This window comes from Paenibacillus sp. CAU 1782 (assembly GCF_054551715.1).
Genome location: NZ_JBTOLL010000003.1, coordinates 173,014 through 230,684, shown reverse-complemented (window position 1 = coordinate 230,684; position 57,671 = coordinate 173,014). Strand labels below are relative to the sequence as shown.

The following is a 57,671-nucleotide window of genomic DNA, read 5'->3' as shown; positions in this document are numbered from 1 at the left end:
AGCCCAAAGCCATGGTCAGCGTTACAAACGCAAACAAATATGGAATCCACTCCGTAAATCCGCTCAAGCTTTTATGGAATAAAAAACCCAGCAGCAGAGAGCAGGGAATGATGACAAACATATATTTTTCAAAAAGACGGTTAAAAGCCAATCCGAAGCTGCGCAACGTTAATCCCTCATTTGCTTGATCTTTCCGCTATCAGTCATAAGCTTTATAATAGCATAGACAGTATGATCGGAAAATCCCTTGAATGGAGGTCCCCCATGAACAACAGCCGGTACGCAAAAGCTATTTTTCAAATGCAATATGTATCCAGGTGGAGAGAATTTTCGCCGCGCTATCGCGACAACGCAGCCAGCCACAGCTTTCGCTGCGCGGCAATCGCGGTGCTCGTCGGCCGGATCGAGGAAGCCGTATTCGGAAACGATCTTCCACGGCTCCAACTGACTGGCCGGGCGCTTCTGCATGATTTGAACGAAACGGTGACCGGGTCCATTAAATATGTAACGAAAAAGGATATTCACGTCGCGGACCATATCAAGCGGCTGGAGCATGAAGTCAGCAAGGAGCTTATCTCCCATTTTTCCCGCTCGCTTCAGCCTCACTTTCATGATTACATCGTTTGCGCCGAAGACGACTCCTACATCGGGCAACTGGTGCGGGAAATCGATTCCTTCGACGCCATGTTGTTTTGCATGAGGGAATACGAGCTGGATTCCAACCCTTATTTTGTGAGCAAATACGAGCAGCTCCGTCAACGTCTTTGTGATTCGCCTTGCCCGTCGATCAAATGGCTGCTGGAGGCGCTGGACAACGACGAGGGCATACGTCAATTCCTGCATCATATTCTGAATCTGGATTTAATCGACCGCTGGGGAGGGAGCTTTAATCTGATTCCGGACGATGATGCCACGCACTCCTTCCGCGTTGCGGCGATGTCGCTTTTCAACGGGCATTTGGAGCAGGAACGGTTCGGGCGGAGCGATATCAAGCTGCACCGTTTGCTTGGCAAAGCGCTTATGCACGATATTGTGGAGGGCGTCAGCGGCGACGTGGCTTCCCCCATCAAGAAGTCTTCATCTGTCGTGCGGGAAGCATTTGCCGCTTATGAGGAAAAGGTGGCGCAGGAAATGACAGCGAAGCTGCCCCCTTTCCTGCACGAGGAAATAACGGACTTTTTGGTGAATGCCAAGGATGATACTTACGAAGGCGAACTGGTGGATATTGCCGACAAAATCGACGCCTTGATCAAAAGCAATCTGGAGATCCGCAACAATCCCCACTACGGGGACAAATATTACAGCCAGCTGCTTCATATCCAGCATGAATACGAAAATCCCTGCGTGATCTTTTTTCTAGCCTACATCCTGCACGATCTTAGCTACGACAATTTTGTCCGGTAGCTCTGTACGACTCGCAAGACCTCTTGCGATGGTCCCGCAAATAAATTCTCCTCACTCGGGGAACACCACGCCGAACGAAGGTCTGAAGCTTCAGGAAAAAACTTCAGGAAAGGAGCTTCAGGCCAACGGCGGCGCTCAGGATCATTGCCATAAACAGCAGACGACGCCAGTCTCTGGATTCGCCATAAAACAGGATGCCAACCACGCCGGAGCCAACTGTGCCGATGCCTGTCCAGATCGCGTACGCTGTGCCCATCGACAAATGCTCCATCGACAGCGTGAGGAAAAAGAAGCTCAGCAGCAAACCTCCGATAAAGACCGCAAACGACTTGATCTGCTTCCGCCGCAGGATCATGTTCATGCCGATTACGCCAACGACTTCAAAACAACCCGCCAAAATCAAAAATACCCATGCCATATCAGTTCGCGCTCCTTTCCGCTTGAGGTTTGCCTGTAACCGTCTTTAGCCCGATCACACCGGTCAGCAAAAGCAGAATAAGCAATACCTTCAGGAGCTGGAAAGGTTCTCCGAATACCAGCATTTCCACCAATACGGTACCGGTGGTGCCTAGTCCCGTAAAAATCGCATAAACCGTGCCAACCGGCAGCTTGGCGGCAATCGCCTTTAATATAAGTCCAAACGACAGTACGATTCCGATGCCTGTCGCCGTCCAGGACAACCAATCGTCCGCATGTTTTAATCCCGATACCCAAATCACTTCAAATACGGACCCGATAAGCAAATAGATCCAGCCTTTATTCATGATGTATACTTCCTCTCTATTTACTTACTTGGCAGCCGCAACGCCACGCCAGAAAACAAGCCATGACGCTTCCAGCCTCTCCATTCCCCGCTCCGCGCCGGCATACAGCAATTCAACCAGCATTGCATCAAGCAGCGCTGCATAGGCAATTCCCGCCGCTCGGGCGGGCAAGGCTCCATCCACTATCCCGCCACGCGCCGCTTCCTGAAATAAAGGATAAATCATTTCCTCCAAACCCTGCACGAATTCATTCCCTTGCTCCACGACCATATCCTTCATGTGGGAAGGCGGGAAAAAGATGCTCCGCAAAAAGAATTTCGCGCTGTCATCCTGCTCATACCGCAGGAAAAAACCTTTCAAAAACCCAAAAAGCAAAGCCTTTAATTGCTGTTGATCCTTATTGAGAAAATAATCTTGAACAAACCGGATCTGCTTGTCCCTTGCTTCACGGAAAACATCCAGAAACAGGTCGTCCTTGCCCGCAAAATGGGTATAGATCGATTGTTTCTTGATTCCGACTTCCCCGGCAATATTGGCAAGCGAAGCCCCTTCATAGCCATGTTCCGCAAAATGCTTTAGCGCCACCTCGCGAATGCGGCCAGCCGTCATCCAATCACCCCTTCCGAACGTTCGTCAGGAAACTATAACACAATAAAAAAAAGCCGTCAAACGGCAGCTTGGCCGCAATCCTGTGTACTCCGATGGCCTCTGCTTTCAGAGGCTCCCCGATCCGCATGGACGGAGGATTAGTTCCGACCATTTTTTGATTCGGAATTTAAGCAATCAAAAGGGCATGGTTTCGGTGCTGTACCGAAATCATGCCCTTTGTTTAATTGTCTGTTTGCCGTTACTCCCGCTGCTTCAAAACGGCATCCCGAATGGCTTCGTAGAACCGTTTCCACTCCTCGTTGGCGCGTGGCGGGCCAAGCTGCTCCGGCAAGCTGTCTAAAGTCGAAGCTCCTTCCGGAACTATGCCCGAAGCTGAAGCTCCCTCTGAAAGCACGGCTCCTTCCAGTTGCTTGCCCGTTCCCTCCAGCGTTGCGCCTTCCCCGTGCAGGCTGCCGGCATCACCGCTTGCGTCCTTGGCTGCCTTTAGCCGCTCCGTTCTGCCCCGCATATCCTTCAATCGGGCGTCTTCCACATTCAGCCCTCCTTTGGCTTACTCCTTCATCCAGCCGTCGCGCAGCGCAAACAGCTCGCGCAGCTCATCCGTGCTCATTTCCGTAATCCATTGGTCCGACTGGCTGACGACCTGATCATTCAAGGATTGCTTGCTATCGATCATTTCGTCTATCCTTTCCTCCAGCGTACCCAGCGTAATAAACTTATGCACCTGCACCCGCCGCGTCTGGCCAATGCGGAACGCACGATCCGTTGCCTGGTTTTCCACCGCCGGATTCCACCAGCGGTCAAAGTGGAAAACATGGTTGGCCGCAGTCAGGTTAAGTCCCGTACCACCCGCTTTGAGCGAAAGCACAAAAGCGCAGCCAGGCACTTCCTCCGATTGGAAACGGCTGATCATTTCATCCCGCTTCTGCTTCGGCACCCCGCCATGCAAATAAGGAACTTCAATGCCCAGCTTATTTTCAAGCAGGAGCTGAATTTGCTTGCCCATGTCCACGTATTGGGTAAAAATCAGGCAGCGTTCGCCCTCGGCGGCAATTTCCTCGCACATTTCCAGCAGGCGCGACGTTTTTCCGGAGCGTTCGGGGTCCCATTCTTTGCCCGCATTTTCGTTCAGCAGCAAGGAGGGATGATCGCATAGCTGCTTCAGCTTGGTCAGCGTCGACAGGATCAGCCCGCGCCTGCTCATCGCATCCAACGTATCCAGCTTTTCCAGCAAGTCCGATACCATGTTTTCGTACAATGCGCCTTGCTCCGTCGTTAACGTCATATAGCTCTTGGTTTCGATTTTATCGGGCAAGGAAAGCTGAATAGCAGGATCCTTCTTCACCCGCCGCAGCATAAACGGCTTGACCCAGCGCTGCAAGCCGCTGATCAGTCCTTCATCCCTGTTTTTCTCGATTGGCGCTACGACCGCCCGGCGGAAGTCCTGCAGCGAACCCAAATAACCGGGGTTGATGAAATCATAGATCGACCAAAGCTCCGTCAGCCTGTTTTCCATCGGAGTGCCAGTCAGCGCGATCCGATGTCTTGCCTCCAATTGGCGGATAGCCCTGGATTGCTTTGTATAGACGTTTTTAATATTTTGCGCCTCGTCCAGACACAAGACGTTCCAGGAGACTCCCTCCAGCTCTTCTTCGTCCAGTTGAGCGAGCGAATAGGAAGTAATGACAAGATCCTGCCGGGCCGCCGCTTCCCTTAGCTCCTCGCCCTTCAACCTTCTGCTTCCGTAATGAAGCATGACGTTAAGCTCGGGAGCAAAACGCGCCAGCTCCTTCTCCCAGTTGCCGATGACGGAGGTTGGACAGATAAGCAACGAGGGACCGTCTATGCCAAGCTCTTCATGCTTGATGCACAGCAGGTACGCCATAAATTGAATCGTTTTGCCCAAACCCATATCGTCGGCCAATACTCCGCCTAACCCGAAACGGCGCAGAAACAGCAGCCAGGATACGCCCTCCAGCTGGTAAGGCCTCAGCTCGCCTTTGAAGGTTACGGGCACATTGGCTTGCGGGATATGGGAGATGTGCTGAAGCTGGCTGAGCCATGCCTCCAAATGCTGATTCAGCTCCACCTCGGCGCGAAGATCGCTTTCGGGATCATCGCTAACATCCGCCACGCTTTCGCCGCGCAAATGCATCTCCAGCACATCGCGGAAAGTAAGTCCCTTTCGTTTGCCTGCGCGGTTTAACCATGACCTGATTTTTTCGGCATCCTGCGGGTCCAGATGCACCCATTCATTCCCGACCCGGAACAGCTTTCTGTTCTGCTCCGCCATTTCCATAAACTCGGCTTCGGACAGGTCCACGTCGCCAAGCGCCAGCTTCCAGTCAAATTGCATGATCTGGTTCAAGCCAAACATCGGCTGCGCAGCCGAACCAACCGATGATTTGAGCTTGGCTCTAAGCTTCAGCTTTCTGGAACGGGCCGCTTCCCACCAGGCGGGCAGGAGAACCGGACATCCGGCCTCCAGAAGAGCAACGCTGCCGTGCTGGAGCAGATACCAAGCCTCGTCCTCGCTTAACTCCTGCCGCAGCAGCGGCTCGTCAACATCCCTTTGTTCAGCCAGATCAGGGAGCACGGACAACCATTTTGCCGTTTCCTTCATCAGCTTGACGGGCAGCAGCTCCACCCATTCCTCCGGCAGCTTCGCACCATCTTCCTCTTCACTTATGACAGCAGCTTCTCCGCCGCTCCAAGCAATGGGCAGCCAGGCCCCGCCGTTCTGATCCTGAACAGCTGGACGCAGACTCCAGCCATGTCCCGGACCCGGTTCGCTAAGCTGCAGAGCAACCCGAAACGGCAGCACATCCTTCTCCAGCCCGATCGCGATCAGCCACTCTTCTTCGTCTACGCCTTTATGCCTTACTACGCTTTCGCCAACGGATCGGCCGATGTCGCTCCATGCTTTACCAACCTCGGCGCTTTCAGCGATCCATTCCTCGACGACGGCCCCAAGCCATCGTTTTGCCTCGCCGTCGCCCTCTTCTTCCGCCGACTGAAGCAACCCCCGCCAACTCTCCTCTTGCTCCGAAAATGCCTCGGGAAAAGCCGCTTTCCAGCCGCGCCGATCCTCATCCCAAACATCCCAATCCGGAACAAACCAGCCGTTCAGCACTATGTCCCGGATGCCAATTGCCATCTTCCTTAACGTATGCAGCCTTGGGCTCCAGTCCACTTGAAGCAAATTGACAGGCAGCGGATTGGAGAGATAATCCATCGCCTGAAGCGGAGAAAGCTTAAGCACGCTTTGCCCGTTGTTGCGGGTTTCATCAATATCGCTTCCGTACCATGACCCTTTATGCCAGGCAAACAGCAAGGAACGCAGCTTTCCCTCCGGCATATCCTTGCGGTCGCCGCTCCAGAGTAGTACGCCCGGCTGGCCGTCCTCTTCATTCCACATCCCGTCCACCAACAGTTGACGCAGATTTGCCAGGTTTCTCATTGTATCAGTTTACCCCTCCACAGTTCTTCCTGCAGCGCTCTCAGCCGTTGGTATTTTGCAACCAGCCTGGACAAATACGTTTCGAAGCGACTGCCCTCCTTAACCGCCTTGTACAGCTTCTCCAGCTTCTTCAGATGTTTGACCGCCATACGGTAGCTCTGGCGATTTCTTGATTGAATGGCGGCTTCAATGGACTGATGGTACAGCGGTATGAGACATTGAGGATCGGCCTTGCCCACATCGCGCAGCGTCGCGGCGTTGTGATCCTCCGGCTTTACGCCCATAAGCATCTGCAGATCGGCCCAGTCGCGGAATCGTTTCATCTCGATCCAATGCTCCGACAGGTCAGAGTAGGAATACGGCAAAAGCTCCATCATGTATTGATTCCACTGCGGCAGATCCGGCCGCGCCGCGTCGCCATACCTGCACAACGTCATAAACGGCCCGATGTTTCTGGCGCTCCGAACCCCTTTTAGGCTATCGAACAAATAGACCATCCATTCCTCCGCCAGCTCCCAGTTCTCCTCATTAATCCTGGCACCTACGCAGGGATAAATCAGGCGTTGATTACGCTCAAAGCTGCACTGGCGAAAATGCTGTATGGCCTTCCTGTCGTCCTGCGCAAAATAATGCATCATCCCGGCAGCGGCGTGAAGCCTGTCTCCGCTTCCTTGCTCGTCTTCTTCTATTCCGTCCAGCCTGTCGGTCAGATACGAAAGCTCATGACGGAACCAGGCTTCGTTAACAGACAAATTTTCGCAAATCGCCATATAAAGCTGCAGCCACTCAAAAAGCTGCTTTTCATCCAGAAACGCTCTTCTCCGCACATAAGCGGTCAGGTCGTTCAGAATGGAAAGCTCCTCCCCCTCAAGGCCAGGAGCGTCGATTTCCGCAATCAGCCCGTAAGCGTGCTCGATCCACGGCTCCGCCATGCGGAGGAATGACATCTCATGGTAATAGCGGCTAAAGCTGTCTACTGTATTTATAGCGCGCTCCGCCTGCTCCATGACGAATACAATCGAAGCGATCCAATGAAGCCTCAGCATCGGTTTATCCCAGTTTTTCGAAACGCCCTTTAACCCTGACAATACGGGCTGCAGGGCATGAAGCGAATGGCGGCATTTCTGCCAGGTATCGCCGTACATTTCATCCATTTCGTTGAACCAGCTTAAAAGCGAATGGGCGGGCGCTTCGCCGCCTTTTTCCGGATGCTGGATCGTTTGCTCCATTTTAAACGTCTCATCATTGCCGCGATTGGACCCATCCCCTGCAGCAACAAGTGCGCTGGCCGCGGATATACCCATCATTCGAAAATAAGACTGCTTCGCTTCCTGCTCGCCTTCATTTTGGGCAAGGCATTGAAAAAAGACGGCCGCCATATGCATGCAGTAACCGTCATAAGGGCAAGTGCAAGAGATGTAACGAAAATTGTCGAAGTCCATTACGACCGCGCACAAATCGTCTCCTCTTACAATCCCGGTTATCGTATTGTGTACAACTTCCTTTACCTGGTCTACGTTTCCTTCTATATAGACAGTCCAGCCCCTCTTGAGATCAGGCAGGGACAGATGCTCACGCATATCCTTTTCGAAATTGGAAAAAAGCCCTTTGTTCACGTGCATAGGAAACGCTCACCGTTCCTTCCCGTTTTCTTGCATCTTATCATTATACCAAAAAAAAAGCCGCTTCGAGAAACCAATCTCGAATGCGGCATTCCTCATGTCATCTTATAGTGGCAATGTAACCACAAAGGCAATGACATTGTCGCCTCTTGGTTCCACCTTGACCGTTCCTTTGTTCCGGTCGGCAATGGATTTAACGATAAACAGGCCAAGCCCTTGATGCTCCTTCTTTTTGGTGGTAAACCCGGATTGGAACAGGGGCTGCTTCGCCAAATGCTGAGCATCCTTGCAGGGATTTGCTATATCGATTTCGATAAACTGTTCGTTTTGCCTGACCTCCAGCACAACATTGCGTTCGGCTTCATCGAGCTTTAGCACTTCATCAAACGCATTGTCGATCAGATTGCCCAATACGCGATTCATGTCCAGCGTTTTGACGCCCATGCCTTTCACATCCAGGCCGCTAAAGCTGCAATGGAAATGAATCCTGTAGCTTTCCGCCTGCGAAACCTTTGAACGGATCAAAGCGGCAATCGCCGGATTTCCGATATTGATGATATCATTCATCAAACGAATTTCGCCTGTCAGCTCCTTGGTATAAGCCGCAAGCTCCTGGCTTTTGTTCAGGACGGCCAATGAATGGATGGTCTGCACATGGTTCAGGAAATCATGCCGTTGCGCCCGAATCGCCTGGAACATGCTGTTGATTTCATCGGCATAGGTTTGCTGGGCTACGCCTACCGCTTTTTCCCTTGTTCCTTTATAATAACGCATCACAACAAGAGCAATGGCAAGGCTGATGACCGTCAGCAAAATAATAATAAGTCCCAAATTTAAAAACTGCGAGTTCAGCCCGTCCCTCAAAATATCGTAGTCCGAAGCAATCGAAATGACATAAGCATCCATAGCCTTCCCGGATTCGTCGGTTATGCTGATTCCTTTATCCGTAATAAAAACAGGCACAAACATTTTATGAACCCGTTTGCCCTCTACAGTCTCTTCCAGCTCAACCAGCTTTTTAGTCTGGTACGCCTCTTGAACGGCAGCTACGTCATGTTCCATTTTGAAATGGTATTGCCCGTAAAGAATCGGCCGCTGGACAAAATGCTCCCGCACCTCGCCGCTTTCCTCGGTTGACCATATTCCGTCGGGGAATGTGCGCGGATTCATTACCGTAACCTCAAGCAGTGATTCTCTGCCGTCCTCCAGACTGGAGATAAGCCTGTCCACGCCTGTTACTTTATTGTAGACATCCTGCCTTTGAAAATTGACGTAAGGATCGGTAATGAAGTTTGTTGCGCCGTCAAAATAATATCCCCATTTGTACACCTTATCCAATTCCGTAGAGGAAACTTCAAAAGGACCGCTCCAGAAATGGCTCATGCTTTGACCAAGCCAATCCTCGCCAACAGGCTCAAGACGGAACAGCTGCCCGAAATAATCATGCCAAGGCTCCCATGACTTCGTGCTTTTACCCAGCTGGCCGGGATCGGAGGAGCGATGAATGACGATATCGTCCTCTGTTTTTTTCAGCAATGAAATATGGGAAAGCTCCAGCTTATCTCTGAGCTCCCGCAGCTGCTCGTTCGTCACGTTGTCCACATCGGGATCAAGCGCATATTGTGCCGCTATGGAAGCGGCGCGCAGCTCTCTGGCGATCCCTTCCTCATACAGCTCCGCGCCGATTCTGGACTGCTCCACCGAAAGCTCGATTTGCGCAGAAAGCGCCAGCATTTCTTTATGATGGGCTTCCTCCAGCGTTTGCCTGGCCAAAAAGTAATAAATCGAATTATTAATTAAAATGGCTGCTATAATTACTCCGATTGCAATGAACCAAATATTGCGCCGCATCTATTGCCTCTTGCCCCTTTACCCGTCATTTTTTGAACAGCAGCCGAACTGCGTAACCCCGTTCGGAACGTTTTTTGTAACGGGGCAACGTGCGGTACATCGCCAGTCCTTCACTGGCAGCCGCTTTGGCTTCATTCAGCCGGCCAAGCTTTTTGTACAGCTGCGCCATTCGGTAATACGCTTCACAGGACGAGGACTGGATTTGTTGAAATTGCTGCAAGCTGTTCAGCGCCTTCTCCGCATCGGCGGCAGCATAAATATCGGCAAGCCGCAGATAAGGCGCCCCGTATTTGACCCTTGGATTCAGCTCCAACGCTTTGTTCATGCTGGCTATGCCTTGATCGATTTTGCCGGTTTCCGCCAGACAGTGGCCCAGCGCATCCCAATATTCCGCGGAATCCTCCAGCGTCCTTTGCAGCGGCTCCAGCAAATGCAGCGCCTCTTTGAATTTTTTCCGTTCAATCAGCAGACGCGCCAGCTCTTGCTTGGCAGATACATCATTTGGCGATCCCGCGATATGTCCCTTCAGCTTGCGAATTCTGGAAAACCGCTTAAGCGGCTTTACAATGCTGGGCGAAATGCCTACAAAACGGCGGTCCAGCAAATACAATACAACAAGCAATACAAGAATGGCTACGATTGGATTGCCCAGAAGCCAATACAGCCAAAGAAATAGAAACGTCAATTTAAACATGGAATCCCTCGCCAACTTCGATTTTATCATTTCCCGTTTTTTCCAGCCAAATGTAGTGACTTCTTTTCATAATACCACAAACTGTACCTCTTGGAGCATCCCTGCCACACGAAAAAGACAGCATAATGGCATGCTGTCTTCATTCAGCTTATTTGGTTGTTATATTTGCAACTCCCCAAGCTTGATCAGCTCGACAACCGCTTGCGAACGACCTTTGACGTTCAACTTTTGCATAACGTTTGAGATATGATTGCGAACGGTCTTCTCGCTGATGAAAAGTTGCTTGGCAATATCCCTCGTTGTTTTGTCCTGTACCAGCAGCTCGAATACCTCTCGTTCACGATGCGTCAATAAAAACTTGCTCTTGTGGTCGCTACCCTTCAAAGTTTGTCACCCCTCCTTGCTCGGGTTTTTGTGGTATAACAAGGTCAAGGGATACAGTCAACTTATCATATGAAGAGGGCAACCGAGTGGTGCTGTATCTATATAAAATGGGCACTGCGCTTGTGCCGCAAACTTCTTGATTTACGATTCCTTACGTTTTCACACGAAAGGAAATTTTGCATGAATGGTTTCGACAGATACTGCTTCGGGTCGAGAACGATGATAACCCCTCAGCCCCTCCACGACCTGTAATTATATGGTATGATAAGGGGGTTGGGACCAGCTCGAACGGAGGTAAAGAAATGCCGTCTCCTTTAACCGAAAAGGAAGTTAATCGATTAGTTCAACTGTTGAATGAGGAGCAGTCGGACTTTTTACAAAACTATTTGAAGCAAGGCAAAAAAAGCAAATGGCTGGAGAAGCTTGCCCACAAAAAAGGAGTGGTGCTGCATCCCGGCATTTCAATAGATGAGGTCTGGCAACAATTAAATGACTGGGAGCTGAACGAAATAGTAGACGGCGGTTACGGCAATCGCCCCTATAAATGCGAATGCGGCAAAGCGCTCCGTTTTTGCTACGTCGTCCATCATCGCAAGGAACATAAAACGTACCGGCTTGGCGAAACTTGTCTGGGCAATTATACGATGATGTCTGCAGAACTTATAAAAGATATTACGGACGGATTTCATAAAATCGACCTTGAACGTGATGGAATCCTTCTTAGATATGAGAGGGGGTGGGAATTGCCGGGCGATTATAGCGGGCTTCCACTAACCGAAGAGTTGAAAACACAAATCATCATTGGTCTTCCTCTCTCTTCAATTCAGGAGAACAGGATCGAAAAGATGTTTAAGCAAAAGCTCATCCAAATCAGGCGGCAGAAAAAATGGGACCGATTGGCGCAAATGAGAAATCGCCAGCCAACTTATGTTTTTCATCCGGAGGCTTCCAATCCCCCTCTTTCTCATGCCGATACCGAATACATAACCTATGAGGAAGTAGTCGCCAGATACATGCCGAATTTGAACGCGATACGGGAGTCCGAAAATAAAATGACGGATTTAATCATGCTTCGAAAGTGGAATAAACTTCAGAACATGATAAGTGATTTAAAACAAGGGAGAAATTTTGACCATACAACGTTTTTATCTCAAATGTTTGAGCTTTTATATTATTTAAAACTGTATTAAGGAGCGAGCACTCATCAAGAAGCTGATATCAACCCTAACAAACCGTTTCAAAGGATTGCAGAAGGAAACGCCGCAAGGCCAAAGCCCCTTCATAGCTGAAGTGTTGGAATTATTGGAGAAATACAGCAGCTTATATAATGGCGCAAGCCCTTATAGTCCTAATCCTGCCCTTTCTGAAGACGAAGTACGGCAATTCGAGAAAAAAAGCCACATTATCCTTCCTCCGGGATTTCGGGACTTCCTGCTCCATATCGGGAACGGAGGAAAGGAGCATCGTAAATTTCCGCTACCCCTGTCCGAAGCGGCAGATCCGCTGAAAAACGTATTTAAGTCCGAGGAACTGGATTGGACTTACATGAGCAAGCCGTTTATCGAGGAGCAATGCAACTACTATTACCTTGAAAACGAAGCACAGGATAACCTGCCGGACGACCTGGAAGAAGAGGAATATGACCGTTTGGCTCTTCTCGCTCTGCAAGGCACGCTCGCCATTTATAATGACGGCTGCGGCTATTACGATTTACTAATCGTCAGCGGCGAACTTGCCGGCAAAGTCATATCCATCGATACCTGCCATGGCCAAGGCTTCCGTGTAAAAAGTCCGTCGTTTGAGCATTATTTTGTAAACTGGATGAAGCATCGGATTAATGAAAGACAAGCCCAGCTTGAGCACGAGGATATCTTTGCCTGCAAAATTGCCGGAGTTAAATTAGGCGGGAGCGTTCGGGATTTAGCCGTTGTAAAAAAAGAAAACGGATTTTCGTTTCAATTTGAATTATTTGCACCGGGGGCTTTCGCGCGGGAAGGCGAACATTCCACGTTTACGCTAGTTGATGACGAAATCACCGTGTCGCTATATATGGAACACCGAAACTATAAGCCGCTGGAATGGGATCGTGAAAAACCTCCTCACGAAGCCAGAGGCGCACAGCTTACTTTGGTAGGCGATCGTTCGGAGCATGTTGTTTTTGGAGAGGTTAAGCGCCTTTTTCGCTATCATAATCATCAGGACAACTTTCCGCTTTTTGTGCATGGATTGGACCAGGAGATCCTTATTAAGGGCTTAAGCAATACAGAAGAGGTTAAAGTGGGAGACTGGCTGCGCATCAAAGGGCGGTTAAACGGCGACCTTTATCAAATCAAGCGCGTTTAGCCGCTGTAGCTGAAGAGGCTGACCCATCGAGAAATAGGAATCGCCCTGCCCCAATTACTATACGGGACGGGGCGATTTCTTTGAGAAAAGCCAGAATAGCTTCGACCTTCTCGGCTTCGATGAACCATTATTTTCTTTTGAATGCTAACAAAAGAGTAATCAGCACAAAAGCCGTTAACGCCATAAAAGGAATCGTTATAAAGCCTAACCAGTTAAAGTGTTCTGTGCTGCACGGTACGCCTTGTGTGCAGGGTTGAATTTCATTCAGCCAAGGAAGCTTTTGCTTCATGTAATGATAGGTCGAGACACAAATGCCAAGGATGGAGAGAGGCAATACATATCTTTTGATCTTGTCGTCCTCATAAAAAGCGGCAATGCCTAAAATAATGGCTAGAGGATACATTAATATACGCTGGAACCAGCATAATTCACAGGGAATAAATCCTCTAATCTCGCTAAAATATAGACTGCCCAATGTTGCAGTCACAGCAACAAGCCAAGCAAAATACAAGTTGTATTGCTTGATGAACCGCACGGAGACATGCCTCCTCTATTGAATTTCTTGTTCGATTGCTTTTTTGATGGCGTCGTAATCAAACGGGTTGGCAATCACAATGTTGTTTACCATAATCGTAGGCGTTTGTTGTATGTTGAACTTATCCACCTGCGCCTGATCCTGATCCAGCTTTTCTTGTATCTCCGCTGACGCCATATCCTGCTTAAATGACTCTAAATCCAGATCAGGAACAACAGCTGTCGCGACTTCCAACACCTTGGCTTCCGTTACCCATAAACTGTCATGATCAATGTCTGGCTGTTCATCAAACAACGCCTTGTGGAACTCCCAGAATCGATCCGGGGCGTTGATATAGAGGGCTTCGCTTGCCTGTGCCGCAAGTTTGGATTCAGCTCCGTGAAACAACGTATTGATATACGCAAACGATGCTATACCCGTATCAATGTAATCACGCTTCAGTTGCGGCCAAACCTGCTCTCCCCACGCTTTGCAGGAGGGGCATTTGTAATCCCCGAATTCTACGATTGAAATCTTTGCCGTTTCAGTGCCGGCAATCGGCTGTCCACTAATTGAGGGAGCCTCCGCCGTTGCTTGATTGCCCTTCGCTTTCTTTTCCCCCGCCTGATTCATGACAAACAAAGTCCCAAAGATCACGATAATGACCAGCGTATAAATTACAAGAGTTCGCGAGCTTTTGTTTTTCTTATTCATCTTTACCTCCATTAGGCTAATTACTTGAAGGACTTCTTCCTCATCATCTCAAAACATATTATACTATGTTTTGTAGTCTTATAAAATATTCATGGAGGAACTTATGTATATTTATATTTCCGAGACGCTTCTGTATCTCTTTTTTGCTTTTAGCGGCGGCTATTTGCTGCTTTCCTTTGTCCCAGACCAAGCCAAGCCCTCCCTGCGAAAGCTGCCTACACTCTTTCAATATGCTTTGCTGGGAATATCCGTATTTTCGTTTGTGCCGATTTTTCGGACAACCTTGATGCTGCAGGAATATGCAACCAACCTGACCTTTGTTCAAGTTTTGATTATTGTGCTAAAAGACTATTCATTCGGCAATGCATGGTTGTCGATTCTCTTTATCAGTACGGCCATGTATGCCTTGACCATGCTGTTTAATCCGGAGAAAAAAACAATCCGAATTGCACTTTCTGTATTATGGGGAATGTTGATCATCGCCCACGGCTGGGCCAGTCACCCCGCCAGCTTTTCGCCGATTTGGGGACTACTGGCGCAATCACTTCATGTAGCAGCTATGTCTGCCTGGTTAGGCACTCTGTTGATAGTAGCCTGGTTTGCTCAAGGCCCCTGGAACTGGAAGGCATTTGTTCGCTGGTTTACTCCCTTGGCAATCGCCTGTATTCTAATTATCGTCACTGCAGGCTTCGTCATGATGGCTTTAATCGTCGAAGGCTATTTGAACTCATGGAGTCTAAATTATGGCGAGGCTTTATTGCTAAAACATCTCGTTTTTTTGCCCCTGCTGCTTCTCGGCTTTATGAACGGTTTTGTAGCAAAGATAACCAAAGACGGTTTGCTGGCGGCCAGACTGAAGTGGTGGCTCCGCGCAGAAACCATTATCGCTTTTGTGATGCTGATGATTACCGCTTTTATGGGCGTGCAAGAGCCACCGCATGAAGGCGAATTTGAAGCGCCAGCCGTTTCCTGGCTATTTCAATATCTGAACGGCACGTCCCCTGGCTCGGACCTCAGCCTGTCATTCAGCCTTCCTGGTCTGCTGTTGATTGCAATTGGCCTCTATTCGATCGGGTTGCTTTATTGGAGTTACAAAGAAAATAAAAGAATGGTTTTTATTATCGGTTTGATTTTAGTTGTTCTCTGTCCATTTCTCGGCCTCCTTTTATCGCTTAAGCCCTCTTGAGAAAACCTCTATTCAGACCTCTCTCAAAGATGAGCAACTGCGTTTAACGGTAGAAAAACCTCCTGCGCCCGCTATAAAAGGGATCAGGAGGTTTCTCAATAAAATGTTAAAGCTTCGGCTCTGTTTTGAGCACCCTCATTGCGTTAATAACGGCGATCAGCGTTACTCCAACATCGGCAAAAACAGCCTCCCACATAGATGCAACGCCAAATGCCCCTAGCAAGAGGAATAATCCTTTGACCCCCATCGCAAAACCGATATTTTGCCAAACAATTCGTCTTGTTCTTTTGGCGATGTAAATAGCCGAAGCCAGCTTGGAAGGTTCATCCGTCATAATCACGATGTCTGCGGCTTCAATGGCTGCATCCGATCCCAGACCGCCCATCGCAATGCCGACATCTGCTCTTGCCAGTACGGGGGTATCATTGATTCCGTCTCCGACAAAAGCAATTTTCTCCCGTTTGCCCTTTTGGCTATCCAGCTTCTCGATCTCTTCAACTTTATTTTGCGGAAGAAGCTCGGCGCGAACCTCATCAATGCCCAGCTGCTGACCTACCTTTTCGCCAACCGCCTTCAAATCGCCTGTCAGCATCACCGTTTTGGCAATACCAAGGGACTTCAGCGCTTTAATAGCTTTAGCCGAATCTTCCTTTATCTCATCCGATATAACCAGATAACCACCATAAGTCCGGTCGATCGCGACATAAACGATAGTGCCAATATCCGTTGAAGCCGAAAAATTAATGTTCTCCTTTTCCATCCATTTACGATTCCCCGCCAATATTTCCTTTCCTTCAAATCGCAGCTGAATGCCATGACCTGAAACCTCATTGTATTCGGCGATTTGGCTCTCATCAAGCTCGCTGCCATATGCCGCCCGAATGGAATGGGCGATGGGATGATTCGAATGAATCTCCGCATATGCCGCATATCGGAGCAGCTCATCCTTGGTCAATCCGGACTGCGGGTGAATCGAAGTAACCGTAAATGCCCCTTTGGTCAAGGTTCCCGTTTTGTCGAATACGACATACTTAACATCATTTAACGCTTCCAGGTAATTGCTGCCTTTAACAAGCACGCCATTCCGTGAGGAAGCTCCTATCCCGCCGAAGAAGCCAAGCGGAATGGATACAACTAGCGCGCAAGGACAAGAAATAACGAGAAAAACAAGCGCCCGGTAAACCCACTCCGAAAATGTCGCGCCCTCCAGAAGCAGTGGAGGGATTGCGGCCATTAATGCCGCCACAATAACAACAACCGGCGTATAGTATTTTGCAAACTTTGTTATAAAGTTTTCAGTAGGCGCCTTTTTGCTGCTGGCATTTTCGACCAAATCCAATATTTTGGAGACGGTGGATTCCCCAAATACCTTGCTGACCTCCACAGTCAAAACGCCATTTTTGTTAATAAAGCCGCTTAATACATCTTGGCCCGGCTCCACTTCCCTCGGTACAGACTCACCCGTCAAAGCAGAGGTATCCATTGCGGAGATGCCTTCTACTACCTTTCCGTCCAACGGAACCCTTTCACCTGGCTTAATGACAATCAACTGACCAATTTCAACATCCTCGGGATTTACGCGTTTCGTTTCTTCGCCAAGCTTTACATTTGCATAGTCGGGTCTAATGTCCATCAGATCGCTAATGGATTTTCTTGACCGATTAACTGCAATGCTTTGAAACAGCTCGCCAACCTGATAAAACAGCATGACGGCCACGCCTTCGGGATATTCCTGAATGATAAAGGCGCCTATCGTTGCAATACTCATTAAAAAATGCTCGTCAAACACTCTGCCGCGCGATATATTTTTGGCCGATCTGAGCAAAATATCTCCGCCAATCATAAGATAAGCAAGCAGGAAGGCAACGAACTCATAAGTAGCTGATAAAGGCGCCCAAACCCCTGCCGCCAGCAGCGCGGAGCCCGCAATCAAACGAATAATCATTATTTTTGTATTGGAGGCCCCATGATCATGGCCATGATCATCCGTGTGGTCATGCTCGTGAGCGCCGTGCCCCTCTTCATTGCCATAAGCATTACCTTGACTATGGGAGTGGCTATGGGAATGAGCATGGCCGCCATTGAGATTCCCGCCTTGAAGCCTGCGAGAACTGCGAGCATTTTTGTCCATCACCTGAATGTGAGGCTCAAGCTCTTTGATTTTACGTGTGGCTTCTTTAATCAGTTCTTGCTCCTGCGCCTTCGGCACTCCCATTGTCAACGTTTTGGTCGCAAAGCTAACGGAGCAATCCTCAACGCCTTTAAGCTTCCGGATATTGCTTTCTATCTTCATAGCGCAATTTGAGCAATCCAACCCTTCAAGTATAAAGGAGCGTTTCACCTTTTCAGTTGAAGCTTCCATAACAGCATCACCATCCCTCAACATATGAACAATCATTCATGTGTTTATTATAGTTTGAACTGCGGTCACCGTCAATTCCTTGCTTAAAATTTAGGCAAATACGGTATAGCCTATACACAAATGCCTATCCAATTGGTGGAAAATCTATTAGGACGGAAACAAGGCAAGCATAACGATTACAAAAAAGGTGAATGCCGGAAATGCTCGCGGATACGAGGATTGGCGATGAAGAGGGAGATTTGAACTGGGGGTAAATAGGCGGTTGCCGCCGGGTATTGTTGGCTATAACAGAAAACCGGCCAGGAGAACCCTCTTCAGTGTGGGAAAGAGTTGCCCTGGCCGGCCAATATTCCTTTTATGACAGCTAACGGCTGCCGTCTAACTCATTTCGGCATGCACGATCAGCCTATGCGTCGGATTGACGATGGGATCACAGGTAATCAGCGTAAGCCTTTTGTCGGTTTGATTGTAATTGAGGACCGATACGTCAGTCGGCTCTACGATGGACACATTGTAAACCGTATACGTGAACGTTTCGTTTTTCGTCTCCACAATAATTTTGTCGCCGACTTTCACTTCGTCCAGGCGATTGAACAAGCTGCCGCGGGCTTTCATGCGATGAGCGGCGATCGCCGCATTGCCTACAGCGCCAAGCGGCGATGTTTCTTTCAGATGCGCCGCGGCATATTTCATATTTTTTTGCGTAGCGCCTTCCAGCACGGGCAGATTAAGCTTGATGCTTGGAATCTTGATGCTTGCGATTGCATTTAACGCAGCCGGCTGTTTGGTTGGTTCAGGCTGCTGACTGGCGGCAGGTTGTGTTTCGAAGGAGGTTGCCTCAGGCAAGCCGTTATCCCCGTCAACTTCCGCAAACAAATTCGTAAGCCCGTCATATTGCTGCCGCGCTTCCTGCGAAGCTTCCTCCTGCATCGCGCTGGCTTCCCAGGCTTCAAGCAATTTCTGCTGCTGCCGGTCGTTGTACCACTGACTTGCTCCGGGGTACGCCAACAGCAGAAGGCCGATGGCTACAAAGCTGTAGGCCAATAATTTTTTCATTTGCGGTCTCCTCCCCATTTAGTGCTCTTTGCTTACAGATGGCGCCTCTGCAAAAACCCACAACTTGCTTCCCACAAAATTAAGAACAACGATTAGTCCCGTCACAAGCACTTTGGACACCATCTCGTGAAGTCCCGCTACTTCCGTAGCCAGCGCTATCAGCCCGACGGACAATCCCAGCATGACGAGATTCCAGATCAGAAAACGAAGCTTCCGGCCCCAATCTCCACCTCGGGCGGCAGGCACAGAAATCTCCTGCCCTCTTTTTCGCGCCGAGAAGGTAAATGCCCTGTTCATATAATAGCTGTTAACCATCCCGGCCAAATAAGCAACCGGCTGAGCCAACGCATAATGCACCGACATCACAATAAGCAGCGTAAAAACGGCAAAGTCGATGAGCGTATTGAGCACACCGACCAAACCAAATTTGAATAACTGGGGTACCCAGTCCTTTTTGCCGGAATTATACATATTTCCCCAGCCCTTTGGCGTTTTCCGGGTTAGCGGAGTCCGTTGATTGACCAACAGTCGCCGTTTCGGCCGAAGATGCTTCAAACCCTCTTGCTTCCCTTACGATATAGAGCGGACGGTCCTTCGACTCGTCATAAATACGTCCGATATATTCCCCGATAACTCCCAGCAAAATGAGAATAATGCCGTTAAACAGCAGATTGAGCACAACGATCGTCGCCCAGCCCGGGGATGTGGTATTCGTAAATAACCCTTGATACAAAACAATAATCAAATAAACAAAGCTGCTTAACGATAGTATAAATCCCAGATAGGTTGCGATTTTCAGCGGCTTGTAAGAGAAGGAGGTGATCCCGTCCAGCGCAAAAGAAATCATCTTTTTGAGCGGATATTTGGTTTCTCCCGCAAATCTTTCCTCGCGCACATATTCCACGCTCGTTTGCCGGAAGCCGATCCAGCTGATCAAGCCGCGCACAAAACGATTTTTTTCCTTTAATCCGCGCAGCACGTCGCATACCTTGCGGTCAATCAGCCGGAAATCGCCCGTATCCAGCGGGATATCCACATTGGTCATGCTACGAAGCAAGCGGTAAAACGCTTTGGCCGTCAGCTTCTTGAACAACGTTTCGCCCTTGCGCTTCAGTCTGCGTCCGTAAACAACCTCGTAGCCTTCCTTCCACTTCTCGATCATGGCGAGTATGACGGATGGAGGATCCTGCAAATCAGCGTCGATAACGACAACAGCATCGCCTTTTGCATAATCCATGCCTGCCGAAATCGCGATCTGATGGCCGAAATTCCGCGAAAAATCAACCAGCCGGACATTGGGATCGCATTCTGCGATCAGGGATACCAGTTCCACCGTCCGGTCCTTGCTCCCGTCGTTAACAAAGATAAGCTCGTAAGGCTCTCCCGCCTCATCCATTGTTTCCTTAAGCCGTTCATACGTATGCTCGATTACCAGTTCTTCATTGTACATGGGTACAATCACGCTATAGGTGACTGACGCTGCCATAACTACACCCTTCCATTCAGAGGTCGTTCAAAAAGCCCGCTTTCCATTGCGGAACATGCCTTGCGGCATGGCCGGCGTCGAATATGGCATTCAGCCGAAACTTCCATTGCTCACTTAGCTTCCACTAAGCTCCGCTACTCAGTTTCTAGCTTCATCCCATTTTCCCGGCACTGAAAACCGAACTTTTTGAACTTTCATTTGATGAGGTCGTTCAAATTTTAAAATACCCAACTCGGGAACCATCTCAGCAATATATCCACGTACGCTTTAGGCACCGTCAACCCCGACAACGCGGGATAAAAGAGAATAAACAACGCCACCGCGGCAATGACATATCCTTTACGGACTTTTTGGAACCAGGGCTTTTGCTCCTCCATATGCTTGAATATATAGATGATACTCAAGATCACAAAAGGCACCATTGCAAAATAATGATATAGGAATGTCTCCCTCGTCACAAGCATCCAAGGCACATATTGCGCCAAAAAGGCAATCCATAGCATATAAATCGCCTTATCCCTGCGCTTCACGCTGACATAAATCGTAAGCAGCATGGCTACGATTCCGGTCCACCAGATAAGCGGGTTTCCCATCGCCACAATCGTTGATTTCATACCTTCAGCCAGTTCGGTTCCTGAATAATACCATACCGGACGCTTCATAAACGGCCACTCCCACCAGGAGGAGGAGAAGGGATGCGAAGACACCAGATTGCTGTGATAGTTAAACATGTTTTTCTGGTAATCCACCAGCGCCTGCCAAGTATAACCGCCTTTCATGACTGAAAGGATCGGAATGTAGGATAAGGCATAAATAGCGGCTGGAATCGCGATATAAAAGACCAGGCAGCTCAAAAGGGTTACCACAGTATTTCTCGGGAAATGTTTGATGATATTCCGCAGAGCGGATTCATCCTGCCCGGCGTCGAAACGGCTGGCTCTAACGGCCCGTTTAGCCGCCGCATACTCCCTTCCGCGCTCGATAAGCGACAGAAGCAGCATGATCGCAAGCCCGGCCCCCCCGTATAGCACGATCCATTTGGAAGCCACGCCAAGACCGAAGAACAACCCCGCCAAACCAAGCGGCACTAAGGTTGCGGCCAACTTGTCGCGGAAGAAGTTCATGGACACATATTTATGCATGTAATAAAACATCAGCATTATAAAAAATACGCCGTAAACATCAATGGTCGAAATGCGCGTTTGCGTAAAATGCATAAAATCGGCGGCGAACAATACCGTTGCAAGAGACGCATAAAGCGGTTTTCCAAAAAGCCGCCGGGCCATCATATACATAATAGGGAGCATCGCGATCCCGATAACGGTGCCCGCTATCCGCCAGCCAAACGGATTAAGGCCAAACAGCTTGATTCCGAGGGCGATGATAATTTTGCCCAGCGGCGGATGGGTATTTTCATAAGCAACGATGCCTTCAAGATTTTCGTAAGCCGTGCGGGCGTGATAAATTTCGTCAAAATAGCTTCCATTGCGGAAGTTATGGTTATATATCATCAGATCCTGCTCATCAAACAAGTTTTGCAGGTTTCCCCGGCGCGGCGTGCCGGCTTCGTCTTCATTGATGCCAATAACGGGCAGGGGCACCTGGCTGTCCTTTTCGTAAAATGCCATCTCGTGCATCGAAAATCCGGCTTGCGTTACCGTCAGCTTGACGTATCGCGCATCCAGCTCCAGCTTCTGGCTGCGCCAGGAGAAGACGGCGACATGGGAATTGTCGACCTCAATGGGATTGCCCCAATCCCCATTATCGGGAGCAAATTCCAACTTGTACTTCCCTGTGCCAACCCCGCCAAAGCTTGTAATCCGCTCCAGGTGTTTATTTTCGCCAAGGTCGACATAAAAGCTGTCTCCCCCGGATGCAGGCTGCCAAGGCGTAACAGGGCCTTTCATCGCGCCAAGGTTAACGAGCGCAACAATCGCATAAACCAGCGTAATTCCGCCCATCCAGAGCCACTCTTTTTTCGTGAGCGGATTTCGGCGTTTTCGGAACGTACCGCCGGGAAGCGCCTCATCCAGTAGTCTTGCATCCTCCGCCTGGCGATCCTCCGGTTTGATGATTTCGGCACGCAGAACATTGCCGCGTTTGTACAAATCATAACCGGTGTAAATGGCATACAGCAGCAAGCCGATATTGGCAATGGAGCATAAAATGACGATGCCGTCCAACGGCACGTTGGTTGTTGTTTTGCTGAACATCAGCACGTAGCTCATATTAATGAAATTCGTAATCGAGAAGCCGTAGAAAATCTGCAGCATTCTTCTGTCGGACGAATGGATGTAAGCAAACAAGCTTAGCAGCAAAGCCGGGAACATGTAACGCTCGTGCATTTTGGTGACGAAAATAAATACAACGGCAATCAGAATCAGCGCAACAAAGAAGGAACGATCCTCCTGATCTCGCTTATGCGAAACAACCGCATAATATACCGCCAACGCAACAGCAAGGGCAATAAACAATCCTCCCCATGCCTGATAGGGGATAAAGAGCCAAGTATCGCTTAGCGGCTTCCAGTTGGCATTCTGCAGCGTATAGAAGTTAAATGCATTCAGCGTAGCGTAAGGATAAGAGGACAACGTTCCGCCGTAAAGCTTGACCAGCGAAGCCAGCCCGCCTGTTTTCCAGAAAAACGGCATCGCCAGCAGCAAAAACGTGCTAAAGCCGCAGCCTGCGCTAAGCAGCCAAGGCTTCCACTTGCGGTTCAGGGCAAGCGCCAGCAGCAGCACCGGCATAAAGATAAATGCTTGCGGCTTAATAAGTGCGGCGATTGCATACCAGACGGACGCTCTGCCAAACCGACGTTCCGCCATGCCTGAGACAGCAAGGCACAGCGCCAATGCAAAAATGGCGTCGACCTGCCCCCAAGCAGCCGAATCCATAATGGCCGCCGGATTGAATATGTACAATAAGGCGATGCCAACCCCGGCAACATCCCCGAGCTTGGCGCGCGACACGCGGTAAAGGACGGCCGCAGCGGTCAGATCGGCCAGAATCGCCGGCAGCTTGTAAAGAAGCAGAGCAGCTGTTGTTCCGTTGTGTATGCCAAGCCAGCCTTTAACCACGCCAAGGATATAAAGAATGTAGATGTATCCTGGCGGGTAGTCGACAAAGATATCGGTATGATAGAAGTTTGCCAATCCTTGATTCACGGCATGATCCGACCAATAGGCAAACAAGGCCATATCATTAACGTAACCTTCGTTGGTAAGTCCGATGGCGATTCGTAGAGCTAAACCAAGGCCAAAACCGAGTGCCAGCAAATTGGGAACCAAATTGCGCGAACGCGCCCCGGCAGCAAGCGAACCGCCTCTGATCAAGCTGCGGTTAACAAACGCAAACAACAGAGTAAACAACACGCCATAAATCATCGTGGGCAAAATCGAAATTTTAGGAGCCGCTTCCGCTTCCCCTCCATCGCCTCCGCTGATGGATGTCATTCCAAGCGGCAGCACCTCAACGCCTGCAGGGGCTTTGTCGACCTCTTCCACCGATACGGAATCAAACCAGCTTGTCCCCGAATTGATTCCGCCATAACCGCCTAGACTGATTCCGACTTGAATCTCGCGCTGATTCTTTTCGGTTTTACCGTAAAACTCCAGAAAAGACCATTCGCCGCCGCTATCCGTTATATTAGGATAGGTCAACGCTGCGCCTTCAACGGACAGATGCGCCCCGGTGCCATGCGTTCCCACGCCTTCCGTGCGGACATAACCCGAGAAGCGGTAAGTCTGATTCCCCTTTACCTTCACCTTCTGGATGAAACGGGCATGGTTGTCGCCTGTATTTCTTATAACCGCGGCGCCATTGCCCTCAAATGCCGCTTGCTGATCCCAGCCGAATATAGTCAATCCTTCGTCCTTAAGCCAAGCTTCCGTCTCCCAGCCTACGGGAAGTCCGTCCTTCGAAGCTTCGAAATCTCCATTTATTAATAAATTGCCAGCGGCTTGAATGCCTGCAGCAGGCAACAAAAGGAATAGGGCCATCAACAACCAGACACCGCGAATCAAAACTCTGCTCATTTTCATCACGTTCTCCCTTAATTTGCAAACTCATTCTCACTTTATACAATGGAAACACCGCGGTCAATCTAAATGCCAAAAAAAGTGTGGCAATGTTAGCGGATTTCATTTACCGATGACATTAGATGCAATTTAGGCCGTCCATCCCTCGCGGGCAGCCTGCACCCGGAATATGGTATACGAAGGAGGATGAATACCATCATGCATAAAATTATTATGGACGGATCCGGCCACGCCATGTATGTAAATTCCGGCGATCAACGCGGAGGCCGGATGATTCGTCATAAAGGCTCGTCGCAGCCGCGCGTCACCGCCTTTTGGCGAAACGCCGTCGCAGCCATAAAACCAACGCTGATCGTTGATGCCGGGGTGAATTACGGCGAAATCATATTGTCGGCCGTTTACCCGAAAGAAACGTCCATCGCAGTGATCGAAGCTAACGAAAATCTTCGTCCTTATCTGGAGCGTTCGCTTGGCGAACATCCCAACAGCGGACAAATCTCCGTTTATTTTGCGTTTGTTTCCGATACGGGACAAAAGGCAATTCCTTTTTATGTCGATAAACGGCATTCCGGCTTGTCCTCCGGCCATGCCCCCGCCCCCAATACCGCTACCAAAAAAGAGGTTCGTACGGTTGCCATCGACGATCTTTTTGGACCTGAGAAAATGAAAGACAGCAGGCTTCTTTTTAAAATGGACGTGGAAGGCTTTGAATGGGAGGCGATAAACGGCATGAGCACTTTGCTGTCGTCATGCAGGGAAGCGGCCGGCATTATCGAATTCAACTTGCCCTACATGATTAAAAAAGGCATTGACGTGGAAGAGTTCGTCGGTTTACTGGAGCAGCGTTTCCTCTTGTTTGCGCCAGACAAACATGGCCGGCTCATTGAAATGAAAGGCTCTGCCTATCAATCCATCTTGTCTTTTTTTGCTGCAAACAAGGAATGCAACGATCTGGTGCTCCTCTCCAACAGGAGCTTGCTGGATAAGCTACAACCATCTCAATCTTAATGGAAACATCTAAATTGACGGAAACAACTGGTTGATGAAAGTTACTGATAGACAAAAACACCTGGTTGACGAAAAAGGGTTGTTTCATCCGAGGCGCAACCTGCGCCTTTGAAGAAACAACCCTTTGCATTTCGTTATTCGGATCTTTTGGAACTTCTGGTTATTTCAGATATTCCATTTCTTATCTTTCGAATCTTTCGGATTTCTCGGATCTCTCGGATCTCTCGGATTTTTCGGTTCTCTCGGATCTTTCGGATCTTTCGGATTTTTCGGTTCTCTCGGATCATTCGGATCTTTCGGATTTCTCGGATCTTTCGGATCTTTCGGATCTTTCGGATCTTTCGGATCTTTCGGATTCTCCATTCCATATCTTCGCTGGGTCCAGTCCGCCTTATCAAATAGCTTCCAGCCTTTCCCGACAGCAGTCCCTCTATTCCGCCTTACTGAGCACTTCTTTCCGATAGCAGTCCCGCCATTCCGCCTTATTGAACGCATCTTCCGAAAGCAATTCCGCTATTCCGCCTTATTGAACTCTTCTTTCCGATAGCAGTCCCGCCATTCCGCCTTATTGAACTCTTCTTTCCGATAGCAGTCCCGCCATTCCGCCTTATTGAACGCATCTTCCGAAAGCAATTCCGCTATTCCGTCTTACTGGGTGCTTTTTCCTGACAGCAAAGCCTTGACTGCGGCAACAAATTGTTTTGCCCTGACCTCGTTTGTATGATACTGATGGATGAAATCATGGCCGGTTTGGCTGATGGCTTCCCTTTTATCCGCATCGGCATCATACCGCATTGCCAGCTCGTAGAAGTTGTTTTGGTCGCAGGCCGCATAATGAATCCCGTCGCGGTACCCCAACTCCTCGATATCCGCATTAGGCTCCGCCAGCATCAGCGTGCGGCAAGCCGGGATTTCAAAAAATTTGGCTACCGGAATGGCTAACTCGCTTCCGCATGTGAAAGATATGGCGGAGCGATTAATCGCCGCCGCATATTTTTCATGAACGAACAAGCCAGGCCTATAGGATGTTCGATGTCCCGGATGGACAAAATGAACAAACCCCTCAACAGTTTTCATGCGTTCTTTTACCGCTTGCCGGAACGGATATTTCCCCTCCATCAGCCCCATTAAGCTGTAGCGGATATCTTTTGGCAGACCATAGTCTCTGAACATTTCCGTATTAATGCCAAAAGGAAGCCAGCTAAAACGTGACTGGGCTTCGGGGAACACCTTCAGAAAAGGATATTTGCTTGCTGAAAAAATAATATCCGGCTTGCTGTTGCGGTCAAAATAAGCCCGGCGGATCTGTGGCGCATAATGCACATCAAGCACGTAGCAGCCTGTAGGAATATCCACCTTGTTCAGTTCGGAAATCGACGGCGCAAACGCATGATGCCACTCGATATCATAATGGAAAATAAAATCGGGACGTTCATCCAGTTGCGCTAAAATATCCAGAATGCTGCCGTTTTGCGACCAATACGTTACGTTGGCTTCCTTCTCGATTGCTTGCAGCATATCAAATTTGTGGATGTGCTTTGGCATGTTGTCCGCAAAGCGCTTGACCAGCATCAGAATGTTCAGCCGCTTCTCCATCGTTCATCTCCTTTCATTGTGCACTCTCCCAAAACCTCAACGTATTCTGCATCTTTCCCCCGATTCAGCCATGTCTCATTGATTGACCACTAATACATCTCTCATAAATAATATCGCTAATGGCCATTTGTGTCCGTTAGCGGCGATTTTCCTGAATTTTTGTATTCTAATGGTCATATCTGTCCACTAGAACCTTCACAACGAGGAATTTGCGGCTTTTTCCTTGTTTAATGGACACAAATGACCATTAAAAAGTGCAAATTACCTGTTTTGGCCCTTTAACGGACGAATATGACCGTTAGAGAATTTACGCCAGTGCTCCAATGCTCCCTATTGTGTTCTCTATTGATGCTCCAACCATTGATCCGACGGCACCATTCGCAAAAATTTGGCGGGGACGCCAGCAACAAACGTTCGAGCCGCTACATCCTTTGTGACCACGCTGCCCGCTGCGACGGCCCCGTCTTCGTGGATGATTTTGCCCGGCAAAATCGTTGCGCCAGCGCCGATCCTGCCTCCGCGTTTGATCGTCATGCCTTTGAACTGGGTCAATCGCGCTGCTGATCGAGCCATGTAATTATCATTGGTTGTAACGACGCAAGGCGCCACAAACACATAATCCTCCAACGTCGAAAAGGCGCATAGGTAGGCGTTGGTTTCCAGCTTGCAGTTTGAGCCGACCGTGCAGTCATTTTCAATTGCGACGCCCCGGCCGACAATTGTGCGTTCCCCAATGACGACTCTTTCTCGCACCGTCGCAAGATCGGCCACAAATACATCCTTCTCCAGGGTAGCGCCTCGATAAATGACCACACCGGTCCCGATCGTGCAGCCTGCCTTAATGACCGCAGGAGGCAAGTCGCCGCCAGCTTTTGTCGTCGCGGAATTTCGCGCCTTCATCGGAGCTTTTCCAATGACGGCGCCATCATGGATAACCACGCCATCGCCGATGACAGTGCCGTCATAAATGACTACAAAATGCCCGATCACAACGCCCCTGCCAATCGTCACGTTGTCGCCAATGAACGCTTGCTCCGAAATCCTTGAATGGGAAAAGCCAAGCTGAACCTCAGACCTGTGAGACTCCTCCAGGACAACACAGACTTCCTCCCTTTCACCCTCCACGGCTCCTGACTCTGCTCCAGAACCCTCGTCACTTGCAGCCTCTGATTCTTCGTACCCAACTGTTTCTAACTTATCGTCACCCATTGCCCCTGCCCTTTCGTACCCGACCGCTCCCGAACCCTCGTCAATCACTTCCACTGGCCCATCGTCCCTCACGTCTTCTGACTCTACTCCCGACTCTTCCTCTCTCACGGCTCCAGCCCCTTGCTGCATTCATGCACCTTGGCGATGATGTATTGCTGCTGCTGGGCCGTTAATTGTGGGGAGATGGGGAGCGACAGGGAATTGTGGGATACCCGCTCCGTCACAGGCAAATCCCCCTGCTTATAGCCCAGGTAAGCCAGCGCCTTCTGCAGATGCAGCGGACAGGGGTAATAGTGGCCCGTCGAAATGCCCTGCTCCTTCAGCCTTTCCATCAACACCTCGCGGTGGCGGCATTGCGTCGCATACAGATGGTAAACATGGCTTACGCCAGGGGTAACTACCGGCACTGTCAGGGGCGTTCCACGCAATCCTTCGTCATAGGCCGCGGCCACTTCCGCTCTCCGCTTGTTCCACTCCGCAAGCTTGCCTAGCTTGACGGAAATAACAGCCGCCTGAATGGGGTCGAGCCGGCTATTACCGCCCAGCGTCTCGTGAAAATATTTGATTTTGCTGCCATGATGCGCAAGCAGCCTGACCCGCTCAGCCAACTCGCCGTTATTGGTAACCACGATGCCGCCGTCGCCATAACCGCCGAGGTTTTTGGTAGGGAAAAAGGACAAGCAGCCAAAATCCCCGATCCCGCCAACGGGCCTCCCCTTGTACTGGGCTCCGATTGCTTGGCAGGCATCCTCAATGACCGTTAACCCGTAAGCTTTCGCCAAGGCCGCAATACGATCCATATTGGCGGGTTGCCCAAAGATATGAACGGGAATAATGCCTTTGGTTTTTGGCGTAATTGCAGCCTGGACCGCATCGGGACACAAATTATAGCTGTCCGGCTCGATATCGACGAATACGGGAGTCGCTCCTACCTTGGCGATCGCTTCCGCCGTGGCAAAAAAAGTAAAGGCCGTCGTAATAACCTCATCGCCCGCTCCGATCCCCGCGGCTTCCAGCGACAACGTTAACGCATCCGTTCCGCTAGCGACGGCAACGGCATAACGGGTTTGAAGCAAATCTGCAATGCTGCCCTCCAAGCCTTCAACCTCGGGACCGCCGATATAGGTTCCGCTTTCCAGCACGCGATTGATTGCTTCTTTGATTTCATTCCGCAGTTCAACATATTGCGCTCGTAAATCGATTAACGGGATCTTCATCGTTTCTCACTCCATCCATGCCATCTTGACCATGTCAAAATCGTCAATTGGCAAAAGTACGGTCTTGCCGCTGGCAATCGATTCATAAACGGCAAGCACGATTTCAAGGCTATGCAGCGTAGTTTCCGCAGCCGTCAGCGGGCCTCCACATCCAGCAATCGCTGTTGCCAGATCTCTATAGAGCGGGACGTGGCTAATTTCAGAAGCCGTTTCCGGCAATACAGGACCCCGTCCTTCGTCATCCGCAAAAGACCACTGCTGAATCTTTTCCAGCCTTGCCCCCCCGAGACAGACTGCTCCCTCGTGACCGTAAAGGCTGATGGATGTGCCCGCCGCGGGTGGATGAATAACGGTTGACGCTTCGATCAAACCAATCGCTCCGCTGGCAAAACGAAGCAGCGCAGCACCCGTATTTTCGACATGCAGCCGTTGGCCTATAACCGACGCTTCGGCATGGACGGAAACCACAGGGCCCATCAGCCATTGCAGCAAATCGATATAATGAATGCATTGATTCATAAACAAGCCGCCCCCGCGGCTCCAGTCGTCGCGCCAAGGACGATCGCCATAATAAGACTCCGAACGGTTCCAGCGCATGGACACAATCCCATGCGCCAGCATGCCTAACCGCCCTTCCTCCACTGCAGCCTTAAGCGCCCTGAACTGCGGGAGATAACGCGCCTGGAAGGAAACGGCCAACACCAGGCCTCTGTTCTTCGCTTCAGCCGCAGCCTCCTTGGCTTCCTTCAGAGATAGAGACAACGGCTTCTCCGCCAGCACATGCCGTCCCGCGCGAAGGCCTTGCAGCGCAAACCGCCCATGAGAGTCGCTGCCGGTTGCGATAACAATCAACTCGGCGTCGTCTCCCGCCAGCATTTCCTCCCATGATGTGAACAGCTTCACATTAGGATAGTGAGGACGGCAAACCTCCGCAGCGAATTCTTCCATCCTTGCGGAGCTGCTGTCGCATATTGCCGTTACCTGAAAAGCTGCTCCCAATTGAAGCAGAGCATCAACATGTTTTTTTGCAATGTTCCCGCAGCCGATAAGAGCTACCCGGAGAGTTTGCATAGTCGGCCTCCCTTCGCTCCTTTATTTGCCGCTTCACTCATCTGTTTCTGTCTCCTGCGGCCTTCCATTGCCCAAAGCTACAACCCTGGCTATCCCCTTCCCGTCTTTGGCCACATTTCTGGAGTCGTAAATGAGGGTGCAGTGAGCCAGCAGTAAATCAATCGGAAGTCCGGAATGATGCGTAGCAATGACGGTTGCCGCCATTTTCTCCAGAAACGCCGGCTCCAGCGCGGAGCTGCGGAGCTCGACATCGCCAAGCCTCAGCACGGGGATATACGGGTCGTGATAATAAACATTTGCGCCTTCCAGCCGAAGCAGCTGAATCAAATCGATGGAGGCGGACTCGCGATAGTCCGCAATATCCGGCTTGTAGGCTGCGCCGTACACCAGTATATCCGCACCAGCCAAACTTGCCGGCGACAGCTCCTTCTTCAGCCGTTGCACAACATGAAGCGGCATGCCATGGTTGACGGCATGGGAAATGCCGATGAATTCCGAGCGCATGCCAAGCTGCTTGATCCGGTATTGCAGGTAAAAAGGATCAACCGGAATGCAATGGCCGCCAATGCCCGGCCCGGGATAAAAGGGCTGAAAGCCAAAGGGTTTGCTGGCTGCGGCATCGATAATCTCCCATACATCCAGCCCAAGCTTTTCACAAATCATAGCCATTTCGTTCATAAACGAAATATTAACCAGCCGATAGGCATTTTCCAATATTTTGGTCATTTCCGCCGCATCGGTCGACGAGACAGGATGTACATAAGGAAAAAGACTTCCGTAAAGCTCCTTTGCCCGCTCCAGACATTGCGGCGTCACGCCGCTTACGACCTTTGGAATAGCCGATAGCGGAAACTTTTTATTGCCGGGATCCACCCTCTCCGGGGAATACGCCACCATCAGATCTTTGCCAATGACAAAGCCCGTGCGCGACAGCAAAGGAAGCAACTCCTCACGGGTTGTTCCGGGATAGGTGGAGCTTTCCAGCACAAGGAGCTGCCCTCTGCGCAAGAAAGGCCCCATCTCCTTCACCGCGCCCGTCAAATAGCTTAAATCCGGCGTACCATGCTCCGTCAGCGGAGTTGGCACGCAAAGAATAACGGCTTCCGCAGCCTGAAGGCTGGACATCTGCCCGTTCGGCAACAGCCGGCCTGCTTCGATCGCCAACTTGACTTCATAGCTGCCAATCTCGTGTATATAGCTTTTCCCCCTCTGCAGCATAGAGATTTTGACAGCATCATTGTCGATGCCAAGCACGGTATACCCCTTCGCCGCAAACAGCAAAGCAAGCGGCAGCCCCACATAGCCAAGACCAATTATGGCCACCGTGCGGCCCTGCTCCTTATCTCCGTCTTCCACCAAACGTTGCTCATTCATCGCTCTCTATATCCCTTCTTTCCAGCCTGAAATAACCTGACAGCTTTCATATCATATGAATGAAGGGAGCATGACGAATGGACGAATCCACTAAGGGGAGTAATTCCGGTACAATTTTCGCAGGCATGTCATGTAGGCGTTTATATCTGTCGGGGTTAAAAACACATGTAAAAAGGCCCCGCGAAAACGGAGCCTTCCTAAGTCTCTTATATGATCATTGCAGCAACCATTAAGTTGATGTGGTAAAGCTGCTTCCCGTTGTAATCTTCTGGTCTGTGAAATTTTCGATGCTAGCGCCTTTTTGATAGAAGTAAGGAACATGTTGTCTAAGCCCTTCTTGCGTATAAAACGGATCGTCGTGAAGCAAGGGAAGCCGAACGTCCGCGCCCGTGCTTGCGGATTTGTATATGGCCATAATAAGCTCAAGCGTATTGCGGCCGCTCACTCCGTCTACCAGCACAGGGGTGCCGGTTTCGATCGCGCCAAGCACGTTGTCGATTTGCGCTGTATGCCCTTCATAGGGCAAATCCGGCAAATTGTCATAGTAGTTTTGAATCTCTTCTTCCAGCTCCTTATTCCGCTCCGGAAACCCGTTTGGCAATGAAACAGCGGACTTCACCCGCCACGGCGCAGATATCCGGGCATGCTGTCCTTGGAAAATGAACTGCTGTTCTTCGCCATGATGCACGACGGAACTTGTCACTTGCCCTAACGAACCGCCCGGATAACGAAGGATCGCGATGGACAAATCCTCTACTTCCGCGTTATCATGCGCGACGTTGCTCATATATGCTTGAATATGACTTGGCCGTCCAAGCATCCAAAGCAAAGCATCCATATGATGCACCGCATGATTAAGCGTTGGTCCGCCACCCTCCTTTTCCCAAGTTCCTCGCCACCAGAGATCATAGTAGCAGTGGCCGCGCCACCAGAAAGAATCGACCTGAGCATGAAGAATATTTCCGGCCAGTCCGCTATCCAGCACGCTTTTCAGCTTCATGATCGGATTTCTGAATCTGTTTTGAGCAATTACCGATAAAACCCTGCCGCTCGTTTCGGCAGCTTCGATCATCGCGTCGCATTCCTTTAGGGAAGCAGCCATCGGCTTTTCCACGATGACGTGGCTGCCCGCGTTCAGGAAATCAATCGTGACGGGAGCATGCGCAAACGGCGGAATACAAACCGAGACCAGATCAATCCCGTCCTGGAGCAATTCCCTGTAATCCCGGACGACTTTGGCATCCAAACCATACTGCTCACGCTTTGCTTCCGCTTTCTCGGGATAAAGGTCGCACAAGGCGACGATTTTACAACGATCCTTAAATTGTATATACCCCTCAATATGGCTGGCCGATATTGCCCCGGTACCAATGATCGCGACTTTTATCATAGGTTCACCCTCCTGGGAATCAATGTACACACGTCTATCTTAACCAAGCCGGCCCTAGATTTGTGATACAACATAGAGGTAAAAATAACGCCAGATTGCGGTTTTGCTCATCGACAGGTATTGAACAGGCTTTAACGACTTTGCTATAGTGAATGTGGAGTTGACACGCATACTTTTTATTGAAAGGATGTTTCTCTTGTCTATCTCGAGCAGCAACTTTACCGAAGTTCCCTTGTATTTTGCCTATAGGCGCACAAGCGAAAATAACGGGCATAAAGAAACCTTTCATTCCCATCTGGGCATTGAATTATTATTCATCCATCAAGGAAAAGGCACGATGATTATCAACAACAAAAGATATGAAATTAAAAAGGACATGCTGTGCATTTTCCAACCCAATCAGCTTCATCATTTGAAGCTCGACTATGAGGATGGGCAATGCTTTGAACGCTCCATGGCTATTTTTGAACCAACGATGTACGAAACGTATTTTGATAAATGGCCGGAGCTCCATGCCTTTTACCAGTTTATTCATTTGGGGCAGCTTCCTTCGCCTTGTTTATATGACATCCATGATTTTCGTTCATTTGACGTATTGTTCAACGACATGCACCATCGCTATCCTGCTCTTAATGAAAGCAGCAGGCATGAAGAAATTTCCCTTTTCCTCATTTCCCTGTTCCGCAGCCTCAAAAGAGAATGGGATCACTTGAATGAGCATCCCTCAACCTATCGAAAACGCCGCAAAAGCCATCAAATCGAACACATCTTGAATTGGATCGAATCCAAGTATTCAGAACCTTATTCACTGGATGAAATGGCCCGATCGCTGCATCTGTCTCCTTTTTATTTATCCCACCTTTTCAAGGAATCCACTGGAATCAGCATTTCCGAATACATCGCAACCCGCAGGGTTCATCAATCCGTGGTGCTGCTGACCACGACCAACAAACCCGTTTCTCTCATTGCTGAAGAAATCGGGCTGATGAACAGCTCTTATTTTTGCAAATTGTTCAAGTCGCATATGGGGATCACACCGCATCAATATCGAAAGAGACGGACCAGACACGAATAGAAATTACTCTACTATAGTATTTCCTTTGTTTTTTTCGGCAATTATTCTACTATAATCCTTCTGCAAAAGGTTGTGAAATCAATTACTCTCGCAAAAGACATCAGAGTCGCTCATATTTCAGGAAATTTCCAGACTCAATTAGGTACTGCAAGCAACTGGTCGCCAAGTGCCGACGCCACTTTAATGAAGAACATCGGAAACGGTACGCATATACTGGTAGTGCCGCTGCATCCCGGCAGCTATGAATACAAGGTCGCCATCAACGGGAACTGGGATGAAAATTATGGCGCGGGCGGGGAACAGGGTGGCGGCAATATCTCTTTCGAGCTTAAAGCTCCCAAGGAGGTTGCGTTTATTTATCACGAGGATGACTCAACCAGAACATTGTCGGAATGGTTTGAAGGTAAGCCGGATGCCGAGCTGGGTTCGTTGAGCTGGGCGGAGCTTGACGCATGGTTTTATTATGACGGCGACGATCTTGGCGCCGTTTATCGGAACGGCGGAGTTGCGCTAAAGCTGTGGGCTCCAAAGGCGGATTCCGTCACCGTCCATTTTTACGACAAGGAAAACTGCAGCCGATCAATCGGCTTTATGGCTATGAACAGGGGAAGCAAAGGCGTATGGGAGCTAGAGGCAAGGCCGCAGGAGCTGGAGCAAACCGATCTGCGGGGCTGCTTCTATCAATATGAAATCAATCATGGCGGCAAAATTGCGAGAGGGCTTGACCCCTATGCCCGGTCGATGGCCGAATTCCGTACCAGTCCAAGCGGACTGCCGCTGGGAGAAAAGCCCGACGCAATCGGCAAAGCCGCTATCGTGGACCTTGCTCGGACCAATCCGGAAGGCGGGCTGGACTATGCTGTCATCAACGGTTATCGCAACCGGGAGGACGCGATAATCTACGAAGTCCATATCCGGGATTTCACCTCGGACCCAGGTCTGGACGGAAGCCTGAAGCACCGCTTCGGCACCTTCTCCGCTTTTGCCGAAAAGCTCGACTATATTGCTTCGCTAGGCGTTACCCATATCCAGCTGCTGCCGGTTATGGCCTGGTATTATGGCGATGAAGCCGCCATGGGAGAGCGCGAGCTGGAGCCTTCCGTTTCGGGCAATCAGTACAATTGGGGATACGATCCCCATTCCTATTTTTCCCCGGATGGCGCTTACTCCGCAAATCCCAAAGACCCCGAGCTTAGAATACGGGAGCTGAAGGAGCTGATCGCTGCCATTCACCGCGCCGGTATGGGCGTTATTCTGGACGTGGTCTATACGCATATGGCCAAAGCCTGGCTGCTGGAGGATATCGTGCCCGGCTATTATTTCTACCGCAAGCCGGATGGCAAGCTGGTCGGAGGTTTCGGAAACAATCTGGCAACCAATCATCTCATGGCGGAGAAGCTGATGGTGGATTCCGTCCGTTATTGGTTCAAGGAATTCAAAATCGACGGCATGCGCTGGGATATGATGGGCGACGCTACCTTTCAGGCGGTGCAAAACGCCTACAACGCGGCAGCCAAGCTAAACCCTCGCGCTTTGTTCATCGGCGAGGGCTGGCGAACCTTCTCCGGGCATCTGGCGGAACCCGCCTTGGCAGGACAAGGCGCGGATCAAGAGTGGATGAACCGGACGGATGATGTCGGCGTTTTCTCCGACGAATTTCGCAACGAGCTTAAATCGGGGTTTGGCATTGAAGGCGAGCCTCGTTTTCTGACGGGAGGAGCCAGGCTAATCGGCAGGCTGTTTGCCAATCTGAAGGGGCAGCCCGCAAATACGCCGGCCGATTCGCCAGGCGACATGGTTCAATATATCGAAGCGCACGATAATCTGACGCTGCATGATGTTATCGCGCTATCGCTTTCAGCGGATCCCGCTTCGGCACAAGACGAGGAGAATATTCATCGGCGCATCCGTCTCGGCCAGACGCTGCTGTTCACCGCGCAAGGAACCGCGTTTATGCATGCGGGCCAGGAATACGGACGAACCAAGCAATGGAGCGGACAACATCCGCCGGAGGCCCACAGCCATGCGCTGCGTGATCACGGCGGCGATATCCGGGGATATTTTGTCCATAATTCCTATGATTCCTCCGATGCCATCAACCGCTTTGACTGGAGTAAAGCGACAGATGCCAGCCGGTATCCGGCCTGTGTCGCTACCCGAGATTATACGATCGGCCTGATCGCGCTGCGAAAGTCTACCAACGCGTTTCGGCTTGGCAGCATGGAGCTGGTAAACCGCCATGTTCATCTCATCCATGCGCCGGAAATCGGGGAACATGATTTGTTGATTGCTTATCGCTGTCAGTCGACTGACGGGACCGGCTGCTATACCATTTTTGCAAACGCCGACTCCAAGCAAAGGACCGTAACTCTGTATGACGACTTGACGGGAGGCGATGTTGTTGTGGATAGACAGCAGGCCGGAACGCAAGCAATAGCAACTCGGGACAACATCGGTTTTACATTGGCGCAGGACTCCATTATTCTGGAGCCCCTGACCGCTGTTATAATCCGGACGTAGGCTGTTATATCGCAAAAGGATTCGCCACCCCCTCCGCATTTCTAGTCATCATGCTGAAATGGCAACGCCAAAATAATAAAACGGGGCAAGGCCATGTCGTCACATAGCCTTGCCCCGTCTTTTTTGTCGTGGAGTGTACTTTCAGTTTGTTCTTTTGTTCTTTTGTTCGTTTTGATTCGTCGGTTTCGATTTATTGCAATTTCTCGCTAAAAGCATCCACGATTGCATCAATCGCATAGCTGTCCGCAAGCGGGGCCATGCCCACATTAAACCATTCCTTGCCGCCAACCATATAAATATGATCCTTTTGAACGGCCGTCATGCTTTTCCACAGGGCGCTGCCCAGCATTTCGTCAAATTGCTTCTTTACCGCTTCATCATTTTCGTCGTCCAACTGGACAATGATATGGTCGGCGTTGTAATCCGGGAGCACTTCCAGCGAGATGGAAAGCGACAATTCGGATTGCGGGAAGTTTTCCACGGGCTTTAAGCCAAGCTGCTTATGCACAACGCTTCCTCTGGACAGGTTTTCGCCATGAAGGACAATTTCCTTGGCCATCACCCGCATATAAAGCACCGTTTCATCTCCAACAAGCTCATCCAGCTTTTTCGCTGCTTCAGCCGCTTTGGCATCCAAATCAGCAAGCACCTTTTCCGCCTGTTCTTCCTTGCCGAACACTTTGGCAATATCCCTCAGCTCGTCTCTCCAGTCCTCACGCGACGGCAGCAGCACGGTCGGCGCGATTTGCGAAAGCTGGTCATAATCCTTTTCCGACCACCAGACCGGTGCTAGAATGAGATCGGGGTCCGCAGCCAATATCTTTTCAAAATCAGGCGTTTTGGCAATACCGGTTTTGAGTGTATCTTTAAATGGCTCTGCCAGGTATGCGGGGAAATCATCATGATAATTTTGCACCGCTACCGGCGTGATGCCTAGCGCATACAGAAACTCGGGATACACAACAGACAAACCAACCACCCGCTCCGGATTCGCAGGAATGGTGATGTCGCCTTTTTCGCTGGCTACCGTTCTCACTTCTCCAGCCTCGTCTGTGCCGTTTTCCCCATCACTGTTTCCCGCTGGTTGAGTAGCCCCATTCGCTGGCAAAGCAGTCGGGGAAGTCGAAACTGCCGGCGTATTGCCGCCGCTTCCGCATGCTGTAACCAAGGTCAAAATAATACTTAACACTATTGCAGCAATCCAATTTCGTTTCATTCTTTTATTTTCCTCCTGAGTGTATATGAGTTGAGCAATGCTTAATTAAGATTAATTATCATTGTCATTTAGGAGAAGTATAAAAGATTTTCCTCGCCAAGCCTATTGACGATCCCGACATCTTTTTATGCACGATTCCGCCAAAGCTTCAAAACCTCGTCCAAAACAAGATCATTGGACAGAGGCGTATACTCATTTAATGGACTCCACTGGAACAAATCCGCCCTTCCTTTTTTAACAGACGGAATACTTAGCCAGCGATCACTTTGCATTACTTCCTGCCATAGTGACTCGACTTGTCGATCATCGTCTGCAATGATCAGCAACCGGTCAATAACCAGCTCCTGCAACTGCCGGGTAGTAATTTCGGCTCCCTGCTCGTTAAATGCCATCCTGTTTGGCATAGCTAACCCAAGATCCTCGTAAAGAACGGAGGCCATTCCCCGCGGGCCTGCTGTCTTCAGCTTCGACCCGTGCACCTCAATGACCAGCACCTTATCCCCGCCTACCGTATCCGCAATTTGCTCTTTGACAAAAGCGGCTTTTTGAGCATAACGTTTAAGCCATATCTCAGCTGTTTCACTCCTATTCAAATCATGAGCCACATATTTGAACTGGCTTCGCCAATCTGTTATCGTCTGTGGAATTATGCAAAGCGGCGCGATTTCTTGAAGCTGCCTCTTCTCTTCCTCCGAAACCCGGCCGTCCTCCAGCCATTCGCAGCTGCTCCAGTCTCTCTGACTCGTCCAAACTCAGCGACAACACGTTATCCGTTTCATATTTACGCCGGTAATAGTCTGCCCAAGGATGACTTTCGGGAGCTGCGTAAGGAATGACTTTAAGCGCAAGCAACGACCCTATCGCAGAGGCATGATACGCCACAATCTTCCTCCTGCAGTTCCGCATAAATGCAGCCGGAGGGATGCCGGATAGTTGCCTGAACTTGCGCCGGAAGTACATATCATCCTGATACCCCACATTGCGAGCAATATCCTTAAGCGAATAGTTCCCTCCCTGCAACATCAGCATCTGTGCCTTTTTGATCCGATGGACAGTCAAATAATTCATAGCGCTATAGCCATATCTTTTTTTAAATAAACGCATGAAATGGCGGGGACTCATTCTTGCCACCTTCGCCAAATCATCAATCGTTATTTTTTCACCGTAGTTTCTTTCCAGATATTCCTTCACATGCTCCAGTGATTCGTCGCTATTGCTATGTCTGTCCCTCGCCGTGGATTCCTGCTCCAGAATCCGATATAAAAGCTCATGAAAAGCCACTTGAGCGCCAAATCGCTGCAAGCTGGTTCCTTTTGCCCATTGCTGCTCCATATTTTTGCACAATAAGGCGAGAGAAACCGGAGAATCCGAAATTAATTCGCTTTTTGATGGAAAACGGCTGCTCGTATGGTCCACTTGCAACCCTTCCGTGTTCATTCCTTTCTCCTCCAGGACGTCAAATGCCATCCAATATAAACCCCGCTCATCCAAGGAATGGAGTGATGCTTCCACATATTGGCCAGGAAAACCGACATAGATTCCGCCGGCAGTGACTTCAATGAATTTGCCGTCTACGGTAATCCACCCTTGGCCGCTGGGTACAAACAACAATGTATGGCAATGGAGAAATTGCACGCGCAACCCCCAATCGCTGCTTCCGGGTTCACTGCCCGATACCGATCTCAGCTTAAAGACCATACGATTCAGATCATCGTAAAGCTCTCCTTCAGCTCTGTAACCGCCCTGCATTTTCCACCTCCAAACACACTAATTGCAAGAAAAAAGACTGGAGCAAGCATAAGCGAAAGCGCTAAGCCTGTCCAGTCATGAGCCTTCTCTAACGTGTCATTATTAGTTGTAGCATACCATATGGAGAGTGATCTGCGATTCTATACCTTATGGAAAGTTGAATCCTCACTTTAACTTTCCATCGCACAGCGACTCAGCAAATCATTGATGGAATCTTGAGATAGAGTTTCTTCACCGCTGTCTTCCAGATCCAGAATGGCCGCGAATGCAGCCGGTTCGTTCTTCCTCTTTTTTATGCTGCTCAGTGCATTTATTAAGGACTCCGCTTGAAAAGGCTTGGCTACAAAGTCGTCGGCACCTTCTCTCAAGCTTTCCAGAATCATTGGTGCCGTAGCTTTGGCGGAGCACATGACTATGCGGGTAGTAGAAAACTCGCCTTCGCATTGGCGAATTCGTTTCAATACCTCAATCCCGTCTATTCCAGGCATACCTATATCCAATATAACAAGATCCGGCCTTAAATCGGCATACCTGTCTGCTCCAGTCTCTCCATCGGGCGCGGTTCCAACCACGTTAAATCCATGCTTCTCCAAAATCTCTTCCAGGATCTGGCGCATAAATGCTACATCATCAATAATAAGCACCGTCTTTTTTTCCATAGCCGTTCCCTCATCCCATTTATGAATTTGCTTCTGTAGTAACTCGATGCATATTTCTAATTCTCCGCGCTCAACAAGTAGTTGTTGGACTTTGGTCTGATAGATATCCCGAAGCCGATCGGGATCATTACATTTCAATAACTCTCTAATGGCATCCAGGCTAAAGCCGTAACGCTTCAACTCCATGATCGAAATCATTTCGTTCACCTGTTCGCTGGAATAATACCGATACCTGCTGGACGGATCAATATGATGCGGTTTCAATAATCCTATTTCGTCATAGTAACGCAAAGTATCAATTGATATTTTCACTACCTTCGACAGCTCGCCTATTGTGTACATTTTTCCCTCCCTGTGTAAACACGATGTTCATGAACAATTACTATACTAATCCCTTGGGTAAGTCCAGAGTCAACGAAACGATTTCCATTTTTTTCAGTACAATATAAGAGTAGCATGAAGAAAAACCGCCAGAAACTGCTCCTCTGACGGTTTTGGTAGTAATAGCGAATAAAAAGAATGGGAAAGGCGTGTTTTTATGTTTAAAAAAATAGTGCTCGGCATACTTAACTTCATCACTTTATGTGCCATTGCGTACTATATCTATATCGGCTATCTTATTGATAAACCCTCTGATCCGGCAGAAATAACGTCGCTCTATATAAAAATGGGAGATAGTTTTGCGGTATTTTTTGTCGTATTGCTGACCCAGATTTTGGTTAGACGACTGTTTTCCAAACAATCTAATGATAACCGCTAACCTATCTTAACCATAAAACACGGGCTGGGAGCCATTCTTCCCAACCCGTTGGTACCTGAATTATTCAGGCGGAATCCGTAACGCTACTTCCTTCTTACCGATGGTGTGCTCGTATCTTTCAATTTTGTCGTCCAAACGAAGTAGAGTGTTCGTCATATCTTGTATTTTTTCAGCCAGCCGACTGCGCTGGTCAACCAGAAGTTCTTTCCGCGTCTCCAGCGTGTCGTCTCCTTGCCGAAAAAGAGTCACGTATTCGATCAGCACCTCAACCGGCAGACCCGCGCTTTGCCGCATGCACTTGATGAAGTCAACCCACTTGATGTCTTCCTCTGTATACTCCCGGATGCCGCCTTTGCTCCTGTTGACAGGCGGAATGAGTCCTATACGCTCGTAATACCGAAGCGTATCTTGCGAAAGGCCAAACCGTTCGCTGATCTCCGCAATAGTATTTCCCATATCTGTCCCTCTCTTTCGGATTAAACCTAGTTCTTCATTATCTGCGGGAAACAGTTTATTGCGCGCCAACAACCGGATGCGGAACGTACGCCTCTTCCAGCGAACTCATCTCTTCCGGCGTCAGCTTCAGTGAAAGAGCGGATACGGCTCCCTCAAGATGGGAGATTTTTGTTGCTCCGACAATAGGAGCCGTGACCGGTGCTTTCTGCAGCAACCAGGCAAGTGCCACCTGTACGCGGGGAACCCCCCTTTTTTCCGCGATGGCAGCAAGCCGCTCCACGATCAAACGATCGGCATCGGCCGTCTTATCGTATTTCCACTTCTGCACTTGGTCCGTCTCGGAACGATTCGTGGTTTCCTTTGAATCACGCGTCAGTCTTCCTCCTGCAAGCGGGCTATATGGAATGACGCCGATTCCTTCCGCCTTGCAAAGCGGCAACATCTCTCGCTCCTCCTCACGGTAGATGAGGTTATAGTGATTTTGCATGGATACGAATCTCGTCCATCCGTTTGTCTCGGCAACATGGAGCGCCTTCAGAAACTGCCAGGCAAACATGGCGGACGCGCCGATATATCGCGCTTTTCCTGCTTTCACAACATCGTGGAGCGCCTCCATCGTTTCCTCAATCGGCGTATCGTAATCCCAGCGGTGTATTTGATACAAATCCACATAATCGGTTCCAAGCCGCTTCAGGCTTTTATCTATCTCGTTCAGAATAGCTTTACGGGAAAGCCCTGCCCCGTTCGGACCATCATGCATACGGAAATACACCTTGGTGGCGATGACTACTTCATCCCGGTTGGCCATATCCCGAAGCGCGCGCCCGAGATATTCCTCGCTTGTTCCGGCTGAATAAACGTTCGCCGTATCAAAAAAATTAATTCCGAGTTCGAGCGCTTTTTTGATCACTTCGCGGCTCTGCTCTTCGTTCTGAACCCAGGGATGCGTCCAGCGCGCGGCGTCGCCGAACCCCATACATCCCAAGCAAATCCGGGATACATCCAAACCGGTATTTCCAAGCTTCACATACTCCATTGATACATACGCTCCTTCGTTATTAATATTGGTTTCATAGAAGAGTGTATCCTCTGGAGTTAACTCCAAGTCAATACATGCAAATACAATCAACAAGTTTTTATGTTCCACTATATAACAAACAACATTTGCTGCTGAAAAGCGTTAACACTATGCAAGCACAGGAAAGAGCAAGCCCAATGGACTTGCTCCCGCTAACATTAATTATTTATTCGAAGCGTCTTCCAACTGCATCAAATTGTCGAACATACCGCAATAATTCATCAAAGTTGACCCAGGAAATCCCAACCTTTTGATCGGCGGCGCCATAGGACATGATTAAATCCTCGCCCATCACAATGCCCCCGGTGGTAAACAGGCACGGCGTCGGGTAATCCGCCGGCATTTCCCAATCCCGTTCCGCGTACATCAGGCGTTCGGAGCATCGGTGTATGACAACCGGGAAATCGTCTTCTTGCTCTCGGATAATCATAAAGGATTGCGTATAGCCAAACTGCACGTTTTTTTTCGCGTGATACGATACCAGCCATTCATTATTCCCCAGGGCTAGCGGCGGCCAGCTTGCCCCAACCCGATTCTCCTCCCAATCAAAAAGCGGATGGGCAAGCAGCCTATGCGTCGCTTTTGACGAGGGAAAGTCACTTATTGATTCAGCGGCCGCCAAATAGATGGAAGGCTTAACGGCCATTTCTCCTCCTTCGAAGGGAAGAACATTCATCGGCCGATGCAACATCAGATATTGCTTTTTGCCCCCAATCATCATCTTTTCCGGAAATAAGAACACATCGCGATTATCGCTGACATATCCCTCCGTAAGGGGACCCACGTACTGAAATGCGCTTTCGTAAGCTCCTTGCTTCAGCTCATCCAAATTAAGCTTGTAGAGAACGGTAACCGTATCATTAGCTCGAGCGGTTTTGATAAAGTGATCACGATCATCCCCTTGGAATATCCAATCCGGAACATATTGAAATCTCGTTTGTATAGGGGGATTTTGACTGCTTAGCCAGTAGGGACCCGGAGGGAACGGACGGCATGCAACCGTTACGTACAGTTCATCCTCCATGTAAAAAATTCTTGGGTCTTCCACGCAGCCATTCGCGTAATTCCGCACTTCATTTCCGTAAATATCCTTGACGTAAAGCTCGTGTTCCTCATATCCGAGCGCAGGTGCCAGCGCAGGCCTTGCAAAGTCTGCCTCCCACGTTTCGCCCGCATCATTGCTTTTGGCGTAACCCAAAAAAATCGGATATGGGTCGTGACAGCCTTCTCTTCTTTTTTCCGACCATGGACCCGTTGCCCGAAAAAGCATATGAATTTCGTTAGAGCCGGGATCCTTAATAATCGCTGGATTCAACACCATTTTGTCCGCCCAGCTGCAGCCGGGCACAGGCTCGAGAGCCGGTTTGCTTAAATAGCGAAATGTAGGCTTCATAAGTCCCTCCTGTTTTCTTCCATAAAGGATGACAATAATCCGTCTTTACGCAATCAATTTATCATGGTCATTCCTTTTTTTCAAAACACTTTTCCCATAAAATCGGCATTTCTTAAAAACAGTAAGATGCATCAACTAAAAGAGGAAGATCCATCATTCTCGCCGTTACAGCGGGCGGTTTATAATGGCTATTGTAAGCAGAAAAGCAGTTGAGGAGGATGAAAATGAACCCGGAGAAACAGTACGATATTGTCATTTACGGAGGGACGGCTGCAGCTATTACAGCGGCTGTTCAAGCAAAGATAATGGGAAAAAGCACGGTAGTGATTGAGCAAGGCCAACGTATTGGAGGCTTGACCAGCGGCGGCCTAGGAGATACAGATGTGGGAATGGCGCAAGCAGTCGGCGGTTTGTCCTTGGAATTCTATAAACGGGTGGCCCGCAAATATTCGGAAGACGGTGCTCGCTGGCTTTTCGAACCCAAAGTGGCGTTGGAGGTTTTACATGACTTGGTGACGGAACACGACATCGAGGTCATCTACGGGGAGAGGCTTGTTTTAAAGGACGGGGTGAAAAAACAAGGCTCAACCATCACCTCCATTGTCATGGAATCCGGAAATGTTTATAGAGGCAAGATGTTTATCGATGCTTCTTATGAAGGCGATCTGATGGGCCATGCCGGCGTATCTTATTTTGTCGGCCGGGAGTCGAATGCGCAATACGGAGAGACATTAAACGGGATTCGTCCCGGCAACGAGCTGCCCGGCGGAATCGATCCCTATATCGTAAAAGGGGATGCCTCGAGCGGCTTGATTCAACGCGTCAATCCACACCCCGGCGGCGCCTTCGGCGATGGGGATACCAAGCTTCAAGCTTATAACTTTCGCATGTGCTTGACAAACAATCCGGACAACCGCATTGAGATTGAAAAGCCCGAGGGATATAACGAAGCCGATTATGAAATATTGTTTCGGGCCATCGAGCAAGGGCAAATCACGAAGTTTTTCAAATTGAACTTGGTTACCTCCGATAAGACGGATTCCAATAACAACAGCGGCATTTCCACGGATTATAACGGAATGAACCATAACTATGCGGAAGCGGATTATCGTACTCGGGAGCGATTATGGGATGCCCATCGTATCTATCAGCAAGGTTATGTCTGGACGATCCAGAATCATCACCGTGTGCCGGAGGAGATTCGCGCGGTTTACAAGCCGTGGGGCTTGCCGCGCGATGAATTTATCGAAAACGGCCATTGGACTCCCCAATTGTACATCAGAGAATCCCGCAGGATGATCGGGGACTATGTCGTGACGGAGCATGATGTCAGACTGGAAAACCCGGTACCGGATTCCATTGGCATGGGCTCCTTCGCCATCGATTCGCACCACACCCAATACTATGTTAATGAAGACGGCCATGTTAGCACGGAGGGTGGTTTTTATGTGAGATTAAAAGCCCCTTATCCCATAAGCTACAGAGCCATTGTGCCAAAACAATCGGAGTGCACCAATCTGCTTGTGCCGGTATGCGTATCCGCTACCCATGCAGCTTACGGCTCGATCCGAATGGAGCCCGTATTCATGATCCTGGGTCAATCCGCCGCGACCGCGGCCGCGCTGGCGCTTGATGGGGACGGCATCGTCCAACATGTAAAGGTCGAGCAACTGCATGCCGTGCTCCTGCAGGATCATCAGGTTTTGTACGGTGACGTCTAATCCTATATAAGTTGAACATAAGAAAAGCAGCTAATGGCCAGAGTGTGAATGGTTCTGGAGAAAAGCTTATGCTTACGAAGTAACGTTCTTTCAGAACGTTTTAAGCGCTCGCCTTTGTTCCCGGATTTCACCATTAGCCTCTATATATTCAGAGAAATCTGGGAACAACAGCGATCGGAAGAACTTTTCACACGTCGGCCTACACCGCTGAAAATCTTTTATTCAACTTATATAGCATCAATCATGATTGAACCGGAACCCGAATTTGCGCCGGTATTCTCCCGGGGGATATCCATAGCGCTCCCGGAATACCCGACAGAAATGCGCATAGCTCTGGAAGCCCGTTTTGTCGGCGACCTGCTCCAGCGCGAGATCGCTGTATAGCACCTGCTGCTCGGCCAGATTCAGCCTAACGTCTATGCAGTAGGCGAATAACGATTGGCCAAAAGCGTCTTTGAACAGATAGGAGCACCGAGAGACGCTTAGGCCAACGGAATTCGATATTTTCTCCAAGCTCAGCGGTTCGTGGGCATGATTCTCGATGAATTGTTTAAGTTTGTATGCGGTATCCGTTCCCTTGGTGCGCTGATTGATCTGGATGGCTTGCTCCAAGGTCAAACATAACGTTCGTAGAAGATAATCCATGATCTCTTCTTGATTCTGCATCACCTTTTTCTTTTCGCTGATCAAATGCTTCCATAAGGTGATCACCGTATCGTCAAAGCCAATGTTCGTTTTCGTTGGCAAGCTTTTGTTACCCCACCACGAATCCAACCATGCCCCCTTGCCGGTCATAAAATAATCCCTGACGGGTTGAATCGCACCCGATGCCGGCGAGCTTCTTGGCTGCACATCCAGTTCATACGGCTGATCGGGAGAATAGATAAGCAAGTCGCCAGGGATAATCGTCTCGTACTTTCCATCCACAAGCGCCCGGCACGTTCCTTCTGCCTGAAGCCGAAAGAGGTAAAAGTTCAGCCCATTCCTATATTTCACGGAGTGCGGCTTCGTGTGCGTGAAGTAATTCGCATAAATAACGGATGAATCATGTTGGACCGAACTCGTCATGTTAAGGCGTTCCTCCCGGAGATAACCGTTGTGCTCCGATTATATATTTTCTTCAAAGGGAATGACATGCGAAAGAGAGTTCTAAAAGCGCTTCACATATTTGAAATGAGACGGGATATGATTAAAAATGGCGGCACAGGGCCAACTTCCCTATACCGCCATCTTTTCAACTCCTTGCCGCTATCTCTTAAGCGTTGATCCACGGGGCATTCCCGCCTTACTTTCTTACTTTCTTACTTTCTTACTTTCTTACCTTCTTACCGTCTTACAGCTTATCAGCCGGCACCCCATTTTCTCCCAACCAGACACCTTGCTCCAGCAGCCGCCGTTGAAGCTCGGCTACTGAAATGCCGCGCGAGCCTGCGCCGTCACGCAGCGCCAATGCAGCTGCCGTTCCGGCAGCTTGCCCCATCGAGAAGCAATTCGGCATCACCCGCAAGGAGCCCTGCACCGCCCGGTCCGAGGACACGCAGCGACCCGCAACCCACAGATTGTCGATGCCGACCGGAAGCATGATTCGGTACGGCACGCCGTGCGAAACACCGGGAGGCAAGTGATTGAAGGTCATCTCGCTCTTGCTATTGGCGAGATGAATATCAATGTAATACGCGTTGCGGGCAATATCGTCCGGAAAGGAGCGCGCAGCAAGGAAATCATCAACTGTAAGGATATAATCTCCTTCGATGCGCCGAGTCTCGCGGATGCCAAGCTGTTCTCCGCTTGCCACCATATGCGCATGCTGGAAGCCCGGCACATAACGGCGGAAGAACTGCAGTTGGCGTTCCGCCGTGCGCCGTCCTTCAATGGCCCCCCTTGTCAGGTCCTCCGCAAGGGTGCCGTCAACGCCAAAAACATGGCCAAAATTAACGCCAACCAAATAATCGCTGACCCAAGCAAGGCCAGAGATCGACTTGCGCCCTTCCGGCAGTGCGCCGTCTTCGATTGCTCTCTCAACCGTCATGTGAAGCTGGCCCGTGTCTCCGCTGTCCTTCAAAAACTGGTTGAACTTGTGACGATCCACATTCGCAAGCAAATAACACATGCTGCCGGGCTGAAGCTCCCCCTCTTCCCCGCCCTTCTGGAATGGCACTCCTGCCAGAGCCGCGATGTCGCCATCACCCGAGCAATCGATGATATACCGGCAGGAGATGAAGGAACGTCCCGTTTTGTTGACGATAATAACGCCTTCTACCGTCCGACGGTCCCCGGACAATACCACATCGCAAACAAAGGTATGAAATAGCGGCGTAACGCCGCTTTCCAGAATGGCGTCGTCATAGACCCGCTTTAGCACCTCGGGATCGATCGGCACCCAATCCAGCATCTCCCCGTATTCCTTGCGAAAACCGGGATCGCAGGCCTGCTTCATCCGTTCCATTAACGCGAGGCCGAGACCGCGGATAATCGGCTTCTGTTTATCCGTAAAGGGGCAAAACGCCGGTACGAGCGCAACCGTGCCCATCCCGCCAAGGAAACCCCTCTGCTCCACCAGCATGGTGCGCGCCCCTCCTTTTGCTGCGGCAATAGCCGCGGCGATTCCGGAAGCGCCCCCGCCGATGACCAACACATCGACCTCGCTCGAAACCGGGATGCTGGCGGACGGCAACGTAATCTGTTTGTTCATAGCAACCACTCCAATTCTTTACAGGCATAGCCTTTCTTAACGGTTTATTGGTACGCGTTATTTTTAGCTCCATCGAGACAAAGCTTCAGCAAATCATCGACATGGGCAGTAGCCAAACATTCAACGGTATCGGCGGCGCCGTAGTAAATTTTGACTTCTCCGGAATCCTCCAGAATCATGCCGCCGGGAAAAATAACATCATTGCGGAAGCCGCCATCCGTCTCATATGCGGCTTCCGGCGCTAGCAACGGTGCTTCCGCCTTGCCGATGATCACGCTAGGATCATCCAGATCCAGCAACATAATGCCGGAGGTATACCGCTTCTTCCAACTCGGCTCCCAGCCATTTTTTCCGCGATTGCGGTCGATATCCACGGCATGAAACAAGGTCAGCCAGCCTTTGTCCGTTTTGACGGGCGGAGCGCCCGGGCCTACCTTGTCGTTGGCGTAGGCGACATCTTCAACCGCAAGCAACAGCTTGGAGTTTCCCCAGTATCTGAGGTCCGGCGAGTCGCTCATCCACATATCGAAGCGGTCTATGCCCCCTCGGCTATAGATAGGCATCGGACGCTCCAAACGGACATACTTGCCCCCGATCAGCTCCGGGAACAATACCATATTGCGGTTGTCCGGCAGCGACAGACTAAGCACTTCAAAGGTGCTGAAATCCTCGGTTACGGCGATGCCGCCTCGCAGGCCATGCTTGGTATCCACCGCAAAGCACATGTAACATCGATCGCCGATTGCCGTCAGACGCGGATCATACACGCGGATGACCTCCTCATCGTGCCAGGACCAGCAAGGCATGGGGCGCACATCCCACTTTATGCCGTCATCGCTGAAGGCAAGCCCCAAATTGGTCGTATGATGCGGGGCAACGCTTTCCTTACTCTCATCGCCGTAATCATTGCGAAAAACCATCACGTATTTGCCTTTGAACTTGGTCACGCCCGCATTAAATACCATTGCCGGTCCGTATGGCACATCCCCTGGAGACAGGATCGGATTTCCGGGATGCCGGGTAACAATCGGACTAGAAAACAGAGATCCTACTGTAAAATCGCTCATATGTTTGTTTCTCCTTGTTAATCGAATGGAAATCAACCTTTGACCGAACCCGACGTGACCTGAATAAACGATTTATTCGCCAAAATATAAGCCAGCAGCATCGGCAGGATGGACAGGCACGCGCCAGCCATCATTAAGTGAATTTGCATGGCCGCGGAGGAACCGTACCGGAGATTCGCAAGTCCGACGGTAAGCGTCTGCAGCTGCGGATTCGTCATCGTGAACACCAACGGCAGAATGTATTCGTTCCAGGCATGACGGAATACAAACAAGCCGGCTACGCCGAGTCCCGGCGTCAAGAGCGGCAGAACAATGCGGAAGAAGGTCCTTACAAAGCCCGATCCGTCCACCATGGCCGCTTCATCAAGCTCGCGAGGTATCGCCTTAAAGAAACCTAGCAGTAGGAAAAACGTGCTGGAATGGGCACTAACCAGAATGAGGATAACCCCCCACAACGTGGTATTCAGGTTCAGTACGACCATCAAATCAAATTGCGGGCGCAATACGATGGCCCCTACGGATATAAACATCATGGATGCCTGAGTCGTCACATAGAGCGACCTTCCGGGAAATTGGCGTCGGTCAACGACATAAGCCGCCATCGAGGCTACCAGCAGAGTTCCAACCGTAACGGCAATGCTGACGAAAGCGCTGTTCCAGGTATAGCGGGCAAAATTGGCTTGCCTCCAAGCTTCGGCGTAGTTGGCGAATTGCATCTTGGCCGGCAGCAGGCTGCCGCCCGTCATCATTTCGGCTCCCGTCTTGAGCGAGCCGGATAGGGTCATTAGCAGCGGGAATAAGGTAAGCGCGGCCGTTGTTAACAGGAACAACCACATAGCCGTGCGGCTCAGTATTCTGCCCAAGCGGCCGGCATGCGGCCCGCCGGCGGAATTGCCGCCATTCCTGTCCAGTTTTTGGGATAACACCTGTTCGTTCATTTGCGTATCCTCCTGCAAACCTGCAGCCGTTTATACAAAACGTTCTGCGGCGTTGTGTGCAATAAGTAAGTGCCTTGGCAAAATTGCGTGTTTAATAGATTTTGTTCATTTTGCGGCTTAAAAAGAAGTATAAGCCGGTAATCGCGCCAACAATAAGAGCCGTAACAAAGCCTACGGCGCTGCCATATCCAAGCTGCTGCTCGACTGGCGAACCCGTGGATACCGGGAACAGCAATTTATACAGATAGAGGTACATGACCTCGGTTTTTCCAATCGGTCCGCCCTCCGTGATGAGCATGATGCTCTCATAACCTTTCAGGGATACGATAATCGCAAGCATAATGACTAGCTGGGCAACCGGAGCCAGCATCGGCAGCGTAATGTACCAGAATTTTTTCCCCGCGTTCGCGCCGTCAATGGCCGCGCTTTCGTACAAATCCTGCGGGATACTCTGCAGACCGGCCAGAAACAACAGCATATAGTTGCCGACCGCGCCCCATACCGCCACTAGAATGACCGTTAACATCGCCAGTTTGGGCCCAAGCCAGTCGACCGGCTGCGAGACCAGATTCAGCTTCATTAAAGCGGTATTAACCATTCCGTTATAAGAATTGAAGATGGTATAGAACACAACGGATATAACCGCGGTACTGATGACCGTCGGCATAAAATAAATGCCTCGAAGCAAATTGCCGCCGCGCAGCTTTCCGTTCAGGATAACCGCAAGCAGCAGCGACAACGGCAGCGTCAGCACCAGTTTGCCGCCGGCATAGATAAAGGTATTCCCGACCGATTCCCAGAAGAGATCGTCGCGCATCACTCGCCGGAAATTTTCCAGGCCTATAAATAGCGGTTCGCCGTATCCGGCATAGTCATAGAACATATAGCGCAGCATCCAGATCAAGGGGTAGATGCCAAGCACCGCCGTCAGAATAATGCTCGGGGATAAAAAAAGAGTGTTTTCGCCGAGCCGTTTCTTGTTAAAGCTCATGATTGTTCCTCCTTTTAGAGAGAAAAAGGGCGTCCGCCAAAATTGTGCGGCAGCCCTTCTTGCCTGTATTTACCCCTGCGGTTTGGCTGGATCAAAGGCAGGGTTCGGCGTCACGGCGACTTCGCCTTTCTCCACTGCTTTGGACAATGCATCATTGTATCTGGTGTTCAAATCGGCCGTAATGGCCTGCAGATCTCCACCGGCGAGCATATATTTGAAGAAAGCGTCGGCATAACCGGCTCCCTCCGGAGTAACGTTTGGCGATACTGGCCAGATGGAGTCATGCTTGCCGACCAGGAACCCTTCCATCCCGTTAATATCCGGGTTTTTGGCCTGCTGCACGATGCTTGGCACTACGGCAATCCCGAAACCGTTTTCATGATAGCTTTTCAGAATCTCGTCTCCGTACATGTACTCCATGAATGTCCAAGCCGCTTCCTTATTGGCCGATTGAGCGCTGATGCCAAGCCATGTTCCGGCGGATACGATCTCGGATGTTCCCCTGATCTCGCCGTCCAGCGTTGGAGCCAAAGCGCCGGCCCAGTTGATTTCAGTAGGGAATTGATCCTTGTATACGCCCGGCTCCGTCGAGAAGGAAAGATACATGCCGATTTTGCCTGCCGCGAATTGGGCGCGCAGCGGATCGATGTCGAGCGATTCCGCGCCAGGAAGAATGCTTCCGTCAGCATGCATTTGTTTAAAGTATTGTATAACCTGCGAGTAAGGCTCGAAATCGAATTGCCCTGTTTTTAAATCAAAGCCTAGTCCTTGATGACCGCTTAAGGAAAGAATCTCCCGAATGGAACGGTCAAAAGCGGATTTAGGGCTTTTGAAGTTCAGAGCAAAGCCATAAATGCCCTCGCTTTTGCCGGCTTCGGTAATTTTCTTGGCGGCGTCGACCATCTCCTGCATGGATGCCGGAGGATTCTCGATGCCCGCTTTGGCAAAAAGATCCTTGTTATAAACCAGTCGCAATGTATTGCCGTTATTGGCCAAGCTGTACACGTTGCCGTCGAATCGGTTGACGCCGTCGAGCATAAGCTTTTCGAACTTTGTTTTTATGTCATCGGTAAGGAACCCGTCAATCGGCTCCAGATAACCTTTTTTGACAAAGCCGGATGTATTTCCGCTCTTCAGACGCAGCACATCCGGAGCCTGATTGCTGGAGAACGCAATGTCCACGCTTTGCGCGTAGTTCTCGGACAAAACGGTCAATTCCACCTTAATGTTGTCTTCATTCGTTTCGTTAAACGTGTTGATCATTTCATTAATGTACTCCTGATCGTGCCGGTCGTCCGTCCAGTAATTCAGCTGTACGGGAGGTTTGCTCGCCTCTGCTGTCGGCGTCGCCTTGCTTCCTTCGGTACTGGCATTAGTCGCGCCGCCATTACCGTTTCCGTTGCCATCATTTCCGCTGCAGCCCGCTATTACGATAGCCAGAATGACGCTCATGCCGAGACCTAACCATTTTTTCTGCATACATTCTCCCCCTTTAACCACATTCGAGTTGTAAGCTCTTTTTCATTATAGGTCCTCATTCCTCGAAAAGGAGTGCGTCAAATTCACTCTTGAGGGATAGAATTCCATGGTCTGCGCGGTAAATTTCTTATGTATCCACCCGATCCGCATGATAGCCCGCCCGGAATTCCGAAGGCGTCTGTCCGGTCATCTTCTTGAACACATCGCTGAAATATCTGCGTTCCTCATAGCCTACGGCCGATGCCACCTCCTGCACCTGAGCCCCCTCCACGAGCAGCAGCTTCGCCTTCTGAATACGTTCCGCGGTCATATACTGCGTGACCGTCATACCGGTCACCTGCTTGAACAAGCTGGCAAAATAACTGGGGCTAAGATGGACATGGGCGGCGCATTCGCCAACTGCAATGTCCTCTGACATGCGGCTTTTCATATATTCGATCGCTTTATAAATCACCTTCTGGCCGCCGGACAAGCTGTTCTGGTAAACGAGTGTGGCTCCCTCCGTACACAAGACCAGCAGCTGGCGCTGCAGTGACGCAAGAGAAAGCCCCGTGGTCCCTTGTGCCGCCCTAAAGCTTTGAATCAGCGGCTGTATGTGGGAATACGGAACCATTTCATAAAAAGTACGGATCGCGGAAGCAGCCAGCTCGTCGTACAGGCTGAGGAGATAATTCGGATTTTGCCGAGAAACCAGCTTCTGGAGCGATTCCGCAATGGTGGACAAAATAGCAGCCGCCCTTCCCGCATTCCCGGAACGAAGGGCAAGCAGCAGCTCGTCCTTATATTCAAGCGCCAGCGGCTCCTGGCTTCCGCTCTGGTGTATATCGTCATACAGGATCGCTGTATTGCCTTCGGTAAACAGATGGTGGGAAAGCGCTTGCTGAGCTTGCCGGTAGGAATCCGGCAGCTCGCTAATTTCCGATACTCTGCTGCCAACTCCGACGGAAATCGTAAACTTGGTATACCGTTCGATATTTCGGCAAATCTTCTCGGCTATTTCAATTGAACTAGATATGCTAGTGTCGTTAAGCACGGCCATGTACTGGTCAAGGCGGGAACGGAAAACAACGCTTCGCGTATGTTCGGCAAGCGTCTCCTGCAAAATATTGAGCAACGAGAACCGGATCAGCTCCATCTCCCGAATAGATAGCTCCGCAGCCCCCTCCCGAACATTGTCCATTTCGATCAGCATGACCACGAAGCCACGCGGCTCCAGCTTGATATTCAAAAACTCCCAGCGCTCCGAAGCTTCTTCCCATGAGATGCGATGGTTTAAGAGAAGCGTAAAATATTCCTGCCGGAGCACCGGCATGCTTTCGCTAAGCTTGATTTCCATTTCCCTCAGACTTAGCAATTGTGATCTCTCTTCCATAATCTCGTCTTTGGCTCGCAGCACCGCGGACATAATATCCTCTTCTGAAAAAGGCTTCACCACGAAATCAAACGCCCCGAGCTGCACCGCCTGCTGCGCATAATCAAAGTCGGCATACCCGCTGATCAGAATGAATTTGCAATTGCGGTTCTCTTCAAGAACCAAACGCAGCATGCTCAGCCCGTCCATAATCGGCATCCGTATATCCGTAATGACGAGATCCGGCCGCAAGCTGCTGATCAACTGAAGCCCTTCATCCCCATTGCTGGACACTCCGGCGACCACAATTCCTTGTTCCTCCCAATTCATCGCGGTTAATCCGTCAACCACGCTCTTAATATCATCAATAATGCATAAAGAGATGGGTTCAGTATGACTCACCCGACTTCTCCCCTCTCCTGGGCAATGAAATCCGTACTTCCGTCCCTTGCTCCGGCTCGCTATTCACTTCAAGGGCGGCCTCATCCCCATAATAGAGCTGAAGCCGCTGAATCAGATTGAATACGGCATACCCTTTCGACGATTCCATCCAGAAAAGGGCGCGTACCAACTCTTCTTCCATGCCTTTGCCGTTATCGCGTACAATGATCGTCCAACGCTCTCCATCTTCCCCGATTTCAATCTCGATGCGCCCGCCGCTCTTTAGATCGCGAAACCCGTGCAAAATGCTGTTCTCCGTCAGCGGCTGCAATAGAATGCGGGGAATCGAAAGCGCGAGCAGCTCAGGTTGCCGCACATGGATTTCATATGTAAATAAACCTTCATAGCAATTTAACTGCAGCTCCAGGTATTGATGTACATGCTCCAATTCTTTCGATAATGTCGTAATCTCCTTCCCGTTGTTCAGGCCGAGCTGGAATAAGCGGGAGAGGGACATGACCATTTGCTGCGACGGTTCGATCTGCTTCAGCTTCAGCTTCCAGTAGATCGTATTCAATGTGTTATATAGAAAATGGGGGTCCATTTGGGCCGACAATGCTTTAATCTCCGCTGACCGCTTATGCGTCTGTGCCTCCGTAACCTCATGAATCAGCACCACGATCTGCTCCAGCATTCGATTGAATCGATGGCCTACCTGTCCCAGCTCGTCTCCGCTGCTGCTCTCGAAACGGGCGGTCAAATCGTTGTTTTCGACCCGCTTCATCACCTTCAGCAACCCTTGCAGCGGCTTAAGCAAATATCGTGAAAACGCATTCGAAATTAGCAAGGTTACAATAAATGCAGCCAGAGCAACCGCCGCGATCAACCATTTGACTTTCTCCAGATCCTTGAGAACGACGGCCCGAGACTGAATGGTCGTCATCGTCCAATCCGCAATGCCGATGCCGGCATAATTGAGCAAATAGGTTTCGCCGTTCAGTTCAAAGGATTGGCTGCCCTCCGAGGCATCCATCATGCCCTTCAGATTTCCCGCTTCCACCGCCTGGCGGACCAACGGTTCAGTCGCCGGGTAAACCGTGTCTCCTTCATCATTGAGCAGGAAGCTCGACGCGCCGCTGCCCGTATCTCCTTGTACCAGCTTCCGAAAACCTTCCTCCCGGATATTCACCACAATGTAAACACCGCTGACAGGCGTGTCGAAGATCGGCTCCAGAATGAGCGAGACGACCCGGTCCTTGCCGGTGAACAGCATATCCTCATGCCCTTCCACCCACAGATTTTTCTTCTCCTGCCCGATACGATCATACAGAAATGTATCTTGAAAGGCGTTAAGCCGATTGCGGTTCATGGACGAAGGATAAAATTCGCCGATCGGCGTAGACAAATAGATGGAATGGATCAGCGGTTCGGCGACCCGTGCCTGCGAGAAAACGTTATCAAGATCGGTTAGATGCTTGTAATACCTGCTGTCGTCTCCGGAAACGACATCCTTCAGCATCTCGTAAAATGGCCTGCTGATCATAAACGTCATCATAATCAACATCAGTTTATTCAGCTTCTCATCGACAATCTGCGCGGACCTTGCTACCGTATCCTGCGTCAGCTTTAGCGCGTTTTTCTCCATGGTGGCGGCCGAGATATAATAGGACAGCCCTCCGGTCATCAGGACAGAGATCACAATGACGGCTAGAAAGGCCATTTTGAGCTTGTTGCGAATGGATAGCCTGCGGAGGTAATCCAAAGTAGTCACACCTTCCATTAAAATCCTCTTTCCTATGATTATGTCATCCAACCTCCGCTACGACAATGAAAAACGAAGGGGCTGTCCGAAAAGTCAAATGGAATGAATAAATACTCAGCAGAGGGTACTGGACGGGAAAGGGTGCCTTGAGGGCGGTTATTTTGTCCGCTTTTTTCCATTAAAATAGGATCAAAATAAAGCGGACAAAAATGTTTGAAGCTTCCGAGACACCCTTTCCCGGGAGGGACCGAATTTTGCTGAATCATTATTCACCGCAGCAGACTTTTCGAACAACCCCTCCTGATATGATCACCCCAAAGGCTAAGGGGATGAACGAACTAAAGCGTTATCAAAAGAGACATTCGCGGATGTACTCCTAAAGCCGATCTTCCCTGACGTCAATTCCGTTAGGGGATTGGTCCACTCTATTTTTAAATTGCCATTCAAATAGGCTTTTATCGTATTGTCTTTAACGTAAGCTTTAAGCTCGTACCATTGGTTCGCTTGGGCCGCAAATGGCGTGCCGGATAAAAGCGTGAAGACTCCGTTCACGGATTTGTAGAGCTCTAATGCCTGATTCGTTGAATTGATCCGGTACATGTAATAATTGCTTGCATCCTGTACCCGGAATACGAGGCCAACATTGGCATTGAGTATTGGCATTTTCACAACGGACTGAAACGTATAATCGCTCCATGTATCGCCGGCTGTAATCAGAGCTGTCGCCGTAGCGGCCTGTCTCAACACCTTGCTATCGTCCGTTACCACGCTCCAAGAACCGGAGGCCGACGTCCAGCCTGCTAAATTGCCCGCTTCGAAGTTGTCGCTGAATACCGTAACCGTATGGCCTGAATGGCCGATCGGCTCGCTCACATCCGTAATATAAATCGTAAAACTCCGATCAAAGTAAAGTCCGCCTGAATCGATGCTCCTTACCTTGATCCTATAGCTGTTCTTCGCTTCGTAATCGGGCGTAACCACAAGATACAGACTATTATCCGAAATGGTAAAGCTGCCGTTATCCTCCCCTTC

The 57,671-nt window shown here is 50.0% G+C and carries 48 protein-coding genes and 1 pseudogene (2 of these 49 only partly in view); 9 read left to right on the top strand and 40 right to left on the bottom strand.

Going from position 1 to position 57,671, the window contains the following annotated elements:
• On the bottom strand, window positions 1-166 hold the 5' portion of the coding sequence (locus ACX93W_RS11710; RefSeq protein WP_459392555.1) for a bile acid:sodium symporter family protein. It extends 797 nt beyond the left edge of the window; 166 of the gene's 963 nt are visible here — the first part of the coding sequence; its start codon is at window positions 164-166; its stop codon lies beyond the left edge, outside the window.
• 98 nt (window positions 167-264) lie between these two features.
• On the opposite strand from ACX93W_RS11710, the gene ACX93W_RS11705 reads away from it, so the two are divergent.
• Window positions 265-1,404 carry a YfbR-like 5'-deoxynucleotidase gene (locus ACX93W_RS11705; RefSeq protein ID WP_459392554.1) on the top strand — a complete coding sequence of 380 codons (1,140 nt, stop codon included), beginning with the start codon at window positions 265-267 and terminating at the stop codon, window positions 1,402-1,404.
• A gap of 103 nt (window positions 1,405-1,507) precedes the next feature.
• Here the strand turns inward: ACX93W_RS11705 and ACX93W_RS11700 are convergent, their stop codons facing one another.
• Genes ACX93W_RS11700 through ACX93W_RS11690 form a run of 3 tightly spaced genes read right to left on the bottom strand, consistent with a single transcriptional unit; the run spans window position 1,508 to window position 2,777 of the window.
• Window positions 1,508-1,822, bottom strand: coding sequence for a DMT family transporter (locus ACX93W_RS11700; RefSeq protein ID WP_459392553.1), 315 nt, complete (start codon window positions 1,820-1,822; stop codon window positions 1,508-1,510).
• Between the two features lies 1 nt (window position 1,823).
• On the bottom strand, window positions 1,824-2,168 hold the full coding sequence (locus tag ACX93W_RS11695; protein WP_459392552.1) for a DMT family transporter: 345 nt from the start codon (window positions 2,166-2,168) through the stop codon (window positions 1,824-1,826).
• 24 nt (window positions 2,169-2,192) lie between these two features.
• The gene (locus ACX93W_RS11690) at window positions 2,193-2,777 is read right to left on the bottom strand and encodes a TetR/AcrR family transcriptional regulator (protein ID WP_459392551.1); all 585 of its coding nucleotides are present in this window, start codon (window positions 2,775-2,777) and stop codon (window positions 2,193-2,195) included.
• A gap of 62 nt (window positions 2,778-2,839) precedes the next feature.
• On the opposite strand from ACX93W_RS11690, the pseudogene ACX93W_RS11685 reads away from it, so the two are divergent.
• Window positions 2,840-2,935, top strand: a pseudogene (locus ACX93W_RS11685) (SDR family NAD(P)-dependent oxidoreductase); the annotation flags it as partial.
• 80 nt (window positions 2,936-3,015) lie between these two features.
• Here ACX93W_RS11685 and ACX93W_RS11680 read toward each other — a convergent pair.
• From ACX93W_RS11680 to ACX93W_RS11655, 6 genes are all read right to left on the bottom strand, one after another.
• Window positions 3,016-3,309, bottom strand: a complete 294-nt coding sequence (locus ACX93W_RS11680; RefSeq protein WP_459392550.1) for a hypothetical protein — start codon at window positions 3,307-3,309, stop codon at window positions 3,016-3,018.
• An 18-nt stretch (window positions 3,310-3,327) separates the two neighbouring features.
• On the bottom strand, window positions 3,328-6,237 hold the full coding sequence (locus tag ACX93W_RS11675; RefSeq protein ID WP_459392549.1) for a DEAD/DEAH box helicase: 2,910 nt from the start codon (window positions 6,235-6,237) through the stop codon (window positions 3,328-3,330).
• Complete coding sequence (locus ACX93W_RS11670) at window positions 6,234-7,859, bottom strand: SWIM zinc finger family protein (RefSeq protein WP_459392548.1); 1,626 nt, start codon at window positions 7,857-7,859, stop codon at window positions 6,234-6,236. The genes ACX93W_RS11675 and ACX93W_RS11670 overlap by 4 nt, the downstream gene beginning before the upstream one ends.
• A gap of 105 nt (window positions 7,860-7,964) precedes the next feature.
• A complete protein-coding gene (locus ACX93W_RS11665; RefSeq protein WP_459392547.1) occupies window positions 7,965-9,710 on the bottom strand; it encodes a sensor histidine kinase in 1,746 nt (581 codons plus the stop codon).
• 25 nt (window positions 9,711-9,735) lie between these two features.
• A complete protein-coding gene (locus ACX93W_RS11660) occupies window positions 9,736-10,404 on the bottom strand; it encodes a tetratricopeptide repeat protein (RefSeq protein WP_459392546.1) in 669 nt (222 codons plus the stop codon).
• A 159-nt stretch (window positions 10,405-10,563) separates the two neighbouring features.
• Window positions 10,564-10,788, bottom strand: a complete 225-nt coding sequence (locus ACX93W_RS11655; RefSeq protein ID WP_068681647.1) for a helix-turn-helix domain-containing protein — start codon at window positions 10,786-10,788, stop codon at window positions 10,564-10,566.
• 302 nt (window positions 10,789-11,090) lie between these two features.
• Here ACX93W_RS11655 and ACX93W_RS11650 point away from each other — a divergent pair, with 302 nt between their 5' ends.
• Complete coding sequence (locus ACX93W_RS11650) at window positions 11,091-11,978, top strand: hypothetical protein (protein WP_459392545.1); 888 nt, start codon at window positions 11,091-11,093, stop codon at window positions 11,976-11,978.
• 112 nt (window positions 11,979-12,090) lie between these two features.
• Complete coding sequence (locus ACX93W_RS11645) at window positions 12,091-13,131, top strand: SMI1/KNR4 family protein (protein WP_459392544.1); 1,041 nt, start codon at window positions 12,091-12,093, stop codon at window positions 13,129-13,131.
• Between the two features lie 127 nt (window positions 13,132-13,258).
• On the opposite strand, the gene ACX93W_RS11640 is transcribed toward ACX93W_RS11645, so the two are convergent.
• Both ACX93W_RS11640 and ACX93W_RS11635 read right to left on the bottom strand, forming a co-directional pair.
• Window positions 13,259-13,666 carry a disulfide oxidoreductase gene (locus ACX93W_RS11640; protein WP_459392543.1) on the bottom strand — a complete coding sequence of 136 codons (408 nt, stop codon included), beginning with the start codon at window positions 13,664-13,666 and terminating at the stop codon, window positions 13,259-13,261.
• 15 nt (window positions 13,667-13,681) lie between these two features.
• Window positions 13,682-14,359, bottom strand: coding sequence for a DsbA family protein (locus tag ACX93W_RS11635; protein WP_459392542.1), 678 nt, complete (start codon window positions 14,357-14,359; stop codon window positions 13,682-13,684).
• A gap of 103 nt (window positions 14,360-14,462) precedes the next feature.
• Between ACX93W_RS11635 and ACX93W_RS11630 the strand changes: the two genes are divergently transcribed.
• Complete coding sequence (locus ACX93W_RS11630) at window positions 14,463-15,545, top strand: copper resistance D family protein (RefSeq protein WP_459392541.1); 1,083 nt, start codon at window positions 14,463-14,465, stop codon at window positions 15,543-15,545.
• A 106-nt stretch (window positions 15,546-15,651) separates the two neighbouring features.
• Here ACX93W_RS11630 and ACX93W_RS11625 read toward each other — a convergent pair whose 3' ends face one another.
• From ACX93W_RS11625 to ACX93W_RS11605, 5 genes are all read right to left on the bottom strand, one after another.
• Complete coding sequence (locus tag ACX93W_RS11625; RefSeq protein ID WP_459392540.1) at window positions 15,652-17,907, bottom strand: heavy metal translocating P-type ATPase; 2,256 nt, start codon at window positions 17,905-17,907, stop codon at window positions 15,652-15,654.
• A gap of 378 nt (window positions 17,908-18,285) precedes the next feature.
• On the bottom strand, window positions 18,286-18,963 hold the full coding sequence (locus tag ACX93W_RS11620) for a class D sortase (RefSeq protein WP_459392539.1): 678 nt from the start codon (window positions 18,961-18,963) through the stop codon (window positions 18,286-18,288).
• An 18-nt stretch (window positions 18,964-18,981) separates the two neighbouring features.
• Window positions 18,982-19,434, bottom strand: a complete 453-nt coding sequence (locus ACX93W_RS11615) for a GtrA family protein (protein WP_459392538.1) — start codon at window positions 19,432-19,434, stop codon at window positions 18,982-18,984.
• The gene (locus ACX93W_RS11610) at window positions 19,427-20,449 is read right to left on the bottom strand and encodes a glycosyltransferase family 2 protein (RefSeq protein ID WP_459392537.1); all 1,023 of its coding nucleotides are present in this window, start codon (window positions 20,447-20,449) and stop codon (window positions 19,427-19,429) included. Before ACX93W_RS11610 ends, ACX93W_RS11615 begins: the two co-directional genes overlap by 8 nt.
• A gap of 218 nt (window positions 20,450-20,667) precedes the next feature.
• Window positions 20,668-24,489: a glycosyltransferase family 39 protein gene (locus ACX93W_RS11605; RefSeq protein WP_459392536.1), complete on the bottom strand. Its 3,822-nt coding sequence runs from the start codon at window positions 24,487-24,489 to the stop codon at window positions 20,668-20,670.
• Between the two features lie 195 nt (window positions 24,490-24,684).
• Between ACX93W_RS11605 and ACX93W_RS11600 the strand changes: the two genes are divergently transcribed.
• Window positions 24,685-25,494 carry an FkbM family methyltransferase gene (locus ACX93W_RS11600; RefSeq protein WP_459392535.1) on the top strand — a complete coding sequence of 270 codons (810 nt, stop codon included), beginning with the start codon at window positions 24,685-24,687 and terminating at the stop codon, window positions 25,492-25,494.
• Between the two features lie 165 nt (window positions 25,495-25,659).
• Here the strand turns inward: ACX93W_RS11600 and ACX93W_RS11595 are convergent, their stop codons facing one another.
• The 7 genes from ACX93W_RS11595 to ACX93W_RS11565 form a co-directional block, all read right to left on the bottom strand.
• Complete coding sequence (locus tag ACX93W_RS11595) at window positions 25,660-25,857, bottom strand: hypothetical protein (RefSeq protein WP_459392534.1); 198 nt, start codon at window positions 25,855-25,857, stop codon at window positions 25,660-25,662.
• A 285-nt stretch (window positions 25,858-26,142) separates the two neighbouring features.
• A complete protein-coding gene (locus ACX93W_RS11590) occupies window positions 26,143-27,090 on the bottom strand; it encodes a glycosyltransferase family protein (RefSeq protein WP_459392533.1) in 948 nt (315 codons plus the stop codon).
• A gap of 342 nt (window positions 27,091-27,432) precedes the next feature.
• Entirely contained in the window at window positions 27,433-28,407 is a 975-nt protein-coding gene (locus ACX93W_RS11585) for an acyltransferase (RefSeq protein WP_459392532.1), read from the bottom strand.
• A complete protein-coding gene (locus tag ACX93W_RS11580; RefSeq protein WP_459392531.1) occupies window positions 28,404-29,516 on the bottom strand; it encodes a DegT/DnrJ/EryC1/StrS family aminotransferase in 1,113 nt (370 codons plus the stop codon). The genes ACX93W_RS11585 and ACX93W_RS11580 overlap by 4 nt, the downstream gene beginning before the upstream one ends.
• 6 nt (window positions 29,517-29,522) lie before the next feature.
• Window positions 29,523-30,587, bottom strand: a complete 1,065-nt coding sequence (locus tag ACX93W_RS11575; protein ID WP_459392530.1) for a Gfo/Idh/MocA family protein — start codon at window positions 30,585-30,587, stop codon at window positions 29,523-29,525.
• 33 nt (window positions 30,588-30,620) lie between these two features.
• Window positions 30,621-31,961, bottom strand: coding sequence for a nucleotide sugar dehydrogenase (locus tag ACX93W_RS11570; RefSeq protein WP_459392529.1), 1,341 nt, complete (start codon window positions 31,959-31,961; stop codon window positions 30,621-30,623).
• A gap of 229 nt (window positions 31,962-32,190) precedes the next feature.
• Window positions 32,191-33,351 carry a Gfo/Idh/MocA family protein gene (locus ACX93W_RS11565; RefSeq protein ID WP_459392528.1) on the bottom strand — a complete coding sequence of 387 codons (1,161 nt, stop codon included), beginning with the start codon at window positions 33,349-33,351 and terminating at the stop codon, window positions 32,191-32,193.
• Window positions 33,352-33,547: 196 nt separating this feature from the next.
• Here ACX93W_RS11565 and ACX93W_RS11560 point away from each other — a divergent pair, with 196 nt between their 5' ends.
• Both ACX93W_RS11560 and ACX93W_RS11555 read left to right on the top strand, forming a co-directional pair.
• Window positions 33,548-34,426, top strand: coding sequence for an AraC family transcriptional regulator (locus ACX93W_RS11560; RefSeq protein ID WP_459392527.1), 879 nt, complete (start codon window positions 33,548-33,550; stop codon window positions 34,424-34,426).
• 72 nt (window positions 34,427-34,498) lie between these two features.
• Complete coding sequence (locus ACX93W_RS11555; RefSeq protein WP_459392526.1) at window positions 34,499-36,946, top strand: pullulanase X25 domain-containing protein; 2,448 nt, start codon at window positions 34,499-34,501, stop codon at window positions 36,944-36,946.
• Window positions 36,947-37,136: 190 nt separating this feature from the next.
• Here the strand turns inward: ACX93W_RS11555 and ACX93W_RS11550 are convergent, their stop codons facing one another.
• From ACX93W_RS11550 to ACX93W_RS11520, 7 genes are all read right to left on the bottom strand, one after another.
• Complete coding sequence (locus ACX93W_RS11550; protein WP_459392525.1) at window positions 37,137-38,162, bottom strand: ABC transporter substrate-binding protein; 1,026 nt, start codon at window positions 38,160-38,162, stop codon at window positions 37,137-37,139.
• Window positions 38,163-38,287: 125 nt separating this feature from the next.
• Window positions 38,288-38,755 (bottom strand): TroA family protein, encoded by a 468-nt coding sequence (locus ACX93W_RS11545; RefSeq protein WP_459392524.1) that lies wholly within the window; start codon window positions 38,753-38,755, stop codon window positions 38,288-38,290.
• A gap of 1 nt (window position 38,756) precedes the next feature.
• Complete coding sequence (locus ACX93W_RS11540) at window positions 38,757-39,911, bottom strand: helix-turn-helix domain-containing protein (RefSeq protein ID WP_459392523.1); 1,155 nt, start codon at window positions 39,909-39,911, stop codon at window positions 38,757-38,759.
• 170 nt (window positions 39,912-40,081) lie between these two features.
• Window positions 40,082-40,912: a response regulator gene (locus ACX93W_RS11535; RefSeq protein WP_459392522.1), complete on the bottom strand. Its 831-nt coding sequence runs from the start codon at window positions 40,910-40,912 to the stop codon at window positions 40,082-40,084.
• A gap of 478 nt (window positions 40,913-41,390) precedes the next feature.
• On the bottom strand, window positions 41,391-41,786 hold the full coding sequence (locus ACX93W_RS11530) for a MerR family transcriptional regulator (protein ID WP_459392521.1): 396 nt from the start codon (window positions 41,784-41,786) through the stop codon (window positions 41,391-41,393).
• Between the two features lie 55 nt (window positions 41,787-41,841).
• Window positions 41,842-42,822, bottom strand: a complete 981-nt coding sequence (locus ACX93W_RS11525) for an aldo/keto reductase (RefSeq protein ID WP_459392520.1) — start codon at window positions 42,820-42,822, stop codon at window positions 41,842-41,844.
• 208 nt (window positions 42,823-43,030) lie between these two features.
• A complete protein-coding gene (locus ACX93W_RS11520) occupies window positions 43,031-44,257 on the bottom strand; it encodes a glycoside hydrolase family 130 protein (protein ID WP_459392519.1) in 1,227 nt (408 codons plus the stop codon).
• A 224-nt stretch (window positions 44,258-44,481) separates the two neighbouring features.
• Here ACX93W_RS11520 and ACX93W_RS11515 point away from each other — a divergent pair, with 224 nt between their 5' ends.
• On the top strand, window positions 44,482-45,978 hold the full coding sequence (locus ACX93W_RS11515) for an FAD-dependent oxidoreductase (RefSeq protein WP_459392518.1): 1,497 nt from the start codon (window positions 44,482-44,484) through the stop codon (window positions 45,976-45,978).
• Window positions 45,979-46,215: 237 nt separating this feature from the next.
• Here the strand turns inward: ACX93W_RS11515 and ACX93W_RS11510 are convergent, their stop codons facing one another.
• From ACX93W_RS11510 to ACX93W_RS11470, 9 genes are all read right to left on the bottom strand, one after another.
• Window positions 46,216-47,046 carry a helix-turn-helix domain-containing protein gene (locus tag ACX93W_RS11510; RefSeq protein WP_459392517.1) on the bottom strand — a complete coding sequence of 277 codons (831 nt, stop codon included), beginning with the start codon at window positions 47,044-47,046 and terminating at the stop codon, window positions 46,216-46,218.
• A 265-nt stretch (window positions 47,047-47,311) separates the two neighbouring features.
• A complete protein-coding gene (locus tag ACX93W_RS11505; RefSeq protein WP_459392516.1) occupies window positions 47,312-48,670 on the bottom strand; it encodes an FAD-dependent oxidoreductase in 1,359 nt (452 codons plus the stop codon).
• A gap of 44 nt (window positions 48,671-48,714) precedes the next feature.
• On the bottom strand, window positions 48,715-49,737 hold the full coding sequence (locus tag ACX93W_RS11500; RefSeq protein ID WP_459392515.1) for a glycoside hydrolase family 130 protein: 1,023 nt from the start codon (window positions 49,735-49,737) through the stop codon (window positions 48,715-48,717).
• Window positions 49,738-49,769: 32 nt separating this feature from the next.
• Window positions 49,770-50,675 carry a carbohydrate ABC transporter permease gene (locus ACX93W_RS11495; protein ID WP_459392514.1) on the bottom strand — a complete coding sequence of 302 codons (906 nt, stop codon included), beginning with the start codon at window positions 50,673-50,675 and terminating at the stop codon, window positions 49,770-49,772.
• Window positions 50,676-50,766: 91 nt separating this feature from the next.
• On the bottom strand, window positions 50,767-51,666 hold the full coding sequence (locus ACX93W_RS11490) for a carbohydrate ABC transporter permease (protein ID WP_459392513.1): 900 nt from the start codon (window positions 51,664-51,666) through the stop codon (window positions 50,767-50,769).
• Window positions 51,667-51,735: 69 nt separating this feature from the next.
• The gene (locus tag ACX93W_RS11485; protein WP_459392512.1) at window positions 51,736-53,145 is read right to left on the bottom strand and encodes an ABC transporter substrate-binding protein; all 1,410 of its coding nucleotides are present in this window, start codon (window positions 53,143-53,145) and stop codon (window positions 51,736-51,738) included.
• 127 nt (window positions 53,146-53,272) lie between these two features.
• Window positions 53,273-54,898 (bottom strand): helix-turn-helix domain-containing protein, encoded by a 1,626-nt coding sequence (locus ACX93W_RS11480; RefSeq protein ID WP_459392511.1) that lies wholly within the window; start codon window positions 54,896-54,898, stop codon window positions 53,273-53,275.
• Window positions 54,885-56,657 carry a cache domain-containing sensor histidine kinase gene (locus ACX93W_RS11475; RefSeq protein WP_459392510.1) on the bottom strand — a complete coding sequence of 591 codons (1,773 nt, stop codon included), beginning with the start codon at window positions 56,655-56,657 and terminating at the stop codon, window positions 54,885-54,887. The genes ACX93W_RS11480 and ACX93W_RS11475 overlap by 14 nt, the downstream gene beginning before the upstream one ends.
• 303 nt (window positions 56,658-56,960) lie before the next feature.
• Window positions 56,961-57,671 carry the end of a family 16 glycoside hydrolase gene (locus ACX93W_RS11470; RefSeq protein ID WP_459392509.1) on the bottom strand. 2,274 nt of this gene lie beyond the right edge of the window, so the window shows 711 of its 2,985 coding nt (coding positions 2,275-2,985); its start codon lies beyond the right edge, outside the window; it ends in the stop codon at window positions 56,961-56,963.

Coding starts and splice junctions, on each gene's coding strand:
- ACX93W_RS11705 (WP_459392554.1), top strand. CDS start 265: ATGAACAACAGCCGGTACGCAAAAGCTATTTTTCAAATGCAATATGTA.
- ACX93W_RS11700 (WP_459392553.1), bottom strand. CDS start 1,822: ATGGCATGGGTATTTTTGATTTTGGCGGGTTGTTTTGAAGTCGTTGGC.
- ACX93W_RS11695 (WP_459392552.1), bottom strand. CDS start 2,168: ATGAATAAAGGCTGGATCTATTTGCTTATCGGGTCCGTATTTGAAGTG.
- ACX93W_RS11690 (WP_459392551.1), bottom strand. CDS start 2,777: ATGACGGCTGGCCGCATTCGCGAGGTGGCGCTAAAGCATTTTGCGGAA.
- ACX93W_RS11675 (WP_459392549.1), bottom strand. CDS start 6,237: ATGAGAAACCTGGCAAATCTGCGTCAACTGTTGGTGGACGGGATGTGG.
- ACX93W_RS11670 (WP_459392548.1), bottom strand. CDS start 7,859: ATGCACGTGAACAAAGGGCTTTTTTCCAATTTCGAAAAGGATATGCGT.
- ACX93W_RS11665 (WP_459392547.1), bottom strand. CDS start 9,710: ATGCGGCGCAATATTTGGTTCATTGCAATCGGAGTAATTATAGCAGCC.
- ACX93W_RS11660 (WP_459392546.1), bottom strand. CDS start 10,404: ATGTTTAAATTGACGTTTCTATTTCTTTGGCTGTATTGGCTTCTGGGC.
- ACX93W_RS11650 (WP_459392545.1), top strand. CDS start 11,091: ATGCCGTCTCCTTTAACCGAAAAGGAAGTTAATCGATTAGTTCAACTG.
- ACX93W_RS11635 (WP_459392542.1), bottom strand. CDS start 14,359: ATGAATAAGAAAAACAAAAGCTCGCGAACTCTTGTAATTTATACGCTG.
- ACX93W_RS11630 (WP_459392541.1), top strand. CDS start 14,463: ATGTATATTTATATTTCCGAGACGCTTCTGTATCTCTTTTTTGCTTTT.
- ACX93W_RS11625 (WP_459392540.1), bottom strand. CDS start 17,907: ATGGAAGCTTCAACTGAAAAGGTGAAACGCTCCTTTATACTTGAAGGG.
- ACX93W_RS11620 (WP_459392539.1), bottom strand. CDS start 18,963: ATGAAAAAATTATTGGCCTACAGCTTTGTAGCCATCGGCCTTCTGCTG.
- ACX93W_RS11615 (WP_459392538.1), bottom strand. CDS start 19,434: ATGTATAATTCCGGCAAAAAGGACTGGGTACCCCAGTTATTCAAATTT.
- ACX93W_RS11610 (WP_459392537.1), bottom strand. CDS start 20,449: ATGGCAGCGTCAGTCACCTATAGCGTGATTGTACCCATGTACAATGAA.
- ACX93W_RS11605 (WP_459392536.1), bottom strand. CDS start 24,489: ATGAAAATGAGCAGAGTTTTGATTCGCGGTGTCTGGTTGTTGATGGCC.
- ACX93W_RS11600 (WP_459392535.1), top strand. CDS start 24,685: ATGCATAAAATTATTATGGACGGATCCGGCCACGCCATGTATGTAAAT.
- ACX93W_RS11595 (WP_459392534.1), bottom strand. CDS start 25,857: ATGGAGAATCCGAAAGATCCGAAAGATCCGAAAGATCCGAAAGATCCG.
- ACX93W_RS11590 (WP_459392533.1), bottom strand. CDS start 27,090: ATGGAGAAGCGGCTGAACATTCTGATGCTGGTCAAGCGCTTTGCGGAC.
- ACX93W_RS11580 (WP_459392531.1), bottom strand. CDS start 29,516: ATGAAGATCCCGTTAATCGATTTACGAGCGCAATATGTTGAACTGCGG.
- ACX93W_RS11575 (WP_459392530.1), bottom strand. CDS start 30,587: ATGCAAACTCTCCGGGTAGCTCTTATCGGCTGCGGGAACATTGCAAAA.
- ACX93W_RS11570 (WP_459392529.1), bottom strand. CDS start 31,961: ATGAATGAGCAACGTTTGGTGGAAGACGGAGATAAGGAGCAGGGCCGC.
- ACX93W_RS11565 (WP_459392528.1), bottom strand. CDS start 33,351: ATGATAAAAGTCGCGATCATTGGTACCGGGGCAATATCGGCCAGCCAT.
- ACX93W_RS11550 (WP_459392525.1), bottom strand. CDS start 38,162: ATGAAACGAAATTGGATTGCTGCAATAGTGTTAAGTATTATTTTGACC.
- ACX93W_RS11540 (WP_459392523.1), bottom strand. CDS start 39,911: ATGCAGGGCGGTTACAGAGCTGAAGGAGAGCTTTACGATGATCTGAAT.
- ACX93W_RS11535 (WP_459392522.1), bottom strand. CDS start 40,912: ATGTACACAATAGGCGAGCTGTCGAAGGTAGTGAAAATATCAATTGAT.
- ACX93W_RS11530 (WP_459392521.1), bottom strand. CDS start 41,786: ATGGGAAATACTATTGCGGAGATCAGCGAACGGTTTGGCCTTTCGCAA.
- ACX93W_RS11525 (WP_459392520.1), bottom strand. CDS start 42,822: ATGGAGTATGTGAAGCTTGGAAATACCGGTTTGGATGTATCCCGGATT.
- ACX93W_RS11520 (WP_459392519.1), bottom strand. CDS start 44,257: ATGAAGCCTACATTTCGCTATTTAAGCAAACCGGCTCTCGAGCCTGTG.
- ACX93W_RS11515 (WP_459392518.1), top strand. CDS start 44,482: ATGAACCCGGAGAAACAGTACGATATTGTCATTTACGGAGGGACGGCT.
- ACX93W_RS11510 (WP_459392517.1), bottom strand. CDS start 47,046: ATGACGAGTTCGGTCCAACATGATTCATCCGTTATTTATGCGAATTAC.
- ACX93W_RS11505 (WP_459392516.1), bottom strand. CDS start 48,670: ATGAACAAACAGATTACGTTGCCGTCCGCCAGCATCCCGGTTTCGAGC.
- ACX93W_RS11500 (WP_459392515.1), bottom strand. CDS start 49,737: ATGAGCGATTTTACAGTAGGATCTCTGTTTTCTAGTCCGATTGTTACC.
- ACX93W_RS11495 (WP_459392514.1), bottom strand. CDS start 50,675: ATGAACGAACAGGTGTTATCCCAAAAACTGGACAGGAATGGCGGCAAT.
- ACX93W_RS11490 (WP_459392513.1), bottom strand. CDS start 51,666: ATGAGCTTTAACAAGAAACGGCTCGGCGAAAACACTCTTTTTTTATCC.
- ACX93W_RS11485 (WP_459392512.1), bottom strand. CDS start 53,145: ATGCAGAAAAAATGGTTAGGTCTCGGCATGAGCGTCATTCTGGCTATC.
- ACX93W_RS11475 (WP_459392510.1), bottom strand. CDS start 56,657: ATGGAAGGTGTGACTACTTTGGATTACCTCCGCAGGCTATCCATTCGC.